The sequence below is a fragment of the uncultured Zhongshania sp. genome (assembly GCF_963975605.1).
Lineage (GTDB): Bacteria > Pseudomonadota > Gammaproteobacteria > Pseudomonadales > Spongiibacteraceae > Spongiibacter > Spongiibacter aquimaris.
This window is the reverse complement of sequence record NZ_CAXBHN010000002.1, coordinates 403,025-460,695: the sequence shown is the minus strand read 5'-3', so window position 1 is coordinate 460,695 and position 57,671 is coordinate 403,025. Positions and strand designations below refer to the sequence as shown.

The following is a 57,671-nucleotide window of genomic DNA, read 5'->3' as shown; positions in this document are numbered from 1 at the left end:
ATGGTTCTCGCAAGCGCCGTATCACTGTCGGTTCTGGCACCGAAATTCAAGATCTGAACCGTTTGCTCAAGCAGCATAAGCAAATGGCGAAGATGATGAAGAAAATGGGTCAGAAGGGCGGTATGACAAATATGATGCGTGGCATGGGTGGAATGATGCCGCCTGGTGGCGGAGGTGGTCGCTTCCCTGGAATGTAATGGCTTGAGCTAAGGTTGGTGCGGTTATTCTTGTGCAGGCTAATCGCCCATTCTTATCTTGATGTTGCGTATGATTTTTTCCGTTAATTGATTGATAAATATAATAAATTTTTATTTTTCTTAAGGTTTGCAACTGCCTCCCATTCTCTAGCTTTGGCATGCATTTGGGGGCGCTAAGAAAAAGCGCGCTAAGTGTTTCATATATCATCGATTTCCCTTATAATTCCGCGCCTTTATGGCTTCGGTCATATAATCGCTTCGAATTTTTCGATAAGCAGGTATGAAAACCTGCCCAAATGCTAGGAAATGAAACAAGAATGGTCACTATTCGTTTGGCACGTGGCGGCTCTAAAAAGCGCCCATTTTATCATCTGACAGTTACTGACAGCCGCACTTCACGCGACGGTCGTTTTATTGAGCGCGTTGGTTTCTTTAATCCAGTTGCTCGCGGTAACGAAGAGCGTTTACGCGTTGACAATGCGCGTGTAGACCACTGGGTTTCGCAAGGTGCTCAAGTGTCTGATCGCGTTGCAAAACTGCTTAAAGACGCAGCAGCTGCCGCTTAAATGACAGCATTTACCCCGGAAAATCGGGTTGTTATCGCTAAGATTTCTGCGGTGTACGGGGTAAAGGGATGGGTGAAAATACATTCATTCACCGATCCCATAAGTAATTTTTTTGATTATAGCGATATGTACTTCTGCAGGGCTGGGAAGTGGCAGCGTGCAGAGTTTGATGAGTGCCGAGCACATGGCAAGGGTATTATTGGCCACTTGAAAGGGGTTGATGATCGCGATGTGGCTGCGAGCTACTGCGGCCTTGAGTTGTCAGTTGCAGAAGCGCTGCTGCCCAAGCTTGAAGGTGATGATTTTTACTGGCATCAACTGACAGGCTTGAAAGTGGCAACACTTTACTCATCGGCGGAGCCGGTATTGCTTGGTGAGGTTAGCCACCTACTTGAAACGGGTGCAAATGATGTTCTTGTCGTGCAGAAGTGCACGGGAAGTCTGGATGATAAGGAGCGTTTAATTCCTTATGTACCTGAGCAATTTATAAAAGATATCAACCTAGATACGGGGATGATATTGGTGGACTGGGATCCTGAGTTCTAGTTAAAAAGGGCTAAGGGGACGACGTTTTGGACATATCGGTGGTCAGTCTTTTTCCCGAGATGTTCGCTGCAGTTAGCGATTACGGCGTAACCGGTCGCGCAGTTCAGAAAGGTTTGTTGAATATTTCGTGTTGTAATCCGCGTGATTACACCACTGATCGTCATCAAACGGTGGATGACCGGCCCTATGGCGGTGGTCCCGGAATGGTAATGATGACCGCCCCGCTAGAGCAGGCTATCCATGCCGCTAAAGCGTCGGTGGCGCCTGGTGCGACGGTTATATATTTGTCGCCTCAGGGGCGTCCACTAGATCAGCAGGGCTTGGTCGAATTAGCACAAAGGCCGTCGCTGGTGCTGTTAGCTGGACGGTATGAAGGAGTAGATGAGCGCCTAATCGAGGCCGAAGTCGACGAAGAGTGGTCGATAGGTGATTACGTGCTAAGCGGTGGTGAGCTAGCTGCCATGGTGATGATCGACGGCTTAAGTCGCTTGCTACCAGGTGTGTTGGGGCATCATTTGTCGGCAGAGCAAGACTCGTTTGCCGAAGGATTGTTAGATTGTCCGCATTACACGCGGCCTGAGCATTACCGAGATAGAGCGGTGCCAGACGTGTTGTTAAGTGGAAATCACGAAGCGATACGGCGTTGGCGACTGAAGCAGTCGTTGGGCCGAACTTGGTTGCGGCGCAGAGATCTACTGCAAAAAGTAGAGCTGAGTAGCGAACAAAATACATTGCTGGCGGAATTTATCCGCGAGCTTGACGATTAACTGACATCTAGCTGTGAAGCTATAAACTTTCGAATTTAGGAGCATGCCATGAGCACCAACAAAATTATTGCCGAACTGGAAGCAGAGCAGGCCACCAAAGAGCTGCCGGAATTCAGCCCCGGTGACACCGTTGTCGTTCAGGTAAAAGTGAAAGAGGGTGCTCGTGAGCGTCTTCAGGCTTTTGAAGGTGTTGTTATTGGTATCCGTAACCGTGCTCTGAACTCTGCTTTCACCGTACGTAAAATTTCTCACGGTGTCGGTGTAGAGCGTACTTTCCAGACATACAGCCCATTGATCGACAGCATTGAAGTTAAGCGTCGCGGCGACGTGCGCCAAGCGAAACTTTACTACTTGCGTGAGCTGAGCGGTCGTGCAGCACGTATTAAAGAAAAGTTGGGCGCAAAAGCCTAAGTTTTTGATAGTTCTAAAAAAGGCAGCCATTGGCTGCCTTTTTTGTTTTCTTGTCGAGCAAATTAAGTCGCTCGCTGCGTTAGATTGTAAATCAGAATAAGTGCAAAAAAAGCGAGTGCGTAGATTGTATTTTCATCGCATACTTTCTAGCCTGTCCCCGCCGCAAGATCGCGCTAGCTTCCCTGAGGCGGTACACAAGTTTGATAGTGTTTGGGTGGATGAAACTTGTAGCGATAAAATCGTTCATATTGAGGTGTTCGATATTCGCAGAATCTGGAGAAGTTGTTTGAATAATTACATGAGAGTTATTGTGCGTCGTGTTTTCTTGATGCTGGCCTTTGGTGCTGCGCTGTTTCAGTTATCCAGTCACGCCGCCGCGTCGGTCGTGATTGATAAAGCTGCCGACACGGCAATTCGTGCGTCTTTTAAGGCAACGCGACCTGATATCGTCATTAGTCAAATAGAGGCCAGTGGCATACCTGGTTTATACGTTGTTAGCATGCAAAACGGCCCTACAGTTTACGCTAGTGCGGACGGCCGTTATTTTATCGCCGGCGATATGTTTGAAATCAGCGCGGCGGGTATTGAAAGCGTAGCTGAGAAAAAGCTTAAGCCGGTTCGCAAGGAGTTGCTTGCACAAATTAAGCGTGAAGATATGATTATTTTTAGCCCCAAAGGTGAAACCAAGGGCGCTATTTATGTTTTTACCGACGTGGATTGCGGGTACTGCCGCAAACTTCATGAAGAAGTGCCGCAATTAAATGCTATGGGCATAGAGGTGCGTTACCTCGGTTATCCTCGCGCGGGTTTAGGTACGCCGACTTACGATAAAATGGTGTCAGCGTGGTGTGCAGATGACCGCAAAGCCGCGATGGATTCGCTAAAGGTAGGCGCTGCAATTGATCCTAAAAAATGTACTAATCCCATTGCCGCAGAGTATCAGCTGGGGGCTCAAATGGGGGTAACGGGAACACCAGCTATCGTGCTGGAAGACGGCAGTATGATTCCTGGCTACAAAACTGCTCAGCAGTTGGGTCCGATGATACTGAATTAATTGCTAGCAAATAGCGTAAAAAGGGAGCGATTAGCTCCTTTTTTATGCGCCGATTTTCATTCTGCTTTTTTCTTCGCTCCAACTTTGTAACCAAATGTCATTTTTTTTGTTGCTAATCGACATGGTTACACCTCATCTCTTTGTTCCAGAATAGCCCTCCTGATTTTAATGTGCTCGTCTCTAATTTGTGTCGTGGGCGGCTTGGCATTTATCGATCAGTGTGTCACTCAACACAATAATGGGCGTCTGACGACAGATTTTGCATCCAAGGCTAAGCTATATTGTTCTGAGCTGTAAGGTCGCATGGTGGATGAAGGTGTGCAGCTATGCGGCGGTGCGAGTTATATGCAGGAATACGAAATTTGTAATCTCTAAGCTAACGCCTGTATCGGCCGAAAATTGGCCGGTACATTAGAAATAATGAAATAAATCATCGCGCGTTCAATTTTTGAAAGGCGCTAAATTTTAACTCACCTTAAAAGTAGGAGAAAACGTATGGATATTAATGGAAAAGTAGCAGTTGTCACCGGTGGTGCTTCAGGTTTAGGTGAAGGCACTGTGCGCGCTTATGTTGCGAAAGGCGGCAAGGTCGCTATTTTTGATATGAACGCCGACCGTGGCAACGCCATCGTTGCCGAGCTGGGTGCGGATAAGGTTAGCTTCCACAATGTTAATGTCGCGGATGAAGACTCGGTGTCGACTGCCATCGCCGAAGTCATGGCAAAGTTTGGTGCAATCCATATCTGCAATAACTACGCGGGTATCGGCAGTGCGGCTAAAACCTTGAGCAAAAACGGCGCATTCCCACTCGACGCGTATAAAGCCGTTATCAATGTGAATTTAATTGGCACTTTCAATGTTGCGCGTCTAGTCGCCGAGCAAATGGCGAAAAACGAGCCCTACGATGGCGCCAATGCGCGTGGTGTTATTATCAACACCGCATCGGTTGCTGCTTATGAAGGTCAAGTTGGCCAAGTTGCCTACAGTGCTTCAAAAGGCGGTGTTGTCGGAATGACGTTGCCAATGGCGCGCGATTTGGCTTCTTACGGTATTCGTGTCAATACGATCGTACCTGGCTTAATTCACACGCCGCTGTTTGAAACTATTCCAGAAGCCGCCTACAAATCCTTGGAAAACAGCGTGGTTAATCCTCAGCGTCTGGGTCGCCCAGATGAGATCGCTCACCTGTCAGTCATGATTGCTGAAAACGAATATATGAACGGCGAATCTATCCGCTTGGATGGTGCCATTCGTATGCAGCCTCGCTAATTGCGCTTAACCAAGCCAAATATGGCGTCGTAGCGATTGCGCGACGCCAAAGAAAGGAGCTGCTATGTCAGACTACCAATGTCTTGAATATAAAAAAGTCGGTATGGTCGCGGCAATCCATTTGAATCGTCCGGATTCCTTAAATGCCTTCAATCGTCAGATGCGTAGCGAGCTACTAATCGCGCTTGAGCACGCGAATCAAGATAGTGATGTTCGCGTCGTTGTTCTCGGCGCCAATGGGCGGGGGTTTTCATCGGGAGCGGATTTGGCTGAAGGGTTTCTTGAAGGCCAAACGGTTGAAGATCAGATCCTTGATGAATACGGGCCGATACTGTCATTAATCGGCGCAATGGATAAAACTGTTATTGCTGCATCTCCCGGTGTTATGGCGGGTGTTGGCGCGGCGATCGCAATGCGTTGCGATCTTCTGGTGATGGCTGAGACCGGTAATTTGATGATGGCATTTAGCAATGTCGGACTCGTACCGGATGGCGGTGCGAGTTGGCAGTTGCTGCGCTATTTAGGGTACCAGCGCTGTTACGCTTTAATGGCTGAGGGTGGCCGCATCGACGCGTCAATCTGTCTCAATGCCGGTATTGCTAATAAGTTGGCTCCCGCAGATCAGGTACTTGACACCGCTATGACGTGGGCAGAAAAACTTGCCCTGCGAGCGCCGGTGGCGTTGCGTGAGATGAAAAAGCTACTTCGTCAAGCTGCGGATGATAGTTATGACGAAACCGTAAAGCGTGAGGCAAAGGCGCAGAAAATTTGTGTTGAAACGGCTGATGCAAAAGAGGCGATGCAAGCATTCTTTGAAAAAAGGCCGCCGGTATTTCGCGGGGAATAAATTTTTTGAGAATTATTTTGATAACAGCGTCCGCGCTGAAACGAGGATAGAAAGATGAGTGATGAAGTATTAGTCAGTGTTGAAGACGGTGTGATGATTGTGACCATCAATCGTCCAAAAGCAAAAAACTCTGTGAACCTCGCCGTTGCCAAGGGCATCGCTGCGGCAATGGAAGAGTTGGATAGCAATGATGAGATTCGCGCCGCGATTTTGACCGGTGCGGATAATACATTTTGCGCCGGTATGGATCTAAAAGCCTTTGTTACTGGTGAAATGCCTATTATTAAAGGCCGTGGATTCGCGGGTTTGTGTGAGCAGCCCCCCAAGAAGCCATTAATTGCAGCGGTCGAAGGTTTTGCTTTGGCTGGCGGTTTTGAGTTGGCTATTTGCTGCGACCTGATTGTGGTTGCGGATAATGCCAAATTTGGCATTCCTGAGGCTAAGCGTGGATTGGCAGCAGCAGCGGGTGGCCTGATGCGTTTACCGCGTCAAATACCTTCTCGCGTAGCAATGGAAATGGCTTTAACGGGCGATTTTATCAGCGCGCAACGCGCCTACGATTTAGGTTTGGTCAATAAAGTTGTTGAGGCCGGCGGTGCACTAGAAGGTGCTAAAGCCTTTGCACGTAGCATTGCAGCCAATGGCCCCATGGCTGTTATTGCGAGTAAGCAGGTTGTTATCAACTCGCAGGACTGGCAGCAAAACGACATGTTCCCAGAGCAAGCTAAAATAGTTGATCCGGTTTTTAGTAGTAAAGATGCCATTGAAGGTGCGACGGCATTTGCAGAAAAACGCGCGCCAAACTGGAAAGGTTGTTAATCGCCCGCAGGGCTTATAGCGAGGAAATAATGATGAAAGAAGCATGGATTATAGACGCCTGTCGCACTCCCCGTGGTATTGGTAAAGTGGGCAAGGGTTCATTGGCGGGTATCCACCCACAACAATTGGGTGCAACAGTACTAAAAGCACTTGCTGAGCGCACTAAATTAAATACCGCCGATGTTGACGATATTATTTGGGGTACCAGTTCACAGCGTGGCGAACAGTCCGGCGACCTTGGCCGTATGGCGGCGTTGACTGCTGGCTATGACGTGAAAAGTAGCTCAGTCACCTTAGATCGTTTCTGCGGTTCTGGTATCACAGTAGTGAATCTTGCTGCTGCATCCATCATGTCCGGTATGGAGGACGTGGTTATAGCGGGCGGCACCGAAATGATGTCGAACTACGGGCAGAACGGTAACGACCCGTCTATGTTCCTGGATAACGGCAATATGGTGTTGCGTGAGGTTCATCCCCAGCCTCACCAAGGTGTGTGTGGCGATGCGATTGCCACCTTAGAAGGTATTACGCGTGAAGACTTGGATAAGCTAGCGTTCACCAGTCAGCAACGCGCTGCCCATGCTATAGAGAACGGGCACTTCGACAAAAGCCTGGTGCCCGTATACCGCGAAGACGGTACGCTTGCTTTGGACAAGGAAGAATTTCCGCGTCCTAGCACGACATTAGAAGGTTTGTCGCAGCTTAAGCCCGCCTTTGCTGAGCTGGCTTATTACCCACTAGATGAGGCGGGTACTACCTACGCGGGTCTAGTGAATAAAGTCTACCCAGATCTAAAAATTAGCCACGTTCACCATGGCGGTAACTCCTCCGGTGTGGTTGATGGTGCAGCGGCTATTTTGCTGACGTCGCCAGAATATGCAAAAGCAAATGGCCTCAAGCCGCGCGCGAAAATTGTTGCTATGGCAAATATGGGTGACTCACCAACCCTTATGCTAAATGCACCCGTACCAGCGACGTTGAAAGTGCTCAAAAAAGCCGGTTTAACCGTTGATGATATCGACCTATTTGAAATCAACGAAGCCTTTGCAGTTGTTGCTGAAAAGTATATTCGCGACCTGAAATTGGATCGTGACAAGGTCAACGTCAACGGCGGCGCAATGGCACTTGGCCATCCTATCGGCGCTACCGGTGCAATCTTGATTGGCACGGTATTAGACGAGTTAGAGCGCCGAGGCCTTAAGCGCGGTTTGGTTACCATGTGTGCCGCTGGCGGTATGGCACCTGCAATCATCATTGAGCGTATCTAGTTGCTTGTAGATTATAGGATGTAGCAAATGAGGACTCGTATTACCGAGATGCTGGGGATTAAATACCCCATTATTCAAGGCGGTATGCAGTGGGTCGGACGCGCCGAGCTAGCCTCGGCGGTGTCTAATGCGGGCGGCTTGGGAATTTTGACTGCGCTAACGCAGCCAACTCCCGAAGACCTGTACCGCGAAATCCTTCGCTGTAAAGAAATGACGGATTTACCTTTTGGCGTAAACCTCACTATTTTGCCGACGATTAATCCCGTTCCCTATATGGAATATGCTGAAGCCGCGATTCAGGGTGGCGTTAAAATAGTGGAAACCGCTGGGCGTAGCCCAGAGGACTTTATGCCGCTATTTAAAGCCAATGGTGTGCGGGTTATTCACAAATGCACCTCCGTTCGTCACGCCCTTAAAGCCGAGCGAATTGGTTGTGATGCGGTTAGTGTTGACGGTTTTGAGTGCGCGGGACACCCTGGTGAAGACGATGTCACCAATATGATTCTGCTGCCTGCGGCGGCAGCAAAACTGAGTATTCCCATGATCGCCTCCGGCGGTATTGGCGATGCACAGGGTCTCGTTGCTGCTCTGGCGCTGGGTGCGGAAGGCATCAATATGGGCACACGTTTTGTCGCGACCAAAGAAGCGCCGGTTCATGACAATATTAAGCAGGCGATGGTCGATGCCGATGAGCGTCAAACCGCATTGATTTTCCGCAGTCTTAACAATACCGCGCGGGTTTTTCGCAATGCGATTGCCAAGCAAGTGGTCGAGATAGAAGGGCGCGACGGCAAAACCGACTTCGCCGATATTCAGCCTTTAGTAGCGGGCGCACGCGGTCGCGAAAATGTGTTGGAAGGCGGCGACGTCGACGGCGGTGTTTGGACGGCCGGTATGGTCATTGGTTTGATCAATGATATCCCAAGCTGCCAAGTTCTGTTAGACCGCATGGTAAGCGAGGCAGAAGCGATTATTAGCCGACGTCTCATGAGTTTGTGCGGGGAAGATTGACGCTCTTCTTCATACGGAACTCCTTTAGCAAAACAGCTGCATTTCATGTGGCTGTTTTGCTATCTGGGGGATATTTTGACCTCACAGCGGTGATGCGGCTGAATAAACTGCCTTGAATTGCGACAGCCCATAGCCTTAGCGCCTTACCTTGACTAAAATGCACACCTTTCGGGTACAAAATACTCTGGTGCTTCCACGTGTATCTGCGTGAGTAAGCAAGAGCGACGCACCCAATGGTTTACCTGACGTTTAAGGAGCAGTGGTGGATTCGGTCAAAGTAGGAATATGTGGTTTAGGAACCGTCGGTGGCGGCACATTTGCGGTATTGGCTCGTAACGCGACAGAAATTGCGGCACGAGTGGGCGCAGATATTGTGGTGACGCAGGTTGGTTCGCGTCGCGATAATCCAAAATATGATTTGAGTGGCGTGGCCGTCGAGCGCGATGTATTTGCGGTGGCTGATAACCCAGAGATCGATATCCTCGTTGAGTTGATCGGCGGTACAACGGTTGCTAAAGAATTGGTATTGCGCGCAATCGCCAATGGCAAGCACGTTGTTACTGCGAACAAGGCCCTAATCGCTGAACACGGCAATGAAATTTTTGCAGCGGCTGCTGAGAAAGGCGTGACCGTTGCATTTGAAGCAGCAGTAGCCGGCGGTATTCCGATTATTAAAGCGCTGCGCGAAGGTTTAGCGGGTAATAAAATTCAGTGGTTGGCGGGTATCATTAACGGTACTGGCAACTTTATTCTGTCTGAGATGCGTGAAAAAGGCCGTGATTTCGCCGATGTGTTGGCAGAGGCGCAGGCGCTTGGCTACGCCGAGGCTGACCCGACTTTTGACGTAGAAGGGATCGATGCCGCTCATAAACTAGTAATTTTGGCGTCCTTGGCCTTTGGTATTCCACTTCAGTTTGACAAAGTATTTACCGAAGGCATTAGCCGGATTGCCCAAGAAGACGTCATTTACGCCGAAGAGCTTGGCTACCGTATTAAACATCTCGGTATTGCTCGCGATACCAACGACGGTATAGAGCTTCGTGTTCACCCCACACTCATCCCTGAAAAGCGTTTAATCGCCAATGTAAACGGCGTGATGAACGCGGTACTGGTTCAGTCTGACGCGGTTGGCCCAACGCTTTACTACGGCGCCGGTGCCGGCGGTGAGCCGACAGCATCAGCAGTGGTCGCGGATATTATTGATGTGGCGCGTACCTTGAGTGCGCAGCCGAGTAATCGCGTGCCGTACTTATCTTTCCAAACTGCATCTCTGAGCACGCATCCAATACTACCGATAGATGCGGTAGAGACCGCGTATTACCTGCGTATGGCCGCGGTCGATAAGCCCGGTGTGTTGTCGAAAGTAGCGCAAATTTTGAGTGACGGCGGTATCAGCATCGAAGCCTTAATCCAGAAAGAACCCGCTGATGGCGCGAATCTGGTACCGATGATTATACTGACCAACCGCACAGTAGAAGCCAAACTATCAGCAGCGGTCACCCAGATAGAAGGGCTAGAGAGCATAGTCGGCGAAGTCACCCGGATTCGCGTGGAGTCATTGGCAGGATGATCTGGTCAGACGTCTGAAGTCGGGCGTCTGATGCGTTCGACCTCAGACATCCAACGTCGGATTTTGGGTTTTGCACGTGCGTTAAAATTGAAGAGCGCACTGAAACAACAATTAGCAATGAGTAAAATTAAGTGAAATACATAAGCACCCGTGGCAAAGCGCCCGCCCTGAATTTTGAAGATGTTTTGCTTACTGGTTTAGCACCAGACGGCGGCTTGTATGTGCCAGAAACCTTACCGGAATACAGCAAAGAGCAGATTGCCGCGTGGTCGTCGCTGTCGTATACCGATTTGGCCTTCCAGATTATTCAGCCATTCATCGGTGGCTGTATTCCAGACGATGATTTAAAAGCGATTATCGATGACACCTATGTGGATTTTCGCCACCCTGCGATAGCGCCTTTAGTGCAGCTTGATCGCAATGAATGGGTACTCGAATTATTCCAAGGGCCAACCTTGGCGTTTAAAGATTTTGCACTGCAGATGCTGGGTCGTTTGCTGGACTACGTATTGGAGCGCCGTCAGCAAAAAGTGGTGATTATGGGGGCGACCTCTGGGGATACCGGTTCTGCTGCCATTCAAGGCTGTAAGCGCTGCACGAATATCGATATTTTCATTCTGCACCCTTACCAGCGTGTATCAGAAGTGCAGCGCCGCCAGATGACGACGGTGGTGGGTGATAATATCCATAATATCGCTGTGCGCGGCCATTTCGACCATTGCCAAGCGATGGTTAAGGCCAGCTTTGCCGATCAAAGTTTCCTGCCAGAAGGGCGCCAACTGGTTGCGGTTAACTCGATCAACTGGGCGCGGATTATGGCGCAGATCGTTTACTATTTTTATGCGGCTTACGCTGTTGGCGCACCCAATCGCTCGGTGAGTTTTTCTGTGCCGACAGGTAATTTTGGTGATATCTACGCGGGCTATTTGGCTAAACGTATGGGCTTGCCGATAGACCAGCTAGTGGTTGCCACCAACCAAAACGATATTCTGCACCGTTTTATCAGCGGCAATAAATTTGAGAAACATGAGCTGCAACACACGCTGTCGCCCAGCATGGATATCGTGGTGTCCAGTAATTTCGAGCGCATGCTGTTTGACTGCTACGACCGCGACGGCGCTGCGATTGCGGACTTAATGGAGCGTATGAATACCGAGACAGTATCTATTCCAGACAGCGCTTTCGCTAAGGTGCGTGGTTTGTTTGACAGCTACGGTGTTGACGACGCAGAAACGGTTGAAACAATCGCATCAATTTACGACGCTAGTGAATATCTATTAGATCCACATTCGGCTATTGGTGTGAAAGCGGCGCGCGAATGTCGGCGCGATATGGACACGCCAATGATTACCCTGGCGACTGCGCATCCCGCGAAATTCCCTGAAGCGGTTATGAAAGCGGGCTATCCGACAGCGCCAGCACTGCCACATCACATGAGTGATTTGTTCGACTTGGATGAGCGCTACGAAGTTATCGACAATAAAATTGGGGATGTTCACGCGTTTATCGCTGCCAACGTCCGCGCCTGAGTCGGTGTCTGATTTTCCTAAAATAATTTTGCGCACACCCGCCGCCACAGATTTTTCTGCGGCGGTTCCCCCTTTGCTGCAAAAACTCTACGGTGCGCGTGGCGTAGTCAGCGACAAGCAAATTGAAACGGGCTTAGAGCAACTTCCCAAGCCTGATATGAAAGGCTTGCCGCAGGCCTGCACTTTGTTGGCCGACGCAATACAAAACAATCAGCGTCTGTTGATCGTGGGTGATTTCGATTGTGACGGCGCCACCAGTACCTGTGTTGGGCTGCTCGGCTTGCGCGCTTTAGGTGCGGGCCACGTAGATTACCTTGTACCCAATCGCTTTGAATATGGTTACGGCTTAACACCCGAAATTGTAGCCGTGGCCGCAGAGCGCCAACCCGATTTAATTATTACTGTCGACAATGGCATTTCCAGTATTGACGGTGTTGCGGCGGCGGCTAGGCTCGGCATTCCGGTCTTGGTGACAGATCATCATTTACCTGGCGATGCCCTGCCAGATGCGGCGGCAATTGTTAATCCCAATCAGCATGGCTGCCCGTTTCCGGCAAAATCGCTAGCCGGCGTCGGGGTGATGTTTTATGTGCTGCTGGCTTTGCGCAGTGAATTGCGTGAACGGGCATGGTTTTCTGATGAGCGCCCCGAGCCTAATTTGGCCGAGTTATTAGACTTGGTTGCCCTAGGTACCGTCGCGGATGTGGTGCCACTTGAGCAGGCGAATAGAGTGCTGGTGACACAGGGCTTACGGCGGATTCGCGCTGGTCGTTGCCGTCCTGGTATTAAGGCTTTGCTCCGCGTTGCGGGTAAAGAGGCCACTCGCTTAGTTGCTGCCGATATGGGGTTTGCCCTTGGTCCGCGCTTAAATGCGGCGGGCCGCTTGGACGATATTAGCTTGGGGATTCGATGCCTGCTCACCGAAGACGAGGATGTGGCGCAAAGCTTGGCGGCGGAACTCGACGATTTAAACCGGGAGCGCCGGGCCATCGAGCAGAGCATGAAAGATGACGCCATGCGGGTGTTGGCGCATTTGCAGTTGGATGCCAGCCATATTCCCAATGGCATTTGCCTCTACGACCCCACTTGGCATCAGGGCGTGGTCGGTATTTTGGCTTCGCGGATTAAAGACAGATACCATCGGCCGGTTATCGCGTTTGCAGACGCAGATGACGAGGAAATGAAGGGCTCTGCGCGCTCCATTCCCGGCCTGCATTTACGAGATGCCTTAGACCTTTTAGCCAAGAGAAACCCGGGCCTACTGAATAAGTTTGGTGGCCACGCCATGGCCGCCGGCTTGAGTTTGGCTAAGGCAGATTACTCGCGATTTGAAATCGCCTTTGACGCGATTGTGGCGGAGCTGACAAACGAAGAGCAACTCACCGCCGCCGTGCATAGCGATGGCGAGTTACTGCCAGCGGATTTTTCCATTGAGCACGCCGAGTTATTGCGCAGCGCTGGACCGTGGGGGCAAAACTTTCCGGAGCCTAAGTTCCACGGCAGGTTTCGCCTTGTCCAGCAGCGTATTGTGGGTGAACGCCATTTGAAGATGGTGTTATCTCCAATCGGTGCTGATCAGCAAATAATTGATGCAATCGCCTTCAATATTGATACCGCGCAGTGGCCGAATCAACAGGCTGACGAAGTGGAGTTGGTGTACAAACTGGATAGCAATTTGTTCAGAGAGCGCCTATCGGTGCAATTATTGGTCGACCATCTGCGGGTGGTATTGTAGGACTTTTAGGGTCATCTAATTACGCCCGCTCTTTGTAGCCTCGTCTGATTCATAGCTACGCTTTGCTCAGTGCCTCGCATCAGGTAAAATGCCCGCCTTTTCCACGTCTGACCGGATATTGCTTAATGTTAGAAGTAAACGCCATACGCCAATCCCTTAAAAGCATGGGCGAAAGAACCGACGTGCTTCGGGGGTACCTTTGACTACGCCAACAAGAAAGAACGTTTAACGGAAGTTGAGCTAGAACTGGGTGACCCAAAAGTGTGGGATGACCCAAAGCGTGCCCAAGACTTAGGTCGCGAGCGAGCGTCTTTAGAGGCAGTAGTTGAGACCATTGACGAGTTAGATAGTGGCGTCGCAGATTGCAGCGAGCTGCTGGATATGGCAGTAGAAGAGGGCGACGACGATACCATTAGCGGTATGCAGGCTGATGTCGACCGCTTGGAAACCTCATTAGCGACATTAGAATTCCGCCGTATGTTTTCTGGCGAGATGGATCCCAATAACTGCTATTTGGATATTCAATCTGGCTCCGGCGGTACCGAAGCACAGGATTGGGCCAATATGGTTTTGCGCATGTATTTGCGTTGGTGCGAAAGCCGCGGTTTTAAAGCGGAGTTGGTTGAATTGTCCGATGGTGAAGTGGCGGGAATTAAAAGCGCGACCATCCATATTCAAGGGGAGTATGCCTTTGGGTGGCTGCGCACCGAAACCGGCGTTCACCGCCTAGTGCGTAAGTCTCCTTTCGATTCAGGCAATCGTCGCCACACCTCGTTTTGTTCGGTGTTTATTTCACCAGAGATTGATGATGACATCGAAATAGATATTAATCCGTCGGATGTGCGCACCGATACCTACCGCGCTAGCGGGGCAGGTGGTCAGCACATCAACAAAACCGATTCGGCGGTGCGTTTAACTCATGTTCCCACTAACATCGTAGTTCAGTGCCAAAACCAGCGCTCGCAGCATCAGAACCGCGACAGCGCCTGGAAAATGTTGAAAGCAAAACTTTACGAGTTGGAAATGCAGAAGCGCAACAGCGCGGCGCAGGAACTGGAAGACAGTAAATCGGATATCGGCTGGGGCAGCCAGATTCGCTCCTATGTCTTAGACGACCAACGCATTAAAGACTTGCGCACTAATGTGCAGACCAGTAACTGCGGTGCGGTGCTAGACGGCGATTTAGATCAGTTTATTGAAGCAAGCTTGAAGTTCGGCCTTTAACAGGCCGAGTCGGGTGTCCGAAGTCTGGCGTCTGACGAGAAATTCGTACGCGTTTTAAGTAAAGTGCCGAACTTGGTGCCTTAATTTTCAAATACAAATAAGCAGTGCGCTGCTTTTAATACGTCCGACGTCAGACCTCCGACGCCCGACCCAGGAACTAAAAATGTCTGAGAATCACAACGAAATTGAAAATGCCCAGGAAGAGAACCGCCTTATCGCTGAGCGTCGCGCTAAATTAAGTGCGATTCGCGAAAAGCGCAATGCCTTTCCTAATACCTTTCGTCGTGAAGATTACGCCGACCGTCTGCAGGTCGAGTTGGGCGAAAAGGGCAAAGAAGAGTTAGAGACTTTAGATCGTCAAGCCAGCATCGCCGGTCGCATTATGGCTAAGCGCGGGCCGTTTATGGTGCTGCAAGACATGACTGGGCGTATTCAGGTCTATGTGGATAAAAAGCAGTTTCCAGAAGAATTAGCAGACGAAATCAAAACTTGGGATATCGGCGATATTATTTCTGCTAGCGGTCCGGTTCATAAGTCAGGAAAGGGCGACCTGTACGTTTACATGAAAGAAACCTCGCTGCTGACCAAATCCCTGCGGCCTTTGCCTGATAAATTCCACGGCCTGCAAGATCAAGAAATTCGCTATCGTCAGCGTTATGTCGACCTCATCATGAATGAGTCTTCGCGCCGCACCTTTGCGATTCGCTCAAAAATGATCAGCTCGATTCGCAACTTCTTACAGCAGCGTGATTTCGTCGAGGTAGAAACGCCAATGATGCAGGTCATTCCAGGTGGCGCCAGCGCGAAACCCTTTGTGACGCATCACAATGCCCTGAGCATGGATATGTATTTGCGTATCGCTCCAGAATTGTATTTAAAGCGTTTGGTCGTCGGTGGTATTGAGCGGGTCTTTGAGATTAACCGTAACTTCCGCAACGAAGGCTTATCAACACGACATAACCCAGAATTCACCATGATCGAATTCTACCAAGCCTATGCTGACTACAAAGATATGATGGATTTGACCGAGGCCATGTTGCGCAACACCGCGCAGGAAGTGCTGGGTACTACCACCATAAATTACCAGGGCAGCGAGTACGACTTTGCCAAACCGTTTACCCGTCTCTCGGTTTTCGATTCGGTACTGCAATACAATACAGATATCAGCGCAGCGCAATTGTCTGATATGGCCCAAGCTACAGTCATTGCAAAAAAACTCGGCGTCGATGTGAAAGACAGCTGGGGTCTGGGTAAGATTCAGATCGAAATTTTTGAAGAGACTGTTGAGCACAAGCTCGATCAGCCGACCTTCATTACCGAATACCCAACCGAAGTATCTCCGCTGGCGCGTCGCAACGACGATAATCCGTTTGTGACGGATCGTTTTGAGTTTTTTGTGGGCGGCCGTGAACTTGCCAACGGCTTTTCGGAGCTGAACGATTCAGAAGATCAAGCTGAGCGCTTTATGGCACAGGTTGCTGAAAAAGACAGCGGTGACGACGAAGCCATGCATTACGATGCCGACTTTATCGCTGCACTGGAATATGGCCTGCCGCCAACAGCGGGCGAGGGCATAGGTATTGATCGTCTGGTGATGCTGTTCACCGATGCGCCGTCGATAAGAGATGTATTGTTGTTCCCACATATGCGGCCAGAGTAAGTCTGAGGTCGGAGGTCTGGCGTCGGATGTGTAAAGAACTCATTACACGCGTCTGACATCCGACTTCTGACGTCAAGAATAAAAGCTGTGTAGACAGCTGCTTACGCAACTATGCTATAGTGACCTCCACGTTTTATCGTCCTTGGGGAATGTGGAAATGAGTATCGAAAACGTCGATTTATTTGACGGTCTGATGCCGGAAGAAATTCAGATTTTACGCGATACCAGTGTGGTTCGTGAATTTGCAAAAAATACCGTATTAATACACGAAGGCGACGTTGCCGATTCACTTTATGTGGTCGAATCTGGTCGAGTTAAAGTCTATTGCAGTGACAAAGGTGGTAAAGACTTTGTACTGAATATTCTTGAGCACGGTGACTATTTTGGCGAGCTTGCTTTGCTTGATGACGATAAGCGTTCGGCCTCGGTGCGGGCGATGGAAGCCAGCAAAGTTCGCATTATCTATAAAGAAGATTTCAAAGCGATTTTGGATCTACATCCAAATATCACACGCATTTTAAATAAAAATCTTACCCGTCGAATTCGCAAGTTAACAAACGATGTTAAGAGCTTGGCGCTGCAAGACGTTTATGGTCGCGTAGTAAAAGTGCTGACTAGTTTGGCGCTACCAGCAGAAGAAGATGGCAGTATGCGTATCGATGAAAAACTCACTCAGCAAGAAATTGCCGATCGGGTCGGTTCATCGCGGGAAATGGTAGCGCGTATTTTGAAAGACCTTACCATCGGTGAATATATTGATGTTGACGGTCGCCATATTATTATTAAACGCAAGCTGCCAGAAAGTTATTAAATCGGCGCTTTTGGTAAAAAGTGATTATATCGCTTCTTACCAATGATAATTTAACTCTAAGACAAATTGATAACTGCTGAAACCGACTTCAGCTTCGCTCCCTAAAGGGAGATCGGTGTTGACGTATTTGCGTGCGTTCTCGGGGTTGGCGATGAATACAATGCTCGTCTGCCAATGCTTATTAAGTCGGTGTTCGATACCACCGCCAAGATGGTATTTGGCGGTAAGATTGTTTAGCGGATTGCTCGCGCCTTTTTTAACGGCGTAACCGACATGGTTTATACCGCTGTAAATTGTCGTGCTGTCGCTATATTTATATTCAAGGCCAATTGACTGCATAAACTGGTCCTGCCCGCCGAAATCACTCACCGTAACTATTTGCTGTGGTGCTAATAGTTTGTTTGGTCCTGAAAGGGTTGTTGTTACTTTGCCTAGTGCCTCACTCCATTGATACCAATTAATGTCGGCGCCAACGGTGAGCTTGGGGCTAATTTTCCAGCCAAAACCAATGCCAATTTCTTTTGGAAGTGATAAGCCTTGTATTGCAGCGGACTGATAATTAACGCGGCCGATGCCGGTCGACTCGAAGTTAACGCTGGCCTTACCATTCTCAAGGTTTAATTCCGTGCTGTGACCATACGCTAAGCCGATGTGCAACGTGTCACTGATGGCATACTGCACACCGCCTCGCCAAGAAAAGCTCGTGCCGCTGGCGTCCCATAGAGCGAGACCATAAAAGCCAGTGGCAAGATCCGAGGTGTTCGGCAAGATGTTTTGCTCGGCTTCGGCATAATTTATCGATGCGCTTAAACCAATACGAAGCTTATCACTAGCCTGCCATGCGACTACGGGTGCAAATCGAAAAACCCCAAACTTTGCAGATAACTCATCGCGGTTACCATAAGTGGTCTCCAATTTTTGATAGTCATATCCGACCCCGCCTTGCGCGAATAAACCAAGACCAATGGTGATATTGGGCGAGCTTTCGAGTGGTTTTGACCAACCTAAGCTCACTAAGAGCATGTTGTCGAGTCGAGAGTCCTGGGAGTTGCCTAGTGAGTCTCGGTAGTTCAGACCGGTTAATAGGTGTGGCTCAAGGGCCATATACAGGGCCTGGCCTCCAATTTTTGTCAGGCCTGCTGGGTTGTTATTGATACTGAGTGAATTGTCTGAAAATGCCATGTCAGTGCCGAGCATGCCTATGGATTTGGCACCATAGCCAATAGGCATAATTGCGACCCCTGCGTTCGCAGTAACGCTAAAGCTCGCTAATAGGCAAAGTACCAATAGTAGGTTGTTATGGCGTAGGTCGCCTTTTAACTGAGTGATCATGGCAAATCCAATATTTAGTATTTAATATACTAAACGGTATGTTATCAAAAAACATACTGCTTGGTATATTCTTATCGAAAAGTGGGTATGTGTTCTGAGTGTTATGTTCACATTGTCTTATGAAGTGGATCTAATCGGCGGGAGGGCTTATGGCAGAAGGTTTGGGGAAGCGGGAGCGTACTCGCGCCGTTATTTTATTGTCCAGCGCGCATCAATTTGCTAAACACGGTTTTAATGGCGTGAGTATGGACTCATTGGCCAAAGCTGCGAAGCTGACGAAAGGCGCCCTATATGATCATTTTCCCTCTAAAGAGGATATATATGTACAGAGTGCCGCGCATTACCTTGAGCAGGCTCTGGCTGGTTTAATTGATGCCCCCGAAGTAGATCAATCTGAGGAAGAGGCGTTGTTCTCTTTTTTGGCCAAATTTCTAGATCGCCTAAATGAAAAGCCGGTATTAAGTAGATTAATACTCAGAGTATTAACCGAGGAGACTGGAAAGAATACCCGCGAGATTGCAGAAAAAGCATTAAATCTGCCGTTTAAACATACCGTCGACTTGGTGTCAGCGTATAGGCCAGATCTGAACGCCAGTGATTACGCCTATTCGTTTTATTGCAACGCGATTCTCAGCGAAGATCTCAAGAATGTCGTCGATGTACTGAGCCCTGATAGCCCCTCATTGTCAGTCCATGCCGCTTTATTACAGCATTTTCGGCGTATTTTGGCGGTTTAAATAAATATTGTCCTATATCCCTGAGGCTGGCTTTTAAGGTTCAACGCGGAGTTTGGCGTCACCATGGTGAAATTTCACACTTAGTAGCTGGCCTTGAGCGAGCTGCTTGCTGTCCCGAATAATTGTGCCACTCGCATTTTGTACAATGGCATAGCCTCGATTGAGAGTTTGCTCAGGTCCGAGAGCTTTAAGTTGTTGTTCCATATTTTTTAATGCGACTCGGGGCTGTTTAAGCTGCTGATTCATGGCGTGTTGTAGCCTTTCACGCAACGTACTGAGCTCTTTCTGCTTGGTCTTTAACTGCCGCTCTGGATTTAGCAGAGCGAGTTGTTGATTTACTGCTATCAGGCGCTGTTTGCGCTGGCGCTGGGCTTGCTGCCACTGGCGCTGAAGGCGAATCTCTAAATCGTCTAAGCGCTGACTTTGCTCTCGCAATTGGCTGCGGGGATCGCGTACGCGCCGGCTTAGCGATAGCAGTTGTTCTCGCCAGCGGTTTATTCTGCGAAGTTGGCTATTGGCTAGTCGGCCTTTGAGTAAATGTAGTTTCGACACCAATTCACTTTGATCTGGGCTGAGTAATTCGGCAGCCGCAGACGGGGTTGCCGCGCGAATGTCGGCAACAAAGTCACTGATACTAAAATCTACTTCATGGCCGACTGCGCTCACCACAGGGAGAGCGGAGTTGTGAATAGCCTCAGCAACGATGCGCTCATTGAAGGGCCATAGATCCTCCAGCGATCCGCCACCGCGAGATACCAGGATAACGTCAAAGTCTTTGCGGCCCTGACTTTGCCAGATATTGGCTTGTAGTATGGCGTTGGCAATTTGCTTGGCGGCGTGCTCACCTTGCACAAGTACCGGTAGTACGCTGATTTGCATGCTGGGCCAGCGTCGCTGTAGTACCGACAGAATGTCGTGAATGGCGGCGCCGGTCGGTGATGTCACTACGGCGATATGGCGAATAGTGTCGGGAAGTGGCTTTTTTGTTTCGGTATCGAACCAGCCAGCAGCAAGCAACTCTTGTTTTAATTTCTCAAAGGCTTGTGCTAAGGCGCCTGCGCCAGCGGGCTGCATGCTGTCGACAATCAGCTGGTAGTCGCCGCGGCCCTCGTAGAGACTGACTTTGCCGCGCACACTCACTTGCTTACCTGGCTCGGGACTAAAGTTAACTCGCATATTCTTGCCCTTAAAAAAGGCGCAGCGAATTTGGGCGCGGTCATCTTTAAGGGTGAAGTACCAGTGCCCGGAGCTAGGGCGGGATAGGGTAGACAACTCACCGGTGACATTGACCTGAGCAAAGCAGTCTTCGAGCAATTGTTTTGCCAAGCCGTTTAATTGGCTGACGCTTAGGGTTTGTGGCGGTTCTTGTGTAGTCATTGACGCATTATACCAAGATATGGGATTTGATCGCGAAGTATCGGTTTACTCAGAGACGCCCATCAATTAAAATTGCGAGGATTCTAGCCACCGGCACCGGAATCAAAATATGTTACGCATTGCCCAAGAAGCTCTCACCTTTGATGATGTACTTCTACTCCCTGGTTACTCTGAAGTAACCGCCAAAGACGTTAGCTTAAAGACTCAGCTGACTCGCAATATTTCTCTGAATATACCCCTGGTTTCGGCCGCGATGGACACGGTTACCGAAAGTGCCTTGGCGATTGCATTGGCCCAAGAGGGTGGCATCGGCATTATCCATAAAAGCATGACTGTCGAGCAACAGGCTCAAGAAGTGCGCGCGGTTAAAAAGCATGAAAGCGGTATTGTTAAAGATCCGATCACCATTGAGGCCAGTGCTCCACTCAGTGAATTGTTTGAACTGCGTCGCCGCCACAAAATTTCTGGCGTACCGGTTTTAGATAAGGGCGAGCTCGTTGGGATTGTTACCAGCCGCGACGTGCGTTTTCAGGAAGAGCTGGATGTCCCTGTATCCAGCATGATGACCCCGAAAGAAAAGTTGGTCACGGTAAAGGAAGGCGTTGATATGGCGGTAGCGCGTGAGTTGCTGCATCGTCATCGCATAGAGAAAGTCTTGGTGGTCAACGACGATTTCAAACTTACCGGCATGATCACAGTAAAAGACATGAACAATGCGCAAACCTATCCGTTTGCTTGTAAAGATAGTGCTGGTCAATTGCGTGTAGGTGCTTCAGTTGGTACCAGTGCGGATACGGATGACCGAGTTGCCGCCTTAGTTGCCGCCGGTGTAGACGTGTTGGTGGTTGATACCGCTCACGGCCATTCGATGAATGTGTTAAATCGCGTGCGCTGGATTAAAGAAAAGTACCCGCAAGTTGATGTCATTGGCGGCAATATCGCTACCGGTGCCGCTGCGCTTGCCTTGATTGAGGCGGGTGCCGATGCGGTGAAAGTGGGTATCGGCCCAGGCTCGATTTGTACCACTCGAATTGTAACCGGTGTGGGTGTTCCGCAGATAAGCGCGATTGCCAATGTCGCTGAGGCTTTAAAAGGTACAGGAGTTCCGCTTATTGCCGATGGTGGTATTCGTTTCTCTGGCGATCTGTCTAAAGCGGTGGTCGCTGGTGCTAGCGCGATTATGATGGGGTCAATGTTTGCCGGTACTGAAGAAGCGCCAGGTGAGGTTGAGCTTTTCCAAGGCCGGACTTATAAGTCATATCGCGGCATGGGTTCTCTAGGTGCAATGACCAAAACCCAGGGCTCTAGTGATCGTTACTTCCAAAGTGCAGATGACGGTGCTGAGAAGTTGGTGCCAGAGGGTATTGAAGGGCGGGTCGCTTATAAAGGCCCGCTGTCAGCGATTGTCCACCAGCTAATGGGCGGTTTGCGCTCTGCGATGGGTTACACAGGCAGTCTTGATATGGAAGCCATGCGTTCCGTTCCTGAGTTTGTGCGCGTGACATCTGCCGGTATGAATGAAAGTCATGTTCACGACGTGAGCATCACCAAAGAAGCACCGAACTATCCGACCTAGTCGACATGTTTTTGTGTGCCGAATTAACAAACCCGCTATCGCAGCGGGTTTGCTGTTTTATTTATGCTCACAATCGTTGTGAGCCCTGTAGAGAGAATCACTGTGTCCATCCCTGATATCCACGCCCATCGAATTTTGATCTTAGATTTTGGCTCGCAATATACTCAGCTTATCGCCCGTCGTATTCGCGAAATTGGGGTGTACTGTGAAATTCGCGCCTTTGATATCGATGACGCAGATATTGAAGAATTTAATCCTAGCGGTTTTATTTTGGCGGGTGGCCCAGAGTCAGTCACGGAACTAGGTTCGCCCCGCGCACCGCAAAAAGTTTTCGATTTTGGTGTGCCAGTATTAGGCATATGCTACGGCATGCAAACCATGGCCGAGCAAATGGGTGGCAAGGTTGAAGGCTCGCCGGTACACGAATTTGGCTACGCGCAAATCAAACTCGAAACCAGCAGTGCCTTGACCATGGACATTGCTGATCATCTTGATTCGAGTGATGGCAAAACATTATTAGACGTGTGGATGAGTCACGGCGATAAAGTAATTCGTTTGCCCGAAGGTTTTGAGGTATTGGCTTCAACACCGTCTTGCCCAATTGCGGCGATGCAGTGTGAAGATAAAAAATTCTACGGTGTGCAGTTTCATCCAGAAGTGACTCATACGCTTCAGGGACAGCGTATATTTGAACATTTCGTATTAAAGCTATGCGGCTGTGATGCACTTTGGACGCCGGCTAATATTGTCGAAGACGCGATTGAAAAAGTGCGCGCTCAAGTCGGCACGCAAAAAGTATTATTGGGCTTGTCTGGTGGTGTCGATAGCTCGGTAGTGGCCGCTTTACTGCATAAGGCTATTGGTGAGCAGCTTACTTGTGTGTTTGTCGACAACGGCCTGTTACGCAAAAATGAAGGCGATCAGGTCATGGACATGTTCGCTAAGAACATGGGCGTGAAAGTGATTCGCGCCGACGCCGAAGAAGCGTTTCTGAGCAAACTCGCCGGCGAAGCTGACCCAGAAAAAAAGCGCAAAATTATCGGCAATACCTTCATTACTATTTTTGATGAAGAAGCGACCAAACTTAAAGACGTTAACTTTCTTGCGCAGGGCACTATATACCCTGACGTCATTGAGTCAGCCGCCTCAAAAACTGGCAAAGCTCACGTGATTAAATCCCACCACAACGTCGGCGGCTTGCCAGACGATATGGCAATGGATTTGGTCGAGCCACTGCGTGAGTTGTTCAAAGACGAAGTGCGCCGCATTGGCTTGGAGTTGGGTTTGCCCTATGACATGGTGTACCGCCATCCCTTCCCTGGGCCTGGTTTAGGTGTGCGAATTCTTGGTGAAGTTAAAAAAGACTATGCCGATATTCTTCGCGAAGCAGACGCAATCTTTTTAGAAGAATTACACCGCGCAGACTGGTATCACAAAACCAGTCAGGCATTCGCCGTCTTCCTGCCCGTGAAATCGGTCGGTGTAGTAGGGGACGCCCGTCGCTACGAATATGTGATCGCATTGCGCGCAGTAGAAACCATCGATTTCATGACAGCGCGTTGGGCGCATTTGCCTTATGAGCTTTTAGAAACCGTATCTAATCGCATCATAAATGAAATCAAACAAGTGTCGCGAGTCGCTTATGATGTTAGCAGTAAACCACCTGCTACCATTGAGTGGGAGTAACTTAAGCTCAGACTAGGAGATAAAAAAAGCGGCGCTCTACGCGCCGCTTAGTCGATGTCAGGCAGTAATTACTTGCGCCTGTGATGGATTACATATCGAAACGATCGAGCTTCATCACTTTGCCCCATGCCACCACAAAGTCATTAACGAACTGTTTCTCGCCATCTGCGGAAGCATAGGCTTCGGTCAGTGCGCGCAGCTCGGCGTTTGATCCGAAAATCAGATCTACCGGTGTCGCAGTCCACTTCGCTTTATTGGTGGCGCGATCACGCCCCTCATAAACTCCGTCTGACGTTGATGACTTTGTCCAAACAGTAGACATATCGAGTAGGTTCTCAAAAAAGTCGTTGTTCAGGGTACCGGGTTTGGTGGTCAATACGCCAAGCTTGCTTTGCCCTGTGTTGGCATCGAGGGCACGCATACCGCCAAGTAGGGCAGTCATTTCTGGCACTGTAAGTGTCAGCAAATCGGCTTTGTCCACCAGCATTTCTGTTGGTGAACCGTAGGCATCGTCAGTGTAATAGTTACGGAATGCGTCTGCCTTTGGCTCCAATACGGCAAAGGATTCAACATCGGTCTGGGTTTGAGATGCATCGCTACGACCAGGGGCGAAGGGGACTTCAATATTGTGTCCCGCTTTCTTTGCAGCCTGTTCAATGGCTGCTGCGCCGCCGAGCACAATCACATCTGCCAGGGAGACTTTTTTGCCGCCAGACAGTGATTTGTTAAAGTCTTTTTGGACTTTAGTCAGGGTTTTTAACACCTTGGCTAACTCCTTGGGGTCGTTAGCGGCCCAGGTATTTTGAGGTGCCAGCTGAATGCGCGCGCCGTTGGCACCGCCACGATGATCTGAGTCTCGGTAGACAGACGCTGATGCCCAGGCAGTCCTGACCAGTTGCGGGATCGTCAATCCAGATTTCAGGATTTTTACCTTGAGTTTGCTGGTATCCTTGGCATCTATCAGTGTGTAGTCGACTGCTGGAATGGGGTCTTGCCAGATAAATTCTTCGCTCGGTACTTCACTGCCAACATAGCGAGAGCGTGGCCCCATATCGCGATGTGTTAGCTTAAACCAGGCACGAGCGTAGGCGTCATCGAACTCTTTTGGATTAGCTAGGAAATGCTCGATTATTTTTCGGAATCCCGGATCTTTTTTTAGCGCCATATCGGTTGTAAACATAATCGGCGCGCTGCGTTTACCTGGTATATGCGCATCCGGAACCATATTGGCAGCGCTTGCATCCGTGGGGGTCCATTGGGTGGCCCCAGCGGGACTCTTCGTTTTTTGCCACTCAAAACTCATTAGATTGCTGAGGTAGAGAATGGACCACCTTGTGGGAGTGGCTGTCCAAGCGCCCTCCAATCCGCTGGTCATGGTGTCCTCGGCATTGCCTTTACCACATTTATTTTTCCAGCCAAAACCTTGATCTTCGATCGCTGCAGCAGCTGGTGCGGCACCAACGCATTCACCTTTTTTGGCGCCGTGAGCCTTACCTAGGGTGTGTCCACCGGCAACCAATGCGACAATCTCCTCGTCATTCATGGCCATTCGGCCAAACGACAAACGCATATCTTGAGCAGCGGAAAGAGGGTCATGGTTGGCGTTGGGGCCTTCTGGATTGACATAGATCAAGCCCATTTGTACTGCGGCAAGGGGATTTTCTAACTTGCCATCTTTGTAACGCTTATCATTGGCCAACCATTTGGTTTCTGCGCCCCAGTAAACATGATCTGCTTCCCAGTCATCAACTCGACCACCGGCGAAACCGAGGGTTTTGAAACCCATTGATTCCAACGAGACATTACCTGCCAAGATCATAAGGTCGCCCCAAGAAACATTGCGGCCGTACTTTTGCTTGACCGGTTCTAGTAAACGGCGGGCTTTATCTAGGCTGACATTGTCTGGCCAGCTGTTTAGTGGCTCAAAGCGTTGCTGAGCACCCTCTGCACCACCACGGCCATCTGCCGTGCGATAGGTGCCAGCGGCGTGCCATGCCATACGAATCATCAGGCCGCCGTAGTGTCCCCAGTCGGCAGGCCACCAGTCTTGCGAGGTTTTAAGGGTCTTTTCAATGTCTTGTTTAAGCGCGTTGATGTCGACGCTTTTGAACGCCTCTGCGTAGTTGAAGTCTTCGCCGTAGGGATTGGATTTGGCGTCGTGAGAGCGCAGTTGATCGAGATTGAGTTTGTCTGGCCACCAAAATTGATTGGATGGTGACGCCACGTCTGCCGCTGCCGCGTTTAGCGAGACAAGCAGAGTCAGACCTGCCGCGGCGCCAGTAAATAAGGATGTTGGTTTCATTATTGTGCCCTCCAGAGCGTACATCGATAATGCACAAATATAGTGCATCATCGCGCGGGAGGTAATTGCAAAAATTAGAAGATAACGTTCAGTTTTATGAGTGCTTTAATCTTGCCGTTTTGTCGCAGGCTAAGGCGCTTTTGCACACTGCTATTAAGGCTTCAATACTCGACATGCGGGTGTAATTGGGGCGTAACACAAAGGCAATACGCCGGTGTGGTCCAGGGTCGCTTAGGTGTACTGCAGTGAGTTCTTCGTTTTGGGCAATGAGTTGCTCAATTGCCATTGCTGGGATGAGTGTGGTGCCAAGCTTCCCAATGACCATCTGTACAAGAGTGTTCAAGCTAGTCGCGCCAAAACCTTGGTTGGCCGCCTGCTCAGGTAATTTACAGGCTTCAAGAATATGGTCTTTTAGGCAGTGCCCATCTTTAAGAAGCATAAGCTCGCAGTGATTTAAGGTTTTACTATGAATGGCTTCTTGTTGGGTGAGGGGGTTGTCTTTTGGTGCGACCCAATAAAAGTCTTCCTGCCAAAACTCCATGCTCAGCAAACCCTCTACCGGGTAGGGTAAGGCCAGGATTGCTGCATCTAAATCGCCACGGCGCACCATCTCGACCAACACATGAGACTGCTCCTCAACAATATTGAGTTTGGTCTGGGGGTGCAGCTCGTTTAACACAGGTAACACCTTGGGCAATAAAAACGGGCAGACCGTGGGTATAACGCCGATAGTAAGGGGGAAACTGAGCGGCAATCGCTGGGAGTCGGCTAAGTGTTCCAGATCGTCTACGTGCAACATAATCGTTCGGGCTTTATCTAGTACTTGCTTGCCGACAGGGGTTATAAGCACTTTTTTGTTGTCGCGTTCAAAAATTTGCAGCCCAAGCTGCTTTTCTAGCTCGTGTAGGGCGGTACTTAAGGCGGACTGGCTAATATTGCTAATCTCAGCAGCCTGTTTGAAATGAAGGGTTTTTTCTACCGCTAAGGCATAATTTAACTGTTTGATGGAGATCATTATTGTGTAGCCCAGTTTGTTATTCTATTTTTTAGAATGTTAATCTAAAAATTCGCAAATTTACAGTAGGTCGGCTCGGAGTAAAATTCGCTAGGCTTGCTAATTGATGAGGAGGTTATTGGTGCGGTACTCATCGTCACGGACTCAGGCCCACTTCCTATGAAATCATTACAAAGTTAATTTGGAATCCAATGTTGCAGTCGTTGAATAATGTCTAAAGGCTGGTATAACAGAGGAATAGCATTTTCTCTGGGCGCTAATTTTGTATGGGTATAGTAACTTGATATTAATCATGAAAACTGAATTTGAGAATCTACAGCAGAATATTGCACACTCTTATGATGTGGATACTAATTCTGATAAACAGGTTCTTAAAATCTATTGCGGTGAAGTGTTGATCGCCAAAAAGATCAAACAGAAAAAATCCATTCGCTACTTTGGGGTTCGGGATTACCAGAAGTACCTGCACTCAGTTTAATCGTTTTTATAAGTCCAGTCTCGAGCGGCCTTTTGGCCGCTGCCATCGCATAGTCTATTGCTCGCCCTCTGATCGAATCCATATATCCCGTTGTGGAAACGGAATTTCTATTTCGTGTTTTCTCAGCGTTGCCTCTATTTCCACGTGAATCTCGTGAATTAAGGGCATGATGTCGAGCAAGCTGGGTACAAATACGCGGAGTTCAAAGTTAAGGCTGCTGTCGCCAAAGCCGACAAAGAAGACTGATGGCGGCGGGTCTTTGGTAATTCGGCGGTTGTCTTCAATGACTTTAGAGAGCAATTTATGAACTGCAATCACATCGGAGCCGTAAGCAACGCCAACTTTAATAATTTGCCGGGTAATAGAGTCGCTTAATGTCCAATTGGTGAGCTGCTCGGTAATAAAGGTTTTGTTGGGAATTATCTGTTCCTTGCGATCCCAGTCGGTGAGCGTTGTTGCCCGTATGCGAATGCGAGTCACGGTGCCGGTGTGATTTCCTACGGTGACGGTATCGCCAACACGAATGGGACGCTCGAATAAGATGAGTAAGCCGGAGACAAAGTTCGCCACAATTTCCTGCAAACCGAAACCAAGGCCGACACCTAGCGCGGCGACGAGCCACTGTAGTTTTGACCATTGAGCGCCGATTATATTCAGCGAAACGATAATGCCGACCATCACGATAATATATTTCACCACCGTGGTGATGGCATAGCTGCTACCGGCTTCGAGTTGCAGTTTACGTAAGATCGAAATTTCCAAAATGCCGGGTAAATTGCGCGCCCCCAGGTAGGTTAGCGTCATCATAATGATGGCTATTATGCCGTCGGCAAGGGTGATCGCCTTGTCACCCATCGCGGGGTTGTCGCCTGTTACATGCCACAGTTCAATATTATTGAGTATGCTTAGTGCCGGTAGTATTTCTGCCCATAATCTCCAGACTAAAACGATTGCGGCAACGCCAGCTAATAAACCCAAAAAGCCTCTGGTTTGCTGGCTAATCGTGTCCATATCGTATTCTGTTGCTTCAATGGTTTCGGGTAGTCCTTCGCCGGCGTTATCTGCCGCTTGGCGCAATGCATTTTGTGCTTGCTCGGCTTGCCGTTTGAGGTGCAGCCGTTCAAGGGTCATACGCCGCTCAATTACCGAGAATATTCGTAAGGTGAGCGAGTAAAGTATAAAGAGCAAAGCCAGTAAACAGGCGCTGATAAAAAGCTTATTTTGAATCATGAGTGCCGAAAAATGATAGCCGTACCAAGAGAGCCCTAGCAGGATCAGGGGAATGCAAACAGCCAACGAGTGAGCGATGTGTTTAACGGTGGTTTGTTGACGAGATACCCGGTCTCTAAAACGGAAAAGTTTCCACAATACGCGGTGGGCGACGTAAGCCAGCGCCAGCGAAGATATACCGAAAAGTAGCTGACTAATAATAGTGTTGCCATCGCTACTGTGGTCTGCGATGGGGATAAAAAGCGATACAAATACCAGTGTAATGGTGAGCCAAGTTAAGTTTTTTCTGGTGACGGCGAGTATGTCGATGCGCCATTTGAAGTGGAATTCGGCAACGCCATCAGCCCTGCATATTTCCCTAAATATATTTAGCAACAACCATAGTCCAGCCGCATTTTTCAGGCCTTGGTGAATCTGCTGGGTAAACGTGCCGCCCTCAGACGTTAAGATTGCTAGAAAGCCGAGAGTTAAGGGGCCCGGTGATGCGAGGACGAGTGAGATGAATAATGCCGCGGCAGTGTATGAAAATCGATCTCGATTGACTTTGTCGACATTGGTGGCCAGTGTTTTTAACAGGGTTAGCAGCCGTGGTTTAAGTAAAAGAATCAGTCCCGGAATGGCAAGTAAAAAAAGTTGCCATTTATTATCCCATTGTATGTTTTTCGATAATGTATTTTCTTGCCACTGCGGTAAGCTGTCTAGCCACGGTGAGTCCTGCTCCAGGGCGCGTTTTAGCTGGGCCCACAGTGGCGTAGCGCTGGGAATCCACAGCAAACGGGAATTGAGAAGTTTAACGTATTCAGCGGTTTTTGTTGTTAAGGCAATGTTTTCACTGCGGGTAATCATGATCGCTTCTATGTAGCGTCGGTATATCTTGATGCCGTCTTGAAGCAACTGAGTTTGTTGGTCATGCAATTCCTTGCGTTGCGAGTTAAGACCACTAAGCTCGGTCTTAGTCATTAAATATTGACGATCTTCGAGTCGAAGTTTGCTTAGTTGCGCGCGGGCGAGTTCTTCATTTAAGGCTTTCGGCTTTAGCGTTAGGGCCGAACGCTGAAAAAACTGCTGGCGCTGCGCCAGTAAATCGCCCCCTAAGCTTGAGAGGCGGTCTGCGCCGGTAATTGCAAGTTGCTGCGCCATGCTATTGGCGTAGCGCTCGACGTAAGTGCGTTCATCGCGCAATACCACCAGTTTATTGAGTAATTCGTCGGTGCGGGCGGTGATCTGGGCAATATCGCTTGCGAGCTCGGCATTGTCTTTGGCAATGGCCTTAATGTCTGGTTCGGCATTCTCCAATTGCGCTAGGTGTTGTAGGGCGCGCTCGGCGACAGCATCCGCTTGATTGCGGCGGGCGCTGCTGACCGCGTCTTGCAGCTTGCCTATGGCCTGATTGGCGATATCAATTTTGCGTACCACTAAGCGTTGCTGAAGATCCAGAATTTCGAGTAGTGAATCTCTGGAAATTAATCGCTGGCGCAATAATTCAACACGGGCATTTGCAGCGTCGCTTTCGCTTGCGTTAAAGGCTCTACGTGCTTTCGCGAGCTCGCTTGTTTCACTTTCTGGACGTTCTGCTAATTGAACTTCGGCGGTCGATTGTTTTTGTAGCGCAGACTCAATAAGGAGCGATACGTCTTGTTGTCCGGTCAGAATCCGGGCATTTATGCCGGTTTCTTCGCTGCGTAGCTCCAGTAAGCTTGCCTGCTGGTTGAGCAAACGCTTTTCCAGAAGAGCGAGCTTGCCGCTAGTATCGGCTTGCGGTAGCGTTTGGTCGAGTTGGCGTTGAATATCGGCGAGGCGGGAAGTGGCGTTGGCTACTTGGTCTATATAACCCTGGGTTTGGTTGCGATCCTCAGTTACTTGCGTCAGATTATCTATCGTTTTTTGGTAGAGTTGAACAACAAAGTCGCGTTGCTCAGCATTGAGTGTCTCGGAGGATTGAGCGGCGTTCAGTCGAAGTTTGATGTCATTGATACGTTGCGACGCGTTTGCCTGCGCAGCGTAGCTAGGGCTTGCGGTAATACTCAGTAGTACGAAAATCACGCCTAGTATGTTTAATAAAAGGTGTTGCGATTGACGTCTAGTATTAATGAACTTGCAACTTATGTTGGAGGTAAAGGCCTTGAATTTGACGGCTGTTGTGATAATCAATATGGCTTTTCTTAAAAGCAGCAAAGCTTGTTTAGGTACTTTATGATGTTGCGTGTGAGATAACATGCGCTGCCTTTTCGGTGGTCAGTGCGTGTTTAACGCGCCGGGTTAGCTTAACGGGTAAAAAATAGATATGACCATCCCTTTTTACCGGAAAACAGATGTTTAGCTCTTACATAAAAAAACCATTGCTGACGTTACCAGAAATGAAAGCCGACGCGTACACAAATGAGTGAAGGCGCAGGGTAATTGTCGAACTTTGGTGGCTTGTTAATCTGCTCATTTCCTAATTTCGTTTGAATTTTATTTTTTGGCTCCTCGTATCTTCCTATATCAGGCAGGGAAGGGCGGGAGGAATTAGGTGTTTGCTTGATCCTAAATGCCAGCAGTGGATGAAAATTGCATCATGCACGGGGTATTATTTTTCTGGCATCGACGATTAACTCGATGATCTAATCAGCGGTGTTAAAACCTAGAGCCTATGTAATAAATTCCTTCACAGGCTCTGTTACCTGCCAGATGATATGGAAGCGTTACACGGGGTCGTTTCCAAATATGCGATTGCCTTACGTGGGACTTAACATTGTTTTCATGGCGGCGAATTGGGTATTAGTGCCTTAGTCGGTGAAACCGCCTAGGCGGCAGCGTTTACGCTCTAGCATTGCTCTGCATAGCGGCGCGTGCCCGTGATGCCATTTCCAACATGCCGTGATGAAAAGCGACCACGGCAGCCATCGAGTGATTTCTAATTCTTAGCTTCCTGAATATGTCCTTCACATACCCGTCAACCGTATAGGTACTGATGGATAAGGTCTTTGCAATTGTCTTATTGCTGCGGCCCTGCGCGAGTTCCCTTCGGACATCGTTTTCACTTGGGGTGACTGGAAGGCTTTGAAGCTGTTGCTGTGACCAATGGCTACATTGGTTTCAGAATTCTCTAAATCGATTCTCGATGCGTCGGAATCAATCTAAATGTTTAATTCAGGGTGTTCTGCTTGGAATATCATGGATATTGGGAAATAGCAGTAAGCTCACAATATTGGGCAGGTTGTTATAGGTCGAATTCGCCGCGGGGCTGATAACAAAATACTGATGCGCGTATTTCAATTCTAGTCGCAGTAGGGCGTGGCTGACCATCTGAAAAAGCGCTGTGGTCATGTGCATAAAACTTTGAATGCGTGCTTACTGGCTCAGTAGACACGCTGCTAAATGCGATCTAAAAAGGCCGTCGGTGTGTTCATTGACGGCCTGGTATTTTAGTTAGCGGCGTATGCCATCACATTTATTCTGACAAATTAAGTGTTTCGACGGTGTCCGCTGCGATATCTGCTTCTAAATAGGGGAATTTGATCCACTGCTTGGCGGAATAGGCCTCGGTCATATTCTTATAATACGGCGAGGCTGGATCGGCAGACTGGGAGTAGGTGATGAAGCCCTCGGCAACTGGGTTCCCGGCATTATCCCAGGTAACAGTTTGGATATAGCTGTTGCCATAGGTGATGTTGTAGCCGTCTTCTTCTAGTCCACCACTACGCGCGTTGGCAATGGTGAATGAGCCCTCAAAGCCTTCGCCGCCAAAGATGGGGATGATGCTGTCGTGCACTCCCGAGTGCTGAATTTGGCCCATCGGTGTATCCAGTTCGAAGGATGAATCGAGGACTTTCTGTATGCCGTCGGCGAAGGCGGTGGCCACAATGGGATTGAGCACGTTCAGGCTGGCGGGGGTGTTAACCGGGTCGCTAGCGGAGAACGGCGTTAACCAAAGGAGGTCATCGATAGGGGTGGCGATCGGCAACGGTCCACCAGTGTTACGCCAGAATTCACGCCAGATATGCCCGCCGACGGAATCTAGATTATTTTTGCCATCCCACGTCGCGAGTACTGAACAAGCCGCGCTGGTGTCTACCGATGCACCCCCGGTGCTTAGCAGTGGCAACGGCAAGGCACAATAGCTGCTCAGCATCGACGGGCGTGCGAGCTGCTCAGATAGAACGGCGCTGTCCAGCGCGACTTCCTGCAATGTTTCCAAATCAAAACGGTCGCCGGGGCGGCCATCGCTGCCATCCAGACGTTTGATGACTTGCTGCATACACAGCCGGGTGCGCAGGGTGCGCTCGGTACCTTCATCGCCAATGATGGCGGCAAAGCCAGTCAGTGGTTCTGCAGGATTGCTGACCCAGTAGCTGTCGTTACAGTTGTGGACCCAGTCATTACGAGTGATTTTGGGGAGATTTGCCGGTCCAAAAATGCCCGGCCGAGGAGCGTCTTCATCACTGTCCCATTCGCAGGTTGACCGCGAGCCATCGAGGATGGGTAAGCCGGGCATTAGCTGTCCCAGCACGGCTTGTAATGGCAGAGCACCACAGGTCTGGACCTTGGCATCGGAGACATTGGGGACGACAGTGACATCGCCGTAATAGGCTGGTTTACCGGGGCCGGTGGCGGCGGTGTTGACCCACGGTACGCCGAGAACGCTGCCGTGCAGTTCAACAAACTCTTCAAAGCTTTGCGCCCTGTTCCAGCTAAAAAACTGGTTCATAAGACTGTCGTTTTCAGCATTTGCGTCGCGCAGGGTATACGCCTTAAGGGGGGACCATTCAAGCACTGGTACACCTGAGACCGCGAGTTCAAGCATGGGGCCGTAATGCGAACGATACAATGTGCGGGTTTCGCTAGTACTTGTGCCGTCGTCTTCTAAGATGTCGATCGATACCTCGCTCGCCTCCATATCTCGCATTTCGCCGTCATAGAGGTATTGAGTGGGGTCTGCCGGGTTCAGGGTCAGTTCGTAAAAAGTAAAGCGGTAGGCGGTGGAGACGGTATGACTCCAGGCAAAATGCTCATTGAAACCGATTAATACCGCAGGCACGCCATACAAGGACGCGCCCATAATCTCAGCGTCGGGTAATTCTAAGTGCGTCAAATAGAGACGCTCGGTGCCTGTCCACGGAAAGTGTGGATTGCCCAATAGTAGGGACTCTTCACTGACTGCATCGGGCCCTAGCGCATACATATTACTGCCAATAGGTAGTCCGCCTGAGAGCGGCAAGGCCCCGGGGTCCAGTGCGAGAATATCGTCCAGGTCAACGGGAAGGGGCAGATTGTCTGGCCCCGGTGGTTTGGCCTGAGAGACCTCATTTACAAACACAGATGAGCTGGCCAGCAGCGTAAGCCGAAAGTATCGGCGGAACATGTCGTCGGCGCTGATTTGCGTAAGCCAGGCTTCATCGCGACACGCCAAATGGCGACCGGGGTGCTCGCCAGCGTTAAGCTCTTTCACGTAGCGGTTATAGCCAGCCACGAAGCCCTTAGTGGCGTCGATCGCCTCTTGATCACTGTTCTTTAGTGGCGCGATGGCTGCGTCGGTGGCGATGAACTTCCAGAAGAAATCTGAATCGACGTTATTGGCTGTGGAGCCATTAGCCACAATGGTGTAAGTGCCGTCGCGGCCCAGATATTTGGCGCGTTCACCGCGAATGGTTAACAGGTCTTCAGCCAGTACGCAGAGGTTGTCTTGTGCATGAACATAGCCGTAGCCGTAGCCCATATTGGCGTAATTACTGGCCTTGATATGAGGGATGCCGAAGGATGTGCGACGCACTTCCACGTTGTACTGTGGGCTACCGTTGCCATCACCACCATTGCCGCTATCCGCGCCGCGAGAGCTACTTCCGCCGCCACAGCCGCTCACGATTAATAGGCCGATGCAGGTAATTATTAACGCGTAAATACGCATGTCGGTTCTCCCTCAGAGAAATTAATACAATCAATTAGTAAGTGTAGCTCAGTGTATTGGCTTGCGTTTTAGCATCATTGAATCTTTTTATTTCAGGATACTTCGCAAATTTTGCTTACTAAGCTGCTTTGCTAAAAGTTAGTTTGCGCATTGGCATTGTCGTGGAAAATTATATCGACGCTTGTGAATTTTATTTAGTGAAACAAGTGGTGCCGCGCGCAAGTCGGTCAATTTGACTGTTGTTATAAGGATTATAATCGCCGCTCTAATTTCGAATGTCACGTTAAATAATGTGTAGAAAGGTCGCCTTCCCGGTGTAGTCAAATTCATTCTCTCCTTGTTATACAGCACAAGTGTGCTTTCTATACCGATAGGCAAGCAAAGAGTGATGCCCCTTTTGACTAGGTTGCGCTAGGCAATCGATTAAGCAGTGCTACTCGTAAGCTTCCTTGTACGTTATTTTGTTTTTGCTAGATGACGTAAACCAATCATTTGGCCTAAGGCAATAGGCTGTTTTGTTTGTTTGGTAAAGGGCTCTATGTTCTGACTTGCCTGTGAGTTGCAGAGCTTAATTTATCAAGCTTAGCTGAGATCGAAGCTGGCAATACTAGAATTGCGGATTGCTATTATTTTGATATTGCAGAGTATGGGAGATCTTACGATTATAGAGAAACTTATATTCTATCGTTGCGCGGATGTTCGCAAAAGGTGAGAGCTGAAGGAGATCTAATGATCCAAATATCGATAACAGCTCCGGTTTTTAAATGTCTAACTGACGAAGATGCTTTTTATCAAAGACTGTCGGAGATAAAGGGGCTCCAAAAAGTCGTGGATCAAAAAGACGGCGTTTTTTTGTCGGTAGCGACGCCTCAAACCCCGCAGCTATTGACCGAGCTTGATCAAATCTGCGCGTTTTGGGGTGTTACGTATCTGGTGGTTTCAGCGTAACCCTTTGACTCGTTTTTATGTGCTTACGTTGCTAGCTAGAGCTCTCTGTAGCTAGTACGAAGATAGGTGTATTAGAGAGGGTGCTTGAGTATCAGCCGTCACTAGCGAAGGCGTCAACGTCAGTTAGTGACGTATACACCTTTGAATCCTTTAATAACTTTAACGCGCAGGTGTAAAAAATTGAGTGAAATTGTCGTATTGAAATTACCGCTAAATCGACTTTCGTTGATCACTACAAAACCATTTTGGTAGCTAATAAATGCTGACTGTTTGCTGGTCAGCGATTGAACCCTTGCCAGTCCCGGCTTGTCGGAAGAATTATACGAGAGGATAAAATTGTACAGTCACGTTTAGCGTTATGGCTGCTAGTCCGATACTTTACGAATCGCACGAGAGGTGGAATATGGCGCAGAAGGCAACCCTATATCGGATGGCAACCGCTGATCATCTATGTCCATTTGGCATTAAGTCCCGAGATCTTCTTAAGCGCATGGGTTTTGCGCTGGACGATAATACCTTGACCTCTCGCGCGGAAACCGACGTTTTTAAAGAGGCGCACGGCGTTGATACAACACCGCAGATATTCATTGATGGACAGCGGATTGGCGGCTACGACGATCTCAGGGAATATTTGAATTTGCCCCAAGAGGGCGGCGAGGGCACTACCTATAAGCCGGTGATCGCTATCTTTGGCTCCTGTTTCTTAGCCGCGTTAGCGTTGAGCTGGGCGCATGCCGGAACGTTGGTTTCAAGCATCGCGCTGATGTGGTTTGTGGGTTTAAGTATGCTGGTCTTGGCTATACAGAAGCTGCAGGATGTAACGGCGTTCTCTAATCAGTTTGTGACCTACGATTTACTGTCCATGCGTTATGTGCCCTATGCCTATGTTTACCCTTATGCGGAAGCCTACGCGGGTTTGGGTATGTTGAGTGGAGTCGCGCCTTGGCTGTTTGCGCCGATATCACTTTTTATAGGCACGGTGGGTGCGGTGTCGGTGATCAAGGCGGTTTATATTGATAAGCGAGAGTTAAAGTGCGCTTGCGTAGGTGGCGATAGCAGTGTGCCGCTAGGTTTGGTGTCGTTAACCGAAAACCTGTTCATGATGTTTGCAGGTATTTGGATGTTCTTGCGAGTGTAACAAGGTTTACCGGTATTTTGATTTTCAACGTGTTGTTTTCGCAGAGGATCGATCTTATTTGATTATCTTCAATATGATAAAAGATAGCAGGCTCGGTCAAGTAGACCTTGATGAAAATGGAAGTACCGCCTTGCGGGTGATGCTTGGAATTTAAGGTAAAAATTTTCACTGCACAATTTTCTTCAATTAAATCGCTTACTGCGACGTCTAATATTTATTTAGGAACAAGCTCGTCTTTGCTCGGTCACAATTCTTGTGATCGGGTTTAGCAGTGTATTCGTAGGCAATTTAGTTCTTTTGCGTGTAAAGCGCTACGCCTGACTGAACATGTGCATTTGAGATGATTCTGCCAAGCTTTTCGGCTGCGGTGCGCGGGGGAGATTTAAGACTGACTGCTTTACCCTGTGGCTCTGGCTAGTGTGGGGCGCCCCTACAAATATAGCTACATCTCCCTGTACGGCAACTAAAAATGACGAAACAAGGAGCGAGAGTGTGCGAAGCGTTTTTGTAAAAAAAGCGGCCATAACGACAATTTTATTTATGCTAATTTGCGCCAGTCCGTCTGTGAGCTTGGCCGCGTCTCCTGCTGCAGAGCCCGTTGATTATCGTGCTCTCGCCGCCATGCTCGAAAATGAACATGCTAGAAATGTATTAATTGAAGAACTTCGGGGTCTTGAAAATAAGCCGGTAACGCAGGAGCTAACCAATACGGAAGTGGTGTCAGCAGATGCTATTGCGGCACAAGCTCCCAGTGGTCAAAGCGCAAACGAGGTGTCGTTTGCCCGGCGATTGGCGGCGACCAGCCAAAGTATCGCCAGTGGTTTGAATGATCAACTTGGGGTGCTGGTAGCGGCGGCCCAAAGTCTGTTTTCTAGCAACGAAGAGACGATTGTCGTTGGGTCCCAAGCTGATCGGGATAAAATGTTACGTGCGGCTGGGCAATTGGCGGGGGTGATTATAGTCACCTTTATGTTGTTTATTGTTTTTAGAGCAATCGCGGCGCGGCCTTTTCAGGGACTAAGTTTATGGGTGAGTCGAGGGTCTGAAAAATTCACCATGGTGCGAACGATAGTTGCGGTGGTAATCGCCGGGCTAGTCGATGTGCTGGCAGTGGTTTTGGCTTACGCAGGTGGTGGGGCTGTTAGTAATTATTTAGCTGAAGACAACGCCACTGCGGCGACTCGGCTAGCGCTTTTCCTTAATGCCTTTATGATTGTTGAGCTGGTAAAGGTAGTGCTGAGAATGTTGTTTGCCAAGCGCTACGCTAGCCTGCGATTGGTGCCGGTAACAGCTGATCAAGCGGCATATTGTAATCGCTTTTTCGCGGGAATCGCCGGTTTTGTCGGCTATGGGGTGTTGGTGTTGGTGCCCATTTTAAACTTTAATATCTCGCCGAATTTGGGCTCGGGTGTCAGTTCATTAATTGTTTTTACTGCGGCCCTATACGCAACGGTGGTTATTTTGAAAAATCGCCGACGTATTGCTGACAGATTGAATTGCCGCGCCGAGGTTAGCAGCGGTGCGCTGGCTATCATTTTCCGGGTGCTAGCAAAACTTTGGCATTTACTTGCTATTGCTTACGCTGCCACTGTTTTTGTGGTCAGCGTGTTGCACCCTGAAACCGCGTTGCCCTTTGTCGCCATCGCAACTCTTAAAACCTTGTTACTCGTGGGTGGCGGCTTATTGTTCTCGGTGGTACTTGGGCAGCTGATAGGTAAAGAAATTAGTTTTTCAGAAGGACTTAATACACGTATGCCGCGCTTGCAGGCTAGGGTCAATACCTATGTTCCTAAAAGTTTAAAGCTTGCTCGCAGCTTGATTCTGATCGCGGTCGGGGTGTTTACCTTGGATGTGTGGGCGGTTTACGACCTTGGTGCCTGGTATAACAGCGATATGGGTGCGAGAGCGGTCTCTGCCTTAGTTGACATTATAATTATCATGTTTGCAGCCGCTCTGGTTTGGGTGGTTTTGGCCAGTGTAATCGAACACCGCTTAACGCCAAAAGACAATACGCTGCCCGCCGATGCTGCGCGGGCTGAGACCTTGCTGGGCTTGTTCAATACCACACTCGCGATCGCGATTATCGTTGTGACGGTGATGATTGTGCTGTCTGAAATTGGCGTGGATATCGCGCCGCTGATTGCCAGTGCCGGGGTATTGGGTTTGGCGATTGGCTTTGGTGCTCAAAAGTTGGTTCAGGATGTGATTACCGGGGTGTTTATTCAGCTTGAAAATGCGATGAACACCGGCGATTTTATTTCTGTAGGCGGTAATTCGGGAACGGTAGAACGGGTTGGAATACGATCTGTTGCGATGCGAGATTTATACGGCACCTACCATATCGTGCCGTTTTCCTCGGTCGACGCGGTTTCTAACTACACCAAAGAGTTTGGCAATCACGTGGGTGAGTATGGCATTGCCTATCGGGAAAGTATTGATGAGGCGATTATTCAGCTTGAAGCCGCTTTCGAAGAATTAAAACAAGGGAAGTTTAAAGATGACGTGTTGGCGCCACTCAACGTCGCTGGCGTAGTCGCCTTGGCAGACAGTTCGGTGAATATTCGCGTTGTTATCAAAACGACACCGGGTAATCAGTGGGCCGTGGGTCGAGCCTATAACCGCCTAGTGAAAATGTATTTTGATAAAGCGGGTATCGAAATACCCTTTCCGCACACCACCTTGTATTTTGGTGAGGATAAGGATGGATCTGCCCCTGCGGGGAATATTCGCCTTGCCGGTGACGCTAAGGTAGTGGATACCCAGGGCGGTTGAGTCGAATTGCGTTGAACCATAAATGAGGTCGCGCTTTGCGCGGCCTTATTTATAGTGTTGTTAGGATTGGCGTAACGCGGAAGCTTCGGATTTTTGACTTGGGGCGCGGGATTTTTCTGCCGGGGCGGTGACTAGAACGACTAAATGATAGCCGTTATGTAGCCATTTTATGCCCGAGCTTCATTTCGACTAGCGATGCGCGCCGGAGATGTCATTTCCAGCATGCCGTGATGAAAAGCGACCACGGCAGCCATAGAACGATTGCGAACCCCCAGCTTCCTGAAGATGTCCTTCACATACCCGTCAACCGTATAAGTGCTGATGGATAAGGTTTTTGCAATTGTCTTATTGCTGTTGCCCTGCGCGAGTTCCCTCAGGACATCGTGTTCACGCGGTGTGAGTGGAAGGGCCTGAAGCTGTTGCTGTATTGGATTGTGGCTGTCTAAGGGCATTTTGGCGATCACTTTTGCGTTTGCGATTGCCAAGTATCATCCCCCGCAAACGAGGGGCTGACAAATGAAAAGTTACCACACTTCGGGTTAGTTTTTCTTATCTTTCCACTCTTCGGCGATGATTCTTACCATCCAGTCGTAGAAGGCTTTGATAATCTCGTCGTCAGCATTGCTATTGCAGTAAGTCAGAAAACACTCGCCGTGGGGAGTCACCTTGTCGGGCATGGGGAGCACAAGGTCGTCGTCTTTATTCATGAATTGGTGCGCCGTGGGGAGATAGCCCATCGCTACGCCAATATTGTTTTTAACAGCTTCGATACTGGCTTGTACGGTGCTGACAACGAGCTCATTTGAGGTGTCTGGTAGCAGGTTCCATTGAGTTTGCCAGCGCGGCCACTGATACGTGTCACCCGAGATTTTGATGAGGCGGCAGTTGCGGAAATCACCGTTGCGTAGTTTAGGGTGTTGCTCAAGGTAGCTGCGGCTGCAGATTGGCGTGAGGGCAATTTGCACTAGCGGATGATAGGTCAGCTCGGGCTCATTACCACATTCGTGACGAATGGCTACATTGGTTTCAGAATTCTCTAAATCGATTCTCGATACGTCGGAATCAATCTGAATGTTTAATTCAGGGTGTTGCGCCTGGAATTCATGGATATTGGGAAATAGCAGTAGGCTCGCAATATTGGGCAGGGTATTAATCACGAAGCGCCGTTGCTTTTTCTCTTTGCGCACAGCCAAGGTCGCGGTGTGAATCAAGTCAAGTCCGCGTTTAATGTGCAGGTAATAGCGTTTGCCTTCAGGGGTCAGCGTGATTTTCCGGTTTGCCCGTTTGAACAACGTGACGCCGAGGTTTTCTTCAAGAGCTCTAATTTGATGACTGACCGCGGGCGGCGATACAAAGAGCTCGTCCGCCGCGTCTTTGAAGCTCATACGACGAGCCGCCACTTCGAAAACACGAATCAGATTCAGGGAGGGAAGGTGTTGATTACTCATTTGCTGAAAAACTCAGATTTGCTATCCGTGGATCTATTTAAGTTTTGAGGATCGACATTAAACAATCGTACTTCTACCCCATGATTTTTATCATTTTGGAATGCTTGTGCCGCCATCTCGCAAGGCGCCGTTACTTCTCCCCACCCCCCCGTTTAAGGGGGATAAGCAGGATAAACGCGCAGTTTTGCCAAGTCCAGCAATAGTGAGTCGCTAAAAGATGTTCGATCGGCGACTCGTGTGTTCTTTCATCTCAATCGTTACGTAGCATGTTAGCGATGCTTATATGCCAATAAGTGCAGGTTGGATTAGCAGCCCTTTAAATCAAATGCTGCGTGTCTGGCGGGCGCAGAAGGGTGTGTGCTGAGCAGACCTTGCTGTGAGAGGCTGCGGCGTATGACTTTTGTCAGATTGACCTGGTCAGATTGACTCGGTCAGATTGACCTAGTCTGGTCGATGCGCCCGGTAGCGGTAGAGATAGAAAAATGAAAAATCCTGGTGTTCCAGTAAACCATTTCTAAGTAGGCGGTCTGAATAAGATGATTCGCAAATATTCAGTCTTTGCCAATATGACGCCCAATCAGCTCTTTAGGCAGAGGCTCGGGGGTGAGAATGAAGCTTCGGAATTGGTGCTGGTGCTGTTTTGCTATTGCGGCGCCGACGGCACAGGCGCTTAAGGCGGGTGACGTAATCGTTCAGGGAGGTTGGTTTTTTCTGTCACCGCAGGAGTCGAGTACGCCGCTTAATACAAAACTTGCCCCCAGTCTGCTGGGTAATGTTTTGGGAATAGAGCAAGAGTTTAGCTCACCGGGTACTTCACTCTCTGTAAATGATTCGAATACGCCGGCGCTGACAGTGTCGTATTTTTTGACTGATCATCTTGTTGTGAAACTGGAGGGGGGCGTTCCCGCCGAGTTTGACTTGTCCGGCCAAGGCGATGTCCAACCAACGGGATTAACCGGCGCTCTGGTCAATGTTGATCTTGGAGCGTCTCAGAATAATCCCCTAGCTTCAGTGCGGCAGTGGAGTCCCGCGATACTTGCCCAGTGGTATTTCCGCGATGTGGATGCAAAGTTGCGCCCTTATCTTGGTCTGGGTGTAACGTATACGTGGTTTGACAAGATAGAATTAAATAGAAACTTCGAACAAAATCTCACTCAAAATTTTGGCTCGGTGCTGGCGCTGGCAACGGGCAGTGATGTTAATACCCGCGTTGATGGCGATGCGAAACCCGATGTAGCCCCAATTTTTAATGCCGGCTTAGCGCTGGAATTAGACGACCGTTGGAGTTTGTCTTTATCGGTATCTTATTTGGCGCTGGAGACTACGTCTAGTATTACTATTACGTCGGTTGATGGCACCCGCCTTTCCGAAAGCCACAGCAAACTTGACCTGAACCCGATAGTATCGTCTGTGCTGATTGCTTATCGCTGGGGCGGCGATTAATAAGTTTGTATCGAGTTGTTTTGGGGCGGTATGAACACAGCGTATGTTTTACACCTTGTGGCATAATAGTCGGCCGACACCTATTTGCGGTCGAGGCATATCACTGATGGGGCGCTCACATTTACCATGGAAACTCCTAACGACGAACACTGGATGCGCAGAGCCTTGCTCTTGTCATTAAAGGCGGAAGCTAAAGACGAGGTGCCAGTGGGGGCTGTTATTGTGCGTGATGGGGTCGTGATTGGTGAGGGGTTTAATCAGCCAATCAGTACGGTCGACCCAAGTGCTCATGCTGAAATTGTCGCGCTTCGTCACGCAGCAAAAGCCGCAGCGAACTATCGTCTTCCTGAGGCAACTTTGTATGTGACTGTGGAGCCCTGTGCAATGTGCGCCGGCGCTATCATCCATAGTCGTATTGCACGAGTTGTATTTGCGGCAAGCGAGCCTAAGGCAGGCGCGGTTTGTAGTCATCTGCAATTGTTTGATCAGCCGCAAATGAATCATCGGGTTGAATGGTGCGGCGGCGTATTGGCGAATGAGGCGAGTGATATTGTGCAGGCTTTTTTTGCTCGGCGCAGGGCGGAAAAGAAGCGTGACAAGCTCGCTTAAATTGGTCGCGGTGCGGGACGGCCGCTAGAGTTATTTAGAGTGCGTCAAAACCGCGGTTTAACTCGGCTGGTAGGTAATCGGAAACAATGCGAGGTGGTGGAACGCGATAGCGATTAAGCTCATCCCAGGTTAGCAGTGAATAGTAATCGCGGATATTGCGCACGTAGCGCGCCGCTTCGTCACCGCGGGCATAGCCGTATTTTGATGGCTTGTACCACTTTTGTTGGCGTAGCAATGGCAAATTTTCTTTTACATCATTCCAAAGGTTTGGGTTGCCGCCGAGTTTTTGCGTAATGACCCTGGCGTCTTCGACGTGGCCAAGGCCAATATTGTACGCCGCCAAGGCAAACCAGCTGCGGTCGGGAGCTTCTATTCCCGCCGGTATACGGCTATAGAGCTTTTTGTAGTAGCGGGCGCCACCGCGCAGGCTCTGCAGGGGGTCGAGACGGTCATCTACCTGCAATTCGCGTGCAGTCGATCGTGTCAGCATCATCATGCCACGCACTCCGGTGGGAGAGCGCGCCTTGGCATCCCAGTGCGACTCCTGGTAGCTGATTGCGGCCAATAGGCGCCAGTCCAAATCATATTCAATAGCTACTTGCTCAATGATTCCCTTTACCTCGGGCAGGCGCTCTTCCTTCATTTGCAGAAAGGTGTGGGTGCTAATAAAGGTTTGCCGCTCGTTAAGCGTAAAGTTCCGATCAATTAAACGGGCTAATTTGCCATTTTCGGTGATGCCTTTAAAAAAAATGGTCATTTCTTTTATCAGACTCGCGTTTGCAGGGCTCGCTGCCATTGCCCATGCTAATTTGCGTGGTTTGCCTGCACTGAAGGCGATGCGAAAGCTGGGGTAGAATGCCCGGTTTGCGTAGTATTCGGTCGAGTTGACGATGGTTGCATCAATTTGGCCGTCCGCGAGCTGTTCTAGTAAGTCAATTGTTTCAAGATCACGGCTTTCCATCCACGTCAGTTCCGGGTGCTCGTTTTGCAGTGTTTTGAGTTGCTCGGCGTGGGCAGTATTACTAATTACCCGTATTTGCTTGCCGATGAGGTCTTCTATTGAGCTCATTGGGCTATTTACGTCTCGGTTGTAGATAAAATACTGCTTTACGCTGAGGTAGCTTGGGCCGAAAAGTAAGGTTTCTTGTCGTGCGGGCGTAATGCTGAGAGCTGCAGCCGCGATATCGGCTTGGTTGTTTACCAGCCCACTAAATACGTCATCGAGGCTAACTACGGGAATTATCTCTAATTCAACGTCGAGGTGGTTGGCGAAAGCGAGGGCGAGTTGGTATTCGAAACCCGCTGGCGCACCTTGAGATTCGTAGTAAGTGGTAGAGCCGTTGCGGGTAAGTACCCGTAAAACACCGTTATCACGAATTCTTTGCAGATTGTCGCTGCTGTCTTTACTACTATTTAGCACGATGGCAACGAGCGCGAAGCACGCTGTAATTAGCCATATTGCTAGAAATCGTAATGTTTTTCGGCTTGCTGGCAAGTGTGGCGCTCCAGTGGATTCGGGGCCAATTGTATCGGGATGGGACTGATCGCACCATAAAGACTATTTTGGATAAAAATTCTCGCGTAAATCCTTTACAATGGCCGGCTTTAATCCCATTCGATCGAGGTTGTCGCCCCGAATGCTTATTCTTCCTGGTGCCCCAGCGCTTTCAGATTTCCGTATAGAAAAATTAAAGGCCGCTTTGGCCGCCTCAATTCCCGCTCTGCGGGGAGTGAGTGCTCAATTTATTCACTTGGTAGATACCGCTGCTGAGCTCGATACTGAGCGCAGCGATGTGTTGAGCCAGTTGTTGCAATATGGCCCCCGCGCCGAGTTTATTGCCGGTGGAGGCCTGAGTTATTTCGTGGTGCCTCGACCTGGCACCATCTCGCCGTGGTCTAGCAAGGCGAGCGATATTGCCCACAACTGTGGCTTGGATATGATCGCGCGAATTGAGCGCGGCGTGCAGTACCACTTCGATATTGAGGGTGATATTGATGGCGAGCAGCAAGCCCTGCTTTTGGCGTCAATCCACGACCGTATGGTGGAGTCGGTATTAAACACGCCGGAAGAAGCGAGTGTGCTGTTTAGCCGCCAGAGTCCAAAGCCGATGCAGGCGGTCGATGTGCTCGCGGGAGGCCGCGATGCGTTAGTCGCCGCGAATAGCGAACTGGGGCTCGCCCTTGCAGACGATGAAATCGATTATCTGCTAGAGAGTTTTATTCAGCTGGCGCGCAATCCTAGCGATGTCGAGTTGATGATGTTTGCGCAGGCGAACTCCGAGCATTGCCGCCATAAAATATTTAACGCCAGCTGGACTATTAATGGCGAGCTGCAGTCCCACTCTTTATTCGGCATGATAAAAAACACCCACGAACTGGGTGGTGAGGATGTACTAAGCGCCTATTCAGATAACGCAGCTGTGGTAAAAGGTCACCGCGCCGGCCGTTTTTATCCTGAACCTGGCACCGCTGAATACCAGTACCACCAAGAAGATATTCATTTATTGATGAAGGTGGAAACCCATAATCACCCCACCGCAATTTCCCCGTTCTCCGGTGCCGGTACTGGCTCTGGCGGCGAGATACGTGATGAGGGGGCGGTAGGTCGAGGTTCTAAGCCCAAGGTGGGCTTGAGTGGTTTTAGCGTATCTAACTTGCGTGTCCCTGGGTTTGAACAACCTTGGGAGGCCGATTACGGCAAGCCCGGCCGCATTGTTTCCGCACTCGATATTATGTTGGACGGGCCTATTGGGGGCGCCGCCTTTAATAATGAGTTTGGCCGACCTAATTTATGTGGCTACTTCCGCAGCTTCGAAGAAAATGCCGTGGGTGCGGCGGGCGAAGAGCGTCGCGGCTATCACAAACCAATAATGATCGCCGGTGGTTACGGTAATATAAAAGAAGAGCACGTGCTTAAAACCGAATTTCCAGCCGGTCATAAATTAGTGGCCTTGGGTGGGCCGGCTATGTTGATTGGTTTGGGCGGTGGCGCGGCGTCGTCAATGAGCAGCGGTGCCTCTACTGAAGATTTGGATTTTGCCTCTGTGCAACGTCAAAACCCTGAAATTGAACGTCGCTGCCAAGAGGTGATCGACCGCTGCTGGGCGATGGCTGACAACAACCCCATTGCCTTTATTCACGATGTTGGCGCCGGCGGACTCTCTAATGCATTCCCCGAGTTGGTTAAAGACGGTGGTTGCGGTGGTGATTTTGAATTGCGCAAAGTGCCCAACGATGAACCGGGCATGTCGCCACTAGAAATTTGGTGCAACGAGTCACAAGAGCGCTATGTCATTGCCATTGCACCTGAAAACCTCGCCACCTTTGAAGCCATCTGTGATCGCGAACGCGCGCCGTATGCAGTGGTTGGCGAGTCTGTTGCCGATAAGCGTCTGCGTGTTGGCGACACCCATTTCGACAATAACCCGGTTGATCTGCCTATGTCGGTGCTATTTGGTAAGCCGCCAAAAATGCACCGCGAGATTACTCGTCAAAATCCGCAGCTACCGGCCTTTGATGCATCTGCCATTAATGTGGAAGACGCCCTGGATCGACTTTTGGCCCTGCCTACCATTGCCGCCAAGAATTTCTTGATCACAATTGGCGACCGTTCTATTACCGGGCAGGTACATAGAGATCAAATGGTTGGGCCGTGGCAAGTCCCCGTTGCAGACTGTGCGGTAACAACGGTTAGCTACGACTCTTACGCCGGTGAAGCCATGGCGATGGGCGAGCGCACGCCGCTTGCACTTATCGATGGCCCGGCGTCGGGGCGCATGGCTGTTGCGGAAGCGCTAAGCAATATTGCTGCGAGCCGGATTGAAAAGATTTCTGATATCAAACTCTCTGCCAACTGGATGTGCGCGGCGGGTTATGCTGGCGAAGACGAGATACTATTCGACACGGTCAAGGCAGTGGGTATGGAATTTTGCCCGGCGCTGGGTATTACTATTCCCGTCGGCAAAGATTCCATGTCGATGCGCACCACCTGGCAGGACGGCGCTGACAGTAAAGCCGTTACCGCGCCTATGTCGCTTATCATTACTGCGTTTAGTCCCGTAGCGGACGTCCGTAAAACGGTCACGCCGCAGCTGCGCACCGACCTTGACGACAATGCCTTGTTATTAATTGACTTGGGTGCGGGTAAGCAGCGTTTGGGTGGCTCGTGTTTAGCGCAGGTTTATCAGCAGGTTGGCAATGACGCGCCAGATATTGATGACCCTGCGGTGTTGGCTGGTTTCTTCAATGCAATCCAACAGTTGTTAGAAGAGCAAAAAATAATGGCCTACCACGATCGCTCTGATGGCGGTTTGGTACTCACTTTGTTAGAGATGGCTTTTGCTGGTCATTGTGGTCTAGATATTGAGCTGAATGCCCACGGCAAACTGCATGGCGCACTGTTCGCTGAAGAAGCCGGTGCGGTGATACAGGTACGCTGCGCTGATGTTGAAGCGGTGATAGATACCTTTGCTGCGCATGGCATCGCCGCCTGTGTCCAAGAAATAGGTCGCGCTGTGGCCGGTAGTGACGTTGCGATTAGTTTTGGTGGTGTTGAAGTTCTTAGAGATGATCGCTTGGCGCTGCAGTTGAAATGGCAGCAGCTGAGTTACCGTATGCAATCACTAAGGGATAATCCAGAGTGTGCGCAACAGGAATTTGACTCAATCACAGAAAGCGACCCCGGTTTAAGCCAGTCATTGCGTTTCGATGCGCAGGATAATATTGCCGCCCCTTTTGTAAACACCGGCGTTCGTCCGCGAGTCGCTATCCTTAGGGAGCAGGGTGTCAATGGTCAGATGGAAATGGCCGCGGCATTCGATCGGGCTGGATTCACCGCTGTTGATGTTCATATGAGTGACATTTTAAGCGGCCGTGTCAGCTTGCAAGATTTTAAAGGCCTTGCCGCCTGCGGTGGTTTTTCCTACGGTGACGTATTAGGTGCGGGCGAGGGCTGGGCTAAAACTATTTTGTTTAATGGTTTGGCGCGTGACGAGTTTGCCGGCTTCTTTCAGCGCAGCGACACCTTCTCGCTTGGGGTGTGCAACGGTTGTCAGATGATGTCTAATTTGCACTCCTTAATTCCGGGTGCAGAATACTGGCCGCGTTTTGTGCGCAATCGCTCAGAACAGTTCGAAGCGCGGTTTTCCTTGGTTGAAATCCCCGAATCACCCTCCATATTACTAACTGGTATGGCGGGGTCGCATTTGCCGGTTGCCGTTGCCCACGGCGAAGGTCGTGCGGAGTTTGCAGATTCTGCTCATTTGCAGAATTTACAGCAGAGTGGGAAAGTGGCGCTGCAATTTATTGATAATCAGCTGAATGCGACTGAACGCTATCCCGCCAATCCGAACGGTTCGCCATTTGGGATTGCTGGTGCTAGTAGTGTTGATGGTCGCGTTACCATCATGATGCCGCATCCGGAACGGGTTTTCCGCACCGTGCAAAATTCTTGGGTGGCAGACAATTCAGTGGAAGATAGCGGTTGGATGCGCTTGTTCCGCAATGCACGTGTATGGGTAAATTAAGAAAGTAGGTAAATGAGCGCCGGCTTGTGCCGGCGTTTTTACAAGGGCGGTTCAGGGGTGCTCCGTCTGTTATTAACGTCCATTGTTGGCGTCCGTTACTAAATAGACACCGTCGCGACAGACGGTTTTGGTGGAAATACAATGCTAAATAAATATCCGCTCTGGAAAAACCTGCTGATTATTGCAGTGCTGGGGATCGGTTTTCTCTACGCGGTGCCTAACCTTTATCGACCAGATCCTGCCCTGCAGGTTTCTGGCGACAGCAGCGGTGTAGTCATCGACCAAGCCCTCATGACGCGTTTGTCTACCGCTTTAGATGCTGGTGGCATTGAGCACTTTGGTGAAAAAGCGGATGAGACCGGTAAGTCTGGCCTGATTCGTTTGTACGAAACTGATATGCAATTACGTGCACAGCGTATTGTGCAGCGCACTCTGGGTGACGGCTACGTTGTGGCATTGAATCTGGCATCAAACACACCTGATTGGCTCAGTAATCTGGGCGCGCAGGCGATGAAACTGGGCCTGGATTTAAGTGGCGGTGTGCATTTTTTGTTAGAGGTTGATACGGATTCAGCGATTGCCACGCGCCTGGAGCATTACAGCTCAGGCATAAAAAAGAAGACGGCATTATTTCGGGTAAGTTCACCTCTGCTGAGCTGCGCGACACCGCCTTGGGTTTGATCCGCAAAGACTTTACTGAGTTGACCGGCGAGCGTCTCGACTCACCTAGCGGCGATGATGCTTTTTACCTGCGCGCCATTATTGGTGAGGCTAAGCGCAAGGAAATTGAAGATTATGCTGTTAGCCAAAACTTAACGACCCTGCGTAATCGCGTGAACGAGCTCGGTGTATCTGAGCCTTTGGTTCAGCGTCAAGGTCGCAACCGGATTGTGGTGGAATTACCAGGCATCCAGGACACCGCTGAAGCCAAGCGTATACTTGGCAAGACAGCGAATTTGGATTTTCGTCTAGAGGCAAAATACGACGCGCCACTATCTGATCGCGAGCAATTTGAATTTCGCAATCCTGGCCGCGGCGAGCCGAGTGCATGGTTAGAGCGTGATGTGGTTATCACTGGTGAGCGTGTCGCAAATGCGCAGGCAGGCTTTGATCAGAATGGTATGCCACAGGTCAATATCACTCTAGATAGTCAGGGCGGTACCTTGATGCACAGAGTGACGCGTCACAATATCAACCGCCGCCTTGGTGTGTTGTTTATTGAGCGCAAGAGTCGTACTCACTATGAGCGTGATGCCAATGGCGTTGAGCAGGCGGTGAAAGTCCCCTACGACGAGAAGAAAATTATCAGCCTTGCCACAATTAAAGATGCCTTGGGTGTGCAGTTCCGTATAACCGGTCTTGATGCGCCGGGTGAAGCGGCGGAGCTTTCATTATTACTGCGTGCTGGTGCGCTGGCGGCGCCTATCGACTTTGTCGAAGAGCGCACTGTCGGGCCATCGCTGGGGGCAGAAAATATTGAGAAGGGGCTTAATGCCGTCAAGATCGGCCTAGGCATGGTTGCTCTATTTATGATTGTTTACTACCGCGTATTTGGTGTTATTGCGGTAGTCGCGCTTGGCGCAAATATCATTTTATTAACTGCCTGTATGTCATTGTTGGGGGCGACCTTAACCCTGCCGGGTATCGCCGGTATTGTACTGACAGTGGGTATGGCAGTTGACGCAAACGTGCTTATTTTCTCTCGAATACGGGAGGAGTTACGCGAAGGCCTATCAGTGCAGCACGCTATTGAGGCGGGGTACGGACGTGCGTTTGTCACCATTATGGACTCGAATATTACGACCTTGTTAGTGGCGGTGATTTTATACGCCGTAGGGACTGGCCCGGTTCGCGGTTTTGCGGTGACCTTGTCAATCGGTATCTTAACGTCGATGTTCACTGCGATCATGGGTACCCGCGCGGTTGTTAATTTCGTTTACGGCGGTCGTCGTATCACTAAGCTGGCGATCTAGGGGAAACGTATGTCTGACACTAAAAAAATTGTTAACTTTATGGGTGCGCGTCGCATCGCGATGCTCATGTCTATCGCGGTAATGGTCGCTTCTGTGGCGGTATTGGCTGTAAAGGGCTTAAATTTTGGCCTGGATTTTACCGGTGGCACCTTAATAGAGGTTATTTACGAAGAGTCGGTGCCGCTGGAGCAGGTGCGGGAGGATTTGCGCACCGCAGGTTACGAAAGTGCGATAGTTGTTAATTTTGGCTCGGATACTGATGTGCTTGTGAGAATGCCGGAGGGCATGAGTCCAACCTTGGGCGAAGAGGTTCTCGCGGTGTTACAGGCGGGCACCGAGGCCGAAGTTGAGCTTCGTCGTATTGAGTTTGTTGGTCCGCAAGTGGGTGAGGAGCTGAGGGAGCAGGGCGGTTTGGCAGTGCTACTGGCCCTTGTCGTGGTGTTGATTTACGTTGCCATGCGCTTCCAAGTTAAATTCTCTATCGGTGCGGTGGCTGCGTTGGGGCATGATGTTCTCATTACCCTCGGTATTTTCGCCCTGGTCGGCTGGGATTTTGATTTAACCGTACTTGCGGCCATTCTGGCTGTTATCGGTTACTCGCTTAATGACTCGATTGTTGTTGCTGACCGTATTCGCGAGAACTTGCGAAAGCTGCGTAAACACGACCCCGACGAGATCATCAATATTTCATTGACCGAAACCCTCGATCGTACTTTGGTTACCTCAGGGACAACCTTGCTGGTGTTGTTGGCGCTGGCGTTTGTTGGCGGCGAAATGATCCACAGCTTCGCGCTGGCATTGCTGATCGGTATTGGTGTGGGTACGTATTCTTCTATCTATATTGTGGCGAGCTTGTTGCTAACCATGAAAATCAGTCAAGATGATTTGATCGTGGTGGAGAAAGAGGGAGCGCAGATTGACGACTTGCCTTAACAGGGCCGGTCGCGCGTCAGACGTTGGGCGTCTGACGCGTTTAAAAGCTATCGAATATTTTCTAGATGCGGGCGAATAGCCTGCAAAATACCCTTTAAGCATTTTGGATTGGCGGCGACAATGTTGCCGCTCTCGTAGTAATTACCACCGCCTTTAAAGTCGCTGACTAAACCGCCGGCTTCACGCACTAGCAAAATTCCTGCAGCGATATCCCACTTGTTTAGGCCAATTTCCCAGAAGCCATCAAGGCGTCCAGCGGCGACATAGGCCAAATCTAATGAGGCGGCGCCAGCGCGGCGGATACCCGCTGTTTCACCGGCGATTGCCTCCAGGCTGCGCATATAGGCGGGGATATGTGCTTCATTGCGCGCTTTAAACGGGATGCCGGTACCAATCAGAGCGCCTTCTAAACTCGCGTTCATGGTTACCCGAACTCGGCGTCCGTTGACCTGTGCACCGCGACCGCGGCTAGCGGTAAATTCTTCGCGGCGAATGGGGTCTAAAATAACGGCGTGTTCAATTTGGCCTTGATGTACACAGGCAATAGAAACCGCGAAATGCGGAATACCGCGAACGAAATTGGTTGTGCCATCAATGGGGTCAATTACCCATTGATAGGGGCTGTCGGCATTGCCGGTTTGACCTGATTCTTCGCCTAAAAAGCCGTGATCTGGGTAGGCTTTTTGCAGGTGATAAATGATTTCCTGTTCGGCCTTGCGGTCTATTTCAGTAACAAAATCGTTTTCGCCCTTGGTTTCAATCTGAACCCGGTCGATTTGTTCAGAAGCGCGCGCGATAAGGTCGCCGGCTTTACGGGCGGCGCGCAATGCGATATTCAGCATGGGTTGCATAGTACTAAGGCCTTGATGTGCAAGCAATTGGACGCGCATTATAACAGAGACTGAGCAGCCTACGGAGGCCTAATTTCATTGTTTCGCTATGTCCTTCCTGTTAGACTGACGTCCCATCTCATGGGGGCGAACAAGCGCTGCTTTTTCAGGCCCTTATATCTCTTCGTACTATCTAAAAAGGCATTACATGGCGCGTTTTATATTCGTCACCGGCGGTGTTGTTTCGTCCTTGGGCAAGGGCATTGCGTCAGCATCACTAGGTGCCATTCTTGAGGCGCGTGGTCTCAAAGTCACTATGTTGAAACTTGATCCCTATATCAATGTGGATCCTGGCACCATGAGCCCGTTTCAGCACGGTGAAGTGTTTGTGACAGAAGACGGCGCAGAAACCGATCTGGACTTGGGGCATTACGAGCGCTTTGTGCGCGCAAAAATGGCCAAAGGCAATAATTTTACGGCCGGTCGGGTTTATGAAACCGTACTGCGCAAAGAGCGTCGCGGTGACTATCTTGGCGGCACTGTTCAGGTTATTCCACATATCACTGATGAAATTAAGCGTCGGGTGATGGCGGGAGCGGGCGATGCAGATATCGCCATTGTTGAAATTGGCGGCACAGTCGGTGATATCGAAGGTCTACCGTTCTTCGAAGCAGCCCGTCAGTTAAAGGTTGAATTGGGTGCCAAGCGCGCCATGTTAATGCACCTGACTCTGGTGCCTTATATTGCCACGGCGGGTGAGACTAAAACTAAGCCGACCCAGCATTCGGTAAAAGAACTTCGCTCTATTGGCTTGCAACCCGATATTTTGCTGTGCCGCTCAGATCACGAAATTGACCAAAGCAGCCGTCACAAGATCGCCTTGTTCACCAACGTCGAATCCCGTGCGGTTATCCCTCTGCGCGATGTTGACTCTATTTATCGCATACCGTCGCTTCTTGCGGCCGAGGGCTTGGACGAATTAGTTGTAGAGCGCTTTGGTTTGGATTGCCCGCCAGCGGATTTGACCGAGTGGGACACTGTTATCGAGGGTGATCTGCATCAGGATCAAGCCGTGACGATCGCCATGGTCGGTAAGTACATGGAATTGCTCGATGCATATAAATCCCTAAATGAAGCATTGAAGCACGCAGGTATACATAGCCGCACCAAAGTGCAGGTACGTTATATAGACTCTGAAGTCATAGAAACTGATGGTGTAGATATTCTAGACGGCGTGGACGGCATTCTTGTTCCCGGTGGTTTTGGAAGTCGCGGTGTTGAAGGCAAAATTCGCACAGTTCAGTACGCGCGTGAGAATAAAATTCCCTACCTGGGTATTTGCCTGGGTATGCAGGTTGCCGTCATTGAATTTGCTCGCAATGTGCTGGGCTTAACAGACGCGAACAGCAGCGAATTTAACGACAACGGTAAAAACCCGGTGGTTGGCTTGATTACCGAGTGGATCACTGCTGACGGTGAAGTTGAGCAACGCGCCCACGATGATGATCTTGGCGGCACCATGCGTTTGGGCGCCCAGCTTTGTCATTTGGTTGAAGGCTCCGCAGTGGCAGCAGTTTATGGTAGTGCACAGATCACCGAGCGCCATCGTCACCGTTACGAGGTTAATAACACCTACGTAGAGCGTTTACAGGCTGCCGGTTTAAAAGTAGGTGGTTGGTCTGCCGATAAGAGCTTGGTTGAAGTGGTGGAAATCGCAGATCACCCCTGGTTTATCGCCTGTCAGTTCCACCCCGAATTTACTTCTACACCACGCGACGGCCACCCTTTGTTTACTGGTTTTGTTAACGCTGCTATCGCGCATAGCGAATAAGCATTGTTGGGCTGAGCGAGTTAAAGGAATCGATCTATGAAAGATAAAGTGGTCAATGTAGCCGGTATTGAGGTGGCAAACGACAAGCCTTTCGTCCTGTTTGGCGGTATGAATGTGCTCGAGTCCCGCGACTTGGCGATGCAGATTGCAGAGCACTACGTTGAAGTGTGCGGAAAGATGGGCATCCCCTATGTTTTCAAAGCCTCATTCGACAAAGCGAATCGCTCTTCCGTGCACTCTTATCGCGGGCCGGGTATGGAAGAAGGGTTGAAGATTTTTCAGGAAATAAAACAAACTTTTAATATTCCCGTGATTACCGATGTGCATGAAGTGCATCAAGCTGGCCCGGTTTCTGAAGTGTGTGATGTTATTCAGTTACCGGCATTTTTAGCACGCCAAACCGATTTAGTAGCGGCGATGGCGGCGACAGATGCGGTTATTAATATTAAAAAGCCGCAATTTCTCAGCCCCGGTCAAATGAAAAATATTGTTGAGAAGTTTGCAGAGTGCGGCAATGAGAAAATCATGCTGTGCGAGCGCGGCAGTAATTTTGGCTACGACAATTTAGTGGTAGATATGCTGGGCTTTAGGGTAATGCGTGAAGCCAGTGGTGGCGCCCCCATTATTTTTGATGTTACCCACGCTTTGCAGTGTCGCGATCCTATGGGCGCAGCGTCTGGTGGTCGTCGCAATCAAGTTGTTGAACTTGGCCGTGCCGGCATGGCACTGGGGATTGGCGGCTTGTTCTTGGAAGCACATCCCGATCCCGATCGCGCTAAATGCGATGGCCCAAGTGCTTTACCATTGTCAGCATTGGCAGCATTTCTAGAGCATATGAAAGCGGTTGACGAGACAGTGAAGTCTCTACCGGCGCTAGATATTAAATAATTTTATTTTGACTTAAGACGGAGAAAACTCACATGGCAGAGATTGTCGATATCAAGGCGTTTGAAGTGTTGGATTCACGGGGAAACCCCACTGTTGAGGCAGATGTCGTATTGGCATCGGGCGCCGTAGGCAGTGCCTGTGCTCCTTCCGGCGCGTCGACAGGCTCGCGCGAAGCCTTGGAATTACGCGACGGCGATAAGTCGCGTTATTTGGGTAAGGGTGTACTAAAGGCGGTTGCAAATATCAATACCACAATCCGCGATTTGTTGATGGGAATGGATGCTGAAGACCAGCGTGCCATCGACAATGCCATGATTGAGGCAGACGGCACTGAGAGTAAATCTGTGCTGGGTGCAAACGCAATTTTGGCTGTATCATTGGCCGCGGCGAAAGCGGTAGCGATTGAAAAAGGTATTCCTTTGTATCAACGCATCGCACAGATTAACGGCACAGAAGGCCAGTACACCATGCCCGTGCCAATGATGAATATCATCAATGGCGGTGAGCACGCTGACAACAACGTTGATATCCAGGAATTTATGATTCAGCCAGTGGGTGCAGAAACCTTTGCTGAAGCACTGCGCCAAGGCGCTGAAATTTTCCACTCATTGAAGAAAGTATTGGTTGCCCGCGGCTTAAATACAGCGGTGGGTGATGAAGGTGGTTTTGCGCCGAACTTGCCCTCAAATGAAGCAGCACTTGAAGCCATCGCAGAAGCGGTTGCCAATGCCGGCTATGAACTGGGTAAAGATATTACCTTGGCGCTTGATTGCGCATCGTCAGAATTTTACAAAAATGGTAAATATTCTCTAAGTGGCGAAGGTAAGGAATTTGACGCAGAAGGTTTTGCCGCTTACTTGGATGAGTTAAGCCAAAAATACCCCATTATCTCTATTGAAGACGGCATGGACGAAAGCGATTGGGATGGCTGGGCTGCTCTGACTCGTCGTATCGGCGACCGAGTGCAATTGGTTGGTGACGATTTGTTTGTGACCAATACCAAGATTTTAAAACGTGGCATAGATAACAATATTGCCAACTCGATTCTGATTAAATTCAATCAGATTGGTTCGCTGACTGAAACGCTAGATGCGATCAAAATGGCCAAGGAAGCTGGTTACACTGCGGTTATATCTCATCGCTCCGGCGAGACTGAAGATACCACTATTGCTGATTTAGCGGTGGCAACTTCTGCTGGACAGATTAAGACCGGTTCACTGTGTCGCTCTGATCGTGTTGCCAAGTACAACCGTCTGCTGCGTATTGAAGCCGAACTAGGCGCGGCTTACCGCGGTCGGGATGAATTCCGAGCGTAATAAAATAAGGGGCGGCAGTAGCCGCCTTCTTTGTTTATAGTGCTCATTACTTTTTTATTGGACGTCGTTCTGGATTAGGATGAACATCAATATCCCTTTAAAGGGCTTGCTATGACTCGCCGTCGGCTATTTTATTTGCTGCTGGCAATACTTGTCATGTTGCAAGTTCGGCTTTGGACTGGCACTGGAAGCTGGGAACAGATTGCCAGCTTGCGTCGAGATATTGCCGTTCAAAAAAATACTAACAGCGAGTTAGAGCTGCGCAATGAGCGATTGCATGGCGAGGTGCGCAGCTTGAAGCATGACTTGGATAGTATTGAGGAGCGCGCCCGCAACGATATGGGCTTGATTAAATCTGGTGAGACTTTTTATCTCATAGTCGATGAATAGATACTTATATAAGAAGAATAATAGCTTGATTAGTAACAGGCAGAATGTCAGTGATAAATAAGCCGCGCCTATGGGCGGTTATCCCGGCTGCGGGAAGTGGCGCGCGTTTTGGTGCTGCGCTGCCAAAGCAGTACCTAAAGCTCGCTGATAAAACCGTTATTGAACACAGTATTTCAAAATTGTTGATGCATAGCGATATTGCCGCCATTGCTGTGGCATTGCATCCCGACGATCATTTTTTTTCTTCCTTATCTTGTGCGAACGACTCGCGGGTGTTGCGTGTTGATGGCGGAAGCGAACGAGCACATTCTGTAGCGAATGCCTTAGCCGCCTTGGAAAAGGCGGCAGATTCAGATTGGGTGTTGGTGCACGATGCGGCACGTCCCTGTGTTTCGAATCGGGATATAAAAAGGCTTATAGAATTGGGTTGTGCGCATTCGGTGGGTGCTATTTTAGCTTCGCCGGTGGTTGATACCGTAAAACGCAGTACCGCATTGGGGGAAATTGCCGAGACAGTTGATCGCAAGGAAATATGGCGGGCGCTGACCCCGCAGCTGTTTCGCTATGGTGACCTGCGAGATGCGCTGCGCTTTTGCCATGACCAACAGTTGCTGGTGACTGATGAAGCGTCTGCGTTAGAGCACTGTGGTCATCAACCCTTGTTGGTGGAGGGCAGCCCTCGCAATATTAAAATTACTTACCCAGATGATCTCGCTATTGCCG

General features: G+C 49.7%; 45 protein-coding genes (2 of these 45 running past the window's edge). 34 read left to right on the top strand and 11 right to left on the bottom strand.

Annotated features, from left to right (window positions below; all coding sequences use genetic code 11):
* From ffh to AAC007_RS04335, 17 genes are all read left to right on the top strand, one after another.
* Nucleotides 1–197 carry the 3' end of a signal recognition particle protein gene (ffh, locus tag AAC007_RS04415; RefSeq protein ID WP_295871442.1) on the top strand. 1,183 nt of this gene lie to the left of the window's left edge, so only the last 197 of its 1,380 coding nucleotides appear in the window; the start codon falls outside the window, past its left edge; the stop codon is at nt 195–197.
* A 317-nt stretch (nt 198–514) separates the two neighbouring features.
* Nucleotides 515–763: a 30S ribosomal protein S16 gene (gene rpsP, locus AAC007_RS04410; protein ID WP_295871444.1), complete on the top strand. Its 249-nt coding sequence runs from the start codon at nt 515–517 to the stop codon at nt 761–763.
* Entirely contained in the window at nt 764–1,309 is a 546-nt protein-coding gene (gene rimM, locus AAC007_RS04405; protein WP_296435833.1) for a ribosome maturation factor RimM, read from the top strand.
* 26 nt (nt 1,310–1,335) lie between these two features.
* Nucleotides 1,336–2,076, top strand: a complete 741-nt coding sequence (gene trmD, locus AAC007_RS04400; RefSeq protein ID WP_296435834.1) for a tRNA (guanosine(37)-N1)-methyltransferase TrmD — start codon at nt 1,336–1,338, stop codon at nt 2,074–2,076.
* 48 nt (nt 2,077–2,124) lie between these two features.
* Complete coding sequence (gene rplS, locus AAC007_RS04395; RefSeq protein ID WP_219041791.1) at nt 2,125–2,487, top strand: 50S ribosomal protein L19; 363 nt, start codon at nt 2,125–2,127, stop codon at nt 2,485–2,487.
* 286 nt (nt 2,488–2,773) lie between these two features.
* Nucleotides 2,774–3,541: a DsbC family protein gene (locus AAC007_RS04390; protein ID WP_296435835.1), complete on the top strand. Its 768-nt coding sequence runs from the start codon at nt 2,774–2,776 to the stop codon at nt 3,539–3,541.
* A 495-nt stretch (nt 3,542–4,036) separates the two neighbouring features.
* On the top strand, nt 4,037–4,810 hold the full coding sequence (locus AAC007_RS04385) for an SDR family NAD(P)-dependent oxidoreductase (RefSeq protein ID WP_295871456.1): 774 nt from the start codon (nt 4,037–4,039) through the stop codon (nt 4,808–4,810).
* Nucleotides 4,811–4,874: 64 nt separating this feature from the next.
* The gene (locus AAC007_RS04380; RefSeq protein ID WP_295871457.1) at nt 4,875–5,657 is read left to right on the top strand and encodes an enoyl-CoA hydratase-related protein; all 783 of its coding nucleotides are present in this window, start codon (nt 4,875–4,877) and stop codon (nt 5,655–5,657) included.
* Between the two features lie 54 nt (nt 5,658–5,711).
* On the top strand, nt 5,712–6,476 hold the full coding sequence (locus tag AAC007_RS04375; protein WP_219041786.1) for a crotonase/enoyl-CoA hydratase family protein: 765 nt from the start codon (nt 5,712–5,714) through the stop codon (nt 6,474–6,476).
* Nucleotides 6,477–6,508: 32 nt separating this feature from the next.
* Nucleotides 6,509–7,744: an acetyl-CoA C-acetyltransferase gene (locus AAC007_RS04370; protein ID WP_296435842.1), complete on the top strand. Its 1,236-nt coding sequence runs from the start codon at nt 6,509–6,511 to the stop codon at nt 7,742–7,744.
* A 27-nt stretch (nt 7,745–7,771) separates the two neighbouring features.
* A complete protein-coding gene (locus tag AAC007_RS04365) occupies nt 7,772–8,755 on the top strand; it encodes a nitronate monooxygenase family protein (protein ID WP_296435836.1) in 984 nt (327 codons plus the stop codon).
* Between the two features lie 262 nt (nt 8,756–9,017).
* Nucleotides 9,018–10,325: a homoserine dehydrogenase gene (locus AAC007_RS04360; RefSeq protein ID WP_296435837.1), complete on the top strand. Its 1,308-nt coding sequence runs from the start codon at nt 9,018–9,020 to the stop codon at nt 10,323–10,325.
* Nucleotides 10,326–10,456: 131 nt separating this feature from the next.
* Entirely contained in the window at nt 10,457–11,854 is a 1,398-nt protein-coding gene (thrC, locus tag AAC007_RS04355; protein ID WP_296435838.1) for a threonine synthase, read from the top strand.
* Nucleotides 11,817–13,589, top strand: coding sequence for a single-stranded-DNA-specific exonuclease RecJ (gene recJ / locus AAC007_RS04350; RefSeq protein ID WP_296435839.1), 1,773 nt, complete (start codon nt 11,817–11,819; stop codon nt 13,587–13,589). The genes thrC and recJ overlap by 38 nt, the downstream gene beginning before the upstream one ends.
* A gap of 125 nt (nt 13,590–13,714) precedes the next feature.
* A protein-coding gene (gene prfB / locus AAC007_RS04345; protein WP_296435840.1) for a peptide chain release factor 2 occupies nt 13,715–14,813 on the top strand; the annotation gives its coding sequence in 2 pieces (ribosomal slippage) (nt 13,715–13,789 and nt 13,791–14,813; 1,098 coding nt in all).
* A gap of 163 nt (nt 14,814–14,976) precedes the next feature.
* The gene (lysS, locus tag AAC007_RS04340; protein WP_339674806.1) at nt 14,977–16,473 is read left to right on the top strand and encodes a lysine--tRNA ligase; all 1,497 of its coding nucleotides are present in this window, start codon (nt 14,977–14,979) and stop codon (nt 16,471–16,473) included.
* A gap of 157 nt (nt 16,474–16,630) precedes the next feature.
* Nucleotides 16,631–17,284 carry a Crp/Fnr family transcriptional regulator gene (locus AAC007_RS04335; RefSeq protein WP_295871477.1) on the top strand — a complete coding sequence of 218 codons (654 nt, stop codon included), beginning with the start codon at nt 16,631–16,633 and terminating at the stop codon, nt 17,282–17,284.
* 36 nt (nt 17,285–17,320) lie between these two features.
* Here AAC007_RS04335 and AAC007_RS04330 read toward each other — a convergent pair whose 3' ends face one another.
* Complete coding sequence (locus AAC007_RS04330; protein ID WP_339674803.1) at nt 17,321–18,616, bottom strand: outer membrane protein transport protein; 1,296 nt, start codon at nt 18,614–18,616, stop codon at nt 17,321–17,323.
* A gap of 149 nt (nt 18,617–18,765) precedes the next feature.
* On the opposite strand from AAC007_RS04330, the gene AAC007_RS04325 reads away from it, so the two are divergent.
* Nucleotides 18,766–19,353, top strand: coding sequence for a TetR/AcrR family transcriptional regulator (locus AAC007_RS04325; RefSeq protein WP_295871481.1), 588 nt, complete (start codon nt 18,766–18,768; stop codon nt 19,351–19,353).
* Between the two features lie 33 nt (nt 19,354–19,386).
* Here AAC007_RS04325 and xseA read toward each other — a convergent pair whose 3' ends face one another.
* Nucleotides 19,387–20,730: an exodeoxyribonuclease VII large subunit gene (gene xseA, locus AAC007_RS04320; RefSeq protein WP_339674799.1), complete on the bottom strand. Its 1,344-nt coding sequence runs from the start codon at nt 20,728–20,730 to the stop codon at nt 19,387–19,389.
* Between the two features lie 109 nt (nt 20,731–20,839).
* Between xseA and guaB the strand changes: the two genes are divergently transcribed.
* On the top strand, nt 20,840–22,306 hold the full coding sequence (gene guaB / locus AAC007_RS04315; RefSeq protein ID WP_339674796.1) for an IMP dehydrogenase: 1,467 nt from the start codon (nt 20,840–20,842) through the stop codon (nt 22,304–22,306).
* A 102-nt stretch (nt 22,307–22,408) separates the two neighbouring features.
* Nucleotides 22,409–23,992 (top strand): glutamine-hydrolyzing GMP synthase, encoded by a 1,584-nt coding sequence (gene guaA / locus AAC007_RS04310; protein ID WP_339674794.1) that lies wholly within the window; start codon nt 22,409–22,411, stop codon nt 23,990–23,992.
* A gap of 88 nt (nt 23,993–24,080) precedes the next feature.
* On the opposite strand, the gene katG is transcribed toward guaA, so the two are convergent.
* From katG to AAC007_RS04285, 5 genes are all read right to left on the bottom strand, one after another.
* Nucleotides 24,081–26,294 carry a catalase/peroxidase HPI gene (gene katG / locus AAC007_RS04305; RefSeq protein WP_295871491.1) on the bottom strand — a complete coding sequence of 738 codons (2,214 nt, stop codon included), beginning with the start codon at nt 26,292–26,294 and terminating at the stop codon, nt 24,081–24,083.
* A 94-nt stretch (nt 26,295–26,388) separates the two neighbouring features.
* The gene (locus tag AAC007_RS04300; RefSeq protein WP_008249783.1) at nt 26,389–27,309 is read right to left on the bottom strand and encodes a hydrogen peroxide-inducible genes activator; all 921 of its coding nucleotides are present in this window, start codon (nt 27,307–27,309) and stop codon (nt 26,389–26,391) included.
* A 532-nt stretch (nt 27,310–27,841) separates the two neighbouring features.
* Entirely contained in the window at nt 27,842–31,060 is a 3,219-nt protein-coding gene (locus tag AAC007_RS04295) for a mechanosensitive ion channel domain-containing protein (protein WP_339674786.1), read from the bottom strand.
* 1,089 nt (nt 31,061–32,149) lie between these two features.
* Complete coding sequence (locus AAC007_RS04290) at nt 32,150–32,326, bottom strand: hypothetical protein (RefSeq protein WP_339674784.1); 177 nt, start codon at nt 32,324–32,326, stop codon at nt 32,150–32,152.
* Nucleotides 32,327–32,450: 124 nt separating this feature from the next.
* On the bottom strand, nt 32,451–34,904 hold the full coding sequence (locus AAC007_RS04285) for a penicillin acylase family protein (RefSeq protein ID WP_339674782.1): 2,454 nt from the start codon (nt 34,902–34,904) through the stop codon (nt 32,451–32,453).
* Between the two features lie 729 nt (nt 34,905–35,633).
* Here AAC007_RS04285 and AAC007_RS04280 point away from each other — a divergent pair.
* The 3 genes from AAC007_RS04280 to AAC007_RS04270 all read left to right on the top strand — a co-directional run bounded on the left by AAC007_RS04280 (nt 35,634) and on the right by AAC007_RS04270 (nt 39,762).
* Nucleotides 35,634–35,852: a hypothetical protein gene (locus AAC007_RS04280; RefSeq protein ID WP_296434047.1), complete on the top strand. Its 219-nt coding sequence runs from the start codon at nt 35,634–35,636 to the stop codon at nt 35,850–35,852.
* A 403-nt stretch (nt 35,853–36,255) separates the two neighbouring features.
* Nucleotides 36,256–36,990 (top strand): MauE/DoxX family redox-associated membrane protein, encoded by a 735-nt coding sequence (locus AAC007_RS04275; protein WP_295871504.1) that lies wholly within the window; start codon nt 36,256–36,258, stop codon nt 36,988–36,990.
* A 492-nt stretch (nt 36,991–37,482) separates the two neighbouring features.
* Complete coding sequence (locus tag AAC007_RS04270; protein ID WP_339674778.1) at nt 37,483–39,762, top strand: mechanosensitive ion channel domain-containing protein; 2,280 nt, start codon at nt 37,483–37,485, stop codon at nt 39,760–39,762.
* A gap of 167 nt (nt 39,763–39,929) precedes the next feature.
* Here the strand turns inward: AAC007_RS04270 and AAC007_RS04265 are convergent, their stop codons facing one another.
* Together AAC007_RS04265 and AAC007_RS04260 are read right to left on the bottom strand one after the other, a co-directional pair.
* Nucleotides 39,930–40,247 (bottom strand): LuxR C-terminal-related transcriptional regulator, encoded by a 318-nt coding sequence (locus AAC007_RS04265; RefSeq protein WP_339674775.1) that lies wholly within the window; start codon nt 40,245–40,247, stop codon nt 39,930–39,932.
* Between the two features lie 54 nt (nt 40,248–40,301).
* A complete protein-coding gene (locus AAC007_RS04260; RefSeq protein ID WP_339674772.1) occupies nt 40,302–41,210 on the bottom strand; it encodes a LysR family transcriptional regulator in 909 nt (302 codons plus the stop codon).
* 609 nt (nt 41,211–41,819) lie between these two features.
* Here AAC007_RS04260 and AAC007_RS04255 point away from each other — a divergent pair.
* Nucleotides 41,820–42,653 (top strand): OmpW family outer membrane protein, encoded by an 834-nt coding sequence (locus AAC007_RS04255; protein ID WP_339674770.1) that lies wholly within the window; start codon nt 41,820–41,822, stop codon nt 42,651–42,653.
* A gap of 126 nt (nt 42,654–42,779) precedes the next feature.
* Complete coding sequence (gene tadA / locus AAC007_RS04250; RefSeq protein WP_339674767.1) at nt 42,780–43,262, top strand: tRNA adenosine(34) deaminase TadA; 483 nt, start codon at nt 42,780–42,782, stop codon at nt 43,260–43,262.
* 34 nt (nt 43,263–43,296) lie between these two features.
* On the opposite strand, the gene mltF is transcribed toward tadA, so the two are convergent.
* Nucleotides 43,297–44,757, bottom strand: a complete 1,461-nt coding sequence (gene mltF / locus AAC007_RS04245; RefSeq protein WP_296434041.1) for a membrane-bound lytic murein transglycosylase MltF — start codon at nt 44,755–44,757, stop codon at nt 43,297–43,299.
* Nucleotides 44,758–44,899: 142 nt separating this feature from the next.
* Between mltF and purL the strand changes: the two genes are divergently transcribed.
* The 4 genes from purL to secF all read left to right on the top strand — a co-directional run bounded on the left by purL (nt 44,900) and on the right by secF (nt 51,693).
* Complete coding sequence (gene purL / locus AAC007_RS04240) at nt 44,900–48,787, top strand: phosphoribosylformylglycinamidine synthase (RefSeq protein WP_339674765.1); 3,888 nt, start codon at nt 44,900–44,902, stop codon at nt 48,785–48,787.
* A 141-nt stretch (nt 48,788–48,928) separates the two neighbouring features.
* A complete protein-coding gene (locus AAC007_RS04235) occupies nt 48,929–49,468 on the top strand; it encodes a hypothetical protein (RefSeq protein WP_339674763.1) in 540 nt (179 codons plus the stop codon).
* Nucleotides 49,459–50,760 (top strand): protein translocase subunit SecD, encoded by a 1,302-nt coding sequence (gene secD, locus AAC007_RS04230; RefSeq protein WP_339674761.1) that lies wholly within the window; start codon nt 49,459–49,461, stop codon nt 50,758–50,760. Before AAC007_RS04235 ends, secD begins: the two co-directional genes overlap by 10 nt.
* A gap of 9 nt (nt 50,761–50,769) precedes the next feature.
* On the top strand, nt 50,770–51,693 hold the full coding sequence (gene secF / locus AAC007_RS04225) for a protein translocase subunit SecF (protein WP_339674758.1): 924 nt from the start codon (nt 50,770–50,772) through the stop codon (nt 51,691–51,693).
* Nucleotides 51,694–51,740: 47 nt separating this feature from the next.
* Here secF and AAC007_RS04220 read toward each other — a convergent pair whose 3' ends face one another.
* Entirely contained in the window at nt 51,741–52,544 is an 804-nt protein-coding gene (locus tag AAC007_RS04220; protein ID WP_295871528.1) for an inositol monophosphatase family protein, read from the bottom strand.
* Between the two features lie 187 nt (nt 52,545–52,731).
* Between AAC007_RS04220 and AAC007_RS04215 the strand changes: the two genes are divergently transcribed.
* From AAC007_RS04215 to ispD, 5 genes are all read left to right on the top strand, one after another.
* On the top strand, nt 52,732–54,354 hold the full coding sequence (locus AAC007_RS04215; RefSeq protein WP_295871531.1) for a CTP synthase: 1,623 nt from the start codon (nt 52,732–52,734) through the stop codon (nt 54,352–54,354).
* Between the two features lie 36 nt (nt 54,355–54,390).
* The gene (kdsA, locus tag AAC007_RS04210; protein ID WP_339674754.1) at nt 54,391–55,242 is read left to right on the top strand and encodes a 3-deoxy-8-phosphooctulonate synthase; all 852 of its coding nucleotides are present in this window, start codon (nt 54,391–54,393) and stop codon (nt 55,240–55,242) included.
* Nucleotides 55,243–55,274: 32 nt separating this feature from the next.
* The gene (gene eno, locus AAC007_RS04205; RefSeq protein WP_295871536.1) at nt 55,275–56,558 is read left to right on the top strand and encodes a phosphopyruvate hydratase; all 1,284 of its coding nucleotides are present in this window, start codon (nt 55,275–55,277) and stop codon (nt 56,556–56,558) included.
* Nucleotides 56,559–56,669: 111 nt separating this feature from the next.
* Nucleotides 56,670–56,948, top strand: a complete 279-nt coding sequence (locus AAC007_RS04200) for a septum formation initiator family protein (protein WP_295871539.1) — start codon at nt 56,670–56,672, stop codon at nt 56,946–56,948.
* 44 nt (nt 56,949–56,992) lie between these two features.
* Nucleotides 56,993–57,671 carry the 5' portion of a 2-C-methyl-D-erythritol 4-phosphate cytidylyltransferase gene (ispD, locus tag AAC007_RS04195; protein WP_339674750.1) on the top strand. The gene runs 29 nt beyond the window's last position, so only the first 679 of its 708 coding nucleotides appear in the window; it begins with the start codon at nt 56,993–56,995; its stop codon lies beyond the right edge, outside the window.

Coding starts and splice junctions, on each gene's coding strand:
- rpsP (WP_295871444.1), top strand. CDS start 515: ATGGTCACTATTCGTTTGGCACGTGGCGGCTCTAAAAAGCGCCCATTT.
- rimM (WP_296435833.1), top strand. CDS start 764: ATGACAGCATTTACCCCGGAAAATCGGGTTGTTATCGCTAAGATTTCT.
- rplS (WP_219041791.1), top strand. CDS start 2,125: ATGAGCACCAACAAAATTATTGCCGAACTGGAAGCAGAGCAGGCCACC.
- AAC007_RS04385 (WP_295871456.1), top strand. CDS start 4,037: ATGGATATTAATGGAAAAGTAGCAGTTGTCACCGGTGGTGCTTCAGGT.
- AAC007_RS04380 (WP_295871457.1), top strand. CDS start 4,875: ATGTCAGACTACCAATGTCTTGAATATAAAAAAGTCGGTATGGTCGCG.
- AAC007_RS04375 (WP_219041786.1), top strand. CDS start 5,712: ATGAGTGATGAAGTATTAGTCAGTGTTGAAGACGGTGTGATGATTGTG.
- AAC007_RS04370 (WP_296435842.1), top strand. CDS start 6,509: ATGAAAGAAGCATGGATTATAGACGCCTGTCGCACTCCCCGTGGTATT.
- AAC007_RS04365 (WP_296435836.1), top strand. CDS start 7,772: ATGAGGACTCGTATTACCGAGATGCTGGGGATTAAATACCCCATTATT.
- recJ (WP_296435839.1), top strand. CDS start 11,817: ATGTTCACGCGTTTATCGCTGCCAACGTCCGCGCCTGAGTCGGTGTCT.
- lysS (WP_339674806.1), top strand. CDS start 14,977: ATGTCTGAGAATCACAACGAAATTGAAAATGCCCAGGAAGAGAACCGC.
- AAC007_RS04335 (WP_295871477.1), top strand. CDS start 16,631: ATGAGTATCGAAAACGTCGATTTATTTGACGGTCTGATGCCGGAAGAA.
- AAC007_RS04330 (WP_339674803.1), bottom strand. CDS start 18,616: ATGATCACTCAGTTAAAAGGCGACCTACGCCATAACAACCTACTATTG.
- AAC007_RS04325 (WP_295871481.1), top strand. CDS start 18,766: ATGGCAGAAGGTTTGGGGAAGCGGGAGCGTACTCGCGCCGTTATTTTA.
- xseA (WP_339674799.1), bottom strand. CDS start 20,730: ATGACTACACAAGAACCGCCACAAACCCTAAGCGTCAGCCAATTAAAC.
- guaB (WP_339674796.1), top strand. CDS start 20,840: ATGTTACGCATTGCCCAAGAAGCTCTCACCTTTGATGATGTACTTCTA.
- katG (WP_295871491.1), bottom strand. CDS start 26,294: ATGAAACCAACATCCTTATTTACTGGCGCCGCGGCAGGTCTGACTCTG.
- AAC007_RS04300 (WP_008249783.1), bottom strand. CDS start 27,309: ATGATCTCCATCAAACAGTTAAATTATGCCTTAGCGGTAGAAAAAACC.
- AAC007_RS04290 (WP_339674784.1), bottom strand. CDS start 32,326: ATGACCACAGCGCTTTTTCAGATGGTCAGCCACGCCCTACTGCGACTA.
- AAC007_RS04285 (WP_339674782.1), bottom strand. CDS start 34,904: ATGCGTATTTACGCGTTAATAATTACCTGCATCGGCCTATTAATCGTG.
- AAC007_RS04280 (WP_296434047.1), top strand. CDS start 35,634: ATGATCCAAATATCGATAACAGCTCCGGTTTTTAAATGTCTAACTGAC.
- AAC007_RS04275 (WP_295871504.1), top strand. CDS start 36,256: ATGGCGCAGAAGGCAACCCTATATCGGATGGCAACCGCTGATCATCTA.
- AAC007_RS04260 (WP_339674772.1), bottom strand. CDS start 41,210: ATGAGTAATCAACACCTTCCCTCCCTGAATCTGATTCGTGTTTTCGAA.
- AAC007_RS04255 (WP_339674770.1), top strand. CDS start 41,820: ATGAAGCTTCGGAATTGGTGCTGGTGCTGTTTTGCTATTGCGGCGCCG.
- tadA (WP_339674767.1), top strand. CDS start 42,780: ATGGAAACTCCTAACGACGAACACTGGATGCGCAGAGCCTTGCTCTTG.
- purL (WP_339674765.1), top strand. CDS start 44,900: ATGCTTATTCTTCCTGGTGCCCCAGCGCTTTCAGATTTCCGTATAGAA.
- AAC007_RS04235 (WP_339674763.1), top strand. CDS start 48,929: ATGCTAAATAAATATCCGCTCTGGAAAAACCTGCTGATTATTGCAGTG.
- secF (WP_339674758.1), top strand. CDS start 50,770: ATGTCTGACACTAAAAAAATTGTTAACTTTATGGGTGCGCGTCGCATC.
- AAC007_RS04220 (WP_295871528.1), bottom strand. CDS start 52,544: ATGCAACCCATGCTGAATATCGCATTGCGCGCCGCCCGTAAAGCCGGC.
- AAC007_RS04215 (WP_295871531.1), top strand. CDS start 52,732: ATGGCGCGTTTTATATTCGTCACCGGCGGTGTTGTTTCGTCCTTGGGC.
- kdsA (WP_339674754.1), top strand. CDS start 54,391: ATGAAAGATAAAGTGGTCAATGTAGCCGGTATTGAGGTGGCAAACGAC.
- eno (WP_295871536.1), top strand. CDS start 55,275: ATGGCAGAGATTGTCGATATCAAGGCGTTTGAAGTGTTGGATTCACGG.
- AAC007_RS04200 (WP_295871539.1), top strand. CDS start 56,670: ATGACTCGCCGTCGGCTATTTTATTTGCTGCTGGCAATACTTGTCATG.